This window comes from Amycolatopsis sp. NPDC114484 (assembly GCF_055633755.1).
Window position 1 is genome coordinate 1 of sequence record NZ_JBVKDQ010000011.1, and the last position, 57,671, is coordinate 57,671.

Genomic DNA, 57,671 nt, shown 5'->3' on the forward strand with positions numbered 1-57,671 from the left:
AACGCCCGGTCCCATTCCGAACCCGGAAGCTAAGCCTGACTGCGCCGATGGTACTGCAACCGAAGGGTTGTGGGAGAGTAGGACACCGCCGAACTCAACATGAGAAGTCTGGGCCCCGGTCCGAGAACCCCCGCGGTTCTCCCGGGGCCCAGACTCATGTTCGCATCCGCTCGGGCAGCGCGCGGGGCCGGCCACAGGTCCGCCCGCGCGAGGTTGCTCCGAACGGGCCCGTAGGATAGTCAATTGGCCCTCGTAACCGAGGGCCGTCCTCAGAATTCCAGAGTTGTCTATGGCAGGAGGCCAGGTGTCCGAGTTCGGTCGACGAGACTCAGCGGATGAGGGGTCCGGTCGGTCGGCTCGCCGCGACCAGGACTCCCGCGGCGGCAGGTCCGACGCGCCCCGGGGAGACCGGCGCGGCGCGCGGCAGGACCGCGGCGGGCGGGACAACGCTCACCAGGGCAAGCCCCGCCGAGACGACCGCGGCGCCCGCGGTTCCGGCGGCTTCGCAGGCCGCCCCGGGCACGGCGACGGTCCCCGCGAACAGCGCGGCGGATACGCCGGCAAACGCGACGACGACCGCGACTTCCGCCCTCGCGGCAAGCGCGAGTTCGACCGCCCGCAGGGCAAGTCCTACGGCGACCGCTCCGGCGGACCCGGCGGCAAGCCCTCCTACGGCGACCGCTCCGGCGGACCGGGCGGCAAGCCTTCCTACGGCGACCGCTCCGGGCGTCCGGAGGGACGCTCGTCCTACGGCAACCGTTCCGAGGGGCGATCCTCGTACGGCGAGCGCTCCGAAGGACGGTCCTCCTACGGCGAGCGCTCCGGCGGACCCGGCAAGTCTTACGGTGACCGTTCGGGCCGGCCGGAAGGGAAATCCTCCTACGGCGACCGCGGCGGTCGGCCGCAGGGCAAGTCCTCGTACGGGGAGCGGTCCGGCGGGCGCTGGAACGACGACCGGCGTGGCGGCGACGACCGTCGCGGCGGTTACTCGGGCGGCGACGACCGGCGCGGTCCGGGCGGATACCGCGGCAAGGACTCCCAGAGCGGCGGTTTCCGCGACGATCGGCGCGGGTCCGGCGGATTCCGCGACAATGACCGGCGCGGCGGTTACGGCGACCGCGACAACCGCGGCGGCAAGCCCGGTGATCGCGACGCGCGCGGCGGCTACCGCGACGACCGCGGCGGCAAGCCGGGCGGGTACCGGGACCGGGACGACCGCGGTCCGCGCGACGGCGGATTCCGTGGCGGGAACCGGAATTCCGGTGGATTCCGCGACGATCGGTCCGGCGGGAACCAGGGCGACCGGCGCGACGACCGCGGGTTCCGCAACGATCGCGACGACCGCCGGGACAACCGTTCGGGCGGCTTCCGTCGCGACGAGGGCGGCTACCGCGGGGATCGCCGGGACGACCGCTCCGGCGGGTTCCGGGACAACCGGCGCGACGACCGGCCGGGCGGCTTCCGCAGCGACCGGCGCGACGAAGGCGGCAACCGCGGGGACCGTCGGGACGACCGTTCGGGCGGGTACCGCAATGAGCGGCGTGACGAAGGCGGCAGCCGGGGCGACCGGCCCGGCGGGTTCCGTCGTGACGACCGGTCCGGCGGATACGGCGGCAAGCGGCCTGGCGGGGACCGCCGGGACGAGCGTTCGGGCGGGTTCCGGCGCGATCGCGACGGGGACTCCGGCGGGTTCCGGAAGGACCAGCGCGACGGTGGTTTCCGGAAGGACCGTCAGGACGACGGTGTCCGGGGGCGGCGTGACGAGGAGACCGCGTCGGCCGCGGTCGAGGAATCCGCGGTGGTCGACGAGGTGACCGCGGGCTCTGGCGTCGAGCCGGGCGCGGGGGACCGGGTCGAGACCGCCGAGGGCCAGGAACGGCGCGACGCGGACGAGCCTCGGGACAACCGCGAGGACCAGGGCGAACGACAGGACCGTCGGGAGCGCGACAACCGCAGCGACCGCGGAGACCGGGACAGCCGTGGCGGCCGGGACAGCCGGGACAGCCGGGGTGATCGCGGTGACCGCCGGGACGACCGTCCCCGCACCAAGCGGCCGGTGACCGTCGAAGAACAGGACGCCGCCCTCGCCCGTGAGCTGCTCGAAGCACCGGAGCTGCCCGAGGACATCGAGTTCTCCGACCTTGACGAGGAGGTCCGCCGGGAGCTGCGGACCCTGCCGAAGGGGCTCGCGGAAACCGTCGGGAAGCACCTGGTCGCCGCGGGCGGGCTGGTCGACGAGGACCCCGAGGCCGCGCTTGAGCACGCCCGGTACGCGAAGACCAAGGCGTCGCGGGTGCCGATCGTCCGCGAAGGGCTCGGGCTGGTCGCCTACCACGCGGGCAACTGGCAGGAAGCGCTGTCCGAACTGCGCGCCGTCCGGCGGATGACGCGCAGCGACGAGCACATCGCGATCATCGCGGACGCCGAGCGCGCGCTGGGCCGTCCGGAGCGCGCTCTGGACCTCGCCAAGGAGACCGACAAGGAACGGCTCACCAAGGCGACCCAGGTCGAGCTGGCGATCGTCGCGGCGGGTGCGCGGCGCGATCTCGGGCAGCTGGACGCGGCGGTCGTGTCCCTGCAGGGGCCGGACCTCGAAGCGGCCAAGCGCGACCCGTGGAGCGCCCGCCTGTTCTACGCCTATGCCGACAACCTCGAGGCCGCCGGACGCAAGGAAGAGGCCGTGCGGTGGTTCCTGAACGCCGCTGAGGCTGACGCCGAGGACGAGACCGACGCCGCCGAGCGCGCCGCGGACCTCGCGAACGAGGCGAACGGATCCGACGAGGCGAACGGATCGACCGAGCCCGACGAGCCGGATGCCTGACGTGGCCTACGACGCGCTCCTGTTCGATCTCGACGGCACCGTGTACCACGGGCCGCAGGTGATCGACGGGGCCGCGGAAACCGTGACCGCCGTGCGCGAGCAGGGCACGGCGGTCCGGTTCGTGACCAACAACGCGTCAAAGGCCCCGTCCGCGGTCGCTGAGCACCTCCGGGACCTCGGCATCACCGCGGACACCGAAGAGGTGCACACGAGCGCTCAGGCGGCGGCCGCGCTCCTCCGGGACCGGCTGCCCGCCGGGGCCAAGGTGCTCATCGTCGGCACAGCCTCGCTCGGCGACCAGATCGCCGCGGCGGGGCTGGAGCCGGTGCGGACCGCGGGCGACGACGTTTCCGCGGTGGTGCAAGGACATTCGCCGGAAACCGGGTGGGCTGACCTCGCCGAGGCGAGCATCGTGATCCGGGCGGGCGGGCTGTGGGTCGCCACGAACACCGACACCACGCTGCCCACCGAGCGCGGGCTGATGCCGGGCAACGGATCCATGGTCGGCGCGCTGCGGATCGCCACCGGGGAAGAGCCGGTGGTCGCGGGGAAGCCGCAGCCGTTGTTGTTCGAGACGGCCGCGCGGTCGGCGGAGGCGAAGCGTCCGCTGGTGGTCGGGGATCGGCTCGACACCGACATCGCGGGTGCGGTCGCGGCGGGGCTCGATTCGCTGTGCGTCCTCACCGGCATCGCGACTCCGGCGACGCTGCTGACCGCGATTCCGGCGGAACGGCCGACGCATCTGGGTGCGGATCTCACCGCGCTCGCGCAGCCGGTGGACGAATTGCGCATCGGCAAGCGGCCCGGCTGGGAAATCAGCGAGGGCAGCGAAGCATTGATTGTTCGCGGCGAGGGCGACAAGCTCGACCTGCTGCGCGCGCTGTGCGACGCGGCGTGGCGCACCGGGGTCACGCAGGTGCGCGCGGAAGGCGACGCGGCCGCGGCGGCAGTGGCCGGGCTCGGGCTGGCCTGACTGGTAGTTTGGGGCGGTGCACCCGAACGTTCCGCGGCCGGTTCCCGGACCCCCGCCGATCCCCGGACCCGGCCCGCAGCAGACTGACCCGCGGGCGGGCATCGACGAGGCCGTCGCCGGGCTCGACGACCTCGACACGCTGCCGCCCGCCGAGCACGTGGACCGGTTCGAGGCCGTGCACACCGAGCTGACCGTGGCCCTGTCCAGCATCGACAAGGTCTGACCGGCGTGGCCAAACGGGCCAGGCTCGACGCGGAACTCGTGCGGCGCGGACTCGCCCGCTCCCGCGAACAAGCCTCCGCGCTGATCGCCGGCGGCAAGGTCACCGTGCGCGGCATGGTCGCCACGAAACCCGCCACCGGCGTGGAAAACGACGCGCCGATCGTCGTGAAGGACGAGGACGACCCGGGCTGGGCGTCGCGCGGCGCGCACAAACTCCTTGGCGCGCTTGAGCGTTTCGGTCCGGAAGGGCTGACCGTCGAAGGCCGCCGCTGTCTCGACGCGGGCGCGTCCACTGGCGGGTTCACCGATGTGCTGCTGCGGGGCGGCGCGGAGAAGGTCATCGCCGCGGATGTCGGGCGCGGGCTCCTCGATTGGAAGCTGCAGACCGACGATCGCGTCGTGGTCCTCGACCGCACGAATGTCCGCAACCTGACGCCGGACGTCCTCGGCGGCCAGGTCGATCTCGTCGTCGGCGACCTTTCCTTCATCTCGCTCAAGCTCGTGCTGCCCGCGCTCGCCGCGTGCGCGCGCGACGGCGCGGACCTGCTGCCGATGGTCAAACCGCAGTTCGAGGTCGGCAAGGACCGGCTCGGCAGCGGCGGCGTGGTCCGCGACCCCGAACTGCGCGCCGAATCCGTGCTGGGCGTGCTCGCCGAAGCCGCGAAGCTCGGCCTGTCGCTGCGCGGGGTCGTCGCGAGCCCGTTGCCCGGGCCCTCCGGGAACGTCGAATACTTCGTGTGGCTCCGCAAAACGGAGCCGGAAGACGCGGGCGGCGACGACGCCGAACGGCTCGTTCGCGCCGCAGTCCAGGAAGGACCCCAGTGACCGCCGAACGTGAAGTGCTCCTCGTGGTGCACCCCGACCGGGACACCACCCGGGAGGCCGCCCGCGAGGTGTCCCAGCGATTCGCGAAGGCCGGAATCCGGCTGCGCGTGCTCGACGAGGACGTTCTTCAGCTGATCGACCCGGACGGCTGCATGGCCAAGCCGTGCACCGTCGTCGCGCCCGAGCACAATCCGGCCGAGGGGGCCGAACTCGTGTTCGTGCTCGGCGGCGACGGAACCCTGCTGCGCGCGGCGGAACTCGCCCGCCCGGCGGAAGTGCCGGTGCTCGGCGTGAACCTCGGTCGCGTCGGCTTCCTCGCCGAGGCCGATTCGGACGCGCTCGCCGACGCCGTGCAGCGCGTGGTCGACCGCGAGTACCACGTCGAGGACCGGATGACGGTCGACGTCACGGTCACCGCCGACGGCGCGGAGATCTACCGCACGTGGGCGCTCAACGAGGCCAGCGTCGAGAAGTTCAGCCGCGAGCGGGTGCTCGACGCGCTGATCGAGGTCGACGGCCGGCCGGTGTCGTCTTTCGGCTGCGACGGCGTGCTGTGCGCGACGCCGACCGGCTCCACCGCGTACGCCTTCTCCGCGGGCGGGCCGGTGCTGTGGCCGGACGTCGAGGCGCTGCTCGTGGTGCCGAGCAACGCGCACGCGATGTTCTCCCGGCCGCTGGTCGTCTCGCCCGAGTCGGTGATCACCGTCGGCATCGACCCGACCGGCCCGAAAGCGGCGCTGACCTGCGACGGGCTGCGGTCGTTCGACCTGCCGCCGGGCGCGCTGGTGCGCGTCGTGTGCGGCAGGCAGCCGGTGCGGCTGGTGCGGCTGTGGGACGGCGTGTTCACCGACCGGCTGGTGTACAAGTTCGGCCTGCCGGTGCGCAGCTGGCGCGACCGGCGCGGCGGGGAGCGTCCGGGCAGCTGATTCGCGACGCGCCCGCACAAGTGTTCGACCAGCGAAAAGAAGAGTTAGCGGACCTCGAACGCACAGAAGGTCGGTGCGGGCCGCTACCGTATGCGTCGTGCTGGCCGAGATGCGCATCCAGGGCCTCGGAGTCATCGAGGAAGCCCTGCTGGAACTGCACGCGGGCTTCACCGTGGTCACCGGTGAGACGGGTGCGGGCAAAACCATGGTCGTCACCGGGCTGCATCTGCTTTCGGGCGGACGGGCCGAGGCGTCGAAGGTCCGGAACGGGATGCTGAAGGCATTCGTCGAGGGCCGGTTCACCGTGGGCAAGGACGACGCGGCCGCCCGCATCGTCACCGATTCGGGGGCTGACGTCGACGAGGACGGCAGCGTCATCGCGCTGCGCACGGTCGCGGCTGACGGGCGCTCGCGGGCGCACCTGGGCGGCCGGTCGGTGCCGGTCGGGGTGCTGGCCGAGCTGTCCGAGCAGGTGATCGCCGTGCACGGGCAGAACGACCAGCTGCGGCTGCTGCGCCCGGCCGAGCAGCGCGCGGTGATCGACCGGTTCGCCGGCGAGGACGTGGGCGGGCCGCTCGCGCGGTACCGCCGGGTCCGCGAGGAATGGCTGGCCGTGCTGACCGAGCTGAGCGAGCGCTCCAACCGCTCCCGCGAGATGGCGCAGCAGGCGGACCTGCTCAAGCACGGGCTGAACGAGATCGACGCGGTCGCGCCCGAACCGGGCGAGGATGTCGAGCTCACCGAGCAGATCAAGCGGCTCGCCGCGGTCGACGAACTCCGCGCGATGGCCACCGAATCGCACGCGGCGGTGTCCGGCGCGCAGGACGGCGACCCGGACGCGCCGGGCGCGCTCGGGCTGGTCGGCGAAGCGGTGCGGCGGCTGGTCTCGGCGGAGGATCCCGCGCTGCGCGACCTCGTGCCGCGGCTGGAGGAAGCCTCCACGCTGCTGAGCGACGTCGGCGCGGAGCTGGGCAGCTACGTCGAGAATCTGGACGCCGACCCGGCGCTGCTGGAGAAGGTGCTCGCGCGCCAGGCCGATCTCAAACGGCTCACCCGCAAGTACGCCGCGGACGTCGACGGGGTGCTGGCGTGGGCCGAGGACGCGCGCCGCCGGCTCGAATCGATGGACACCTCCGAAGAGGCGTTAGCGACGCTGGCCTTGCGCCGCGACGAGCTGGCCGTGCAGCTGGTCGCGCACGCGACCGAAGTCTCCGCCGCGCGCGGCAAGGCGGCCGCCGAACTGGCGACGGCGATCACCAAGGAACTGTCCGGTCTCGCGATGGGCCAGGCGGAGCTGGAGATCACCGTCGAACAGCGTCCGGCCGAGCACGGCGACCGGCAGGCGCTCGCGATCGACGGACACGCGGTGCACGCGGGCCCGGACGGCGTCGACGAGGTGGAATTGCTGCTGCGGGCGCACAACGGCGCGCCGCCGCTGCCGGTGCACAAGGCCGCCTCGGGCGGTGAGCTGTCGCGCGTGATGCTGGCGATCGAGGTCGTGCTGGCGCACGCGGACACTGTGCAGACGCTGGTGTTCGACGAGGTCGACGCCGGAGTCGGCGGCCGGGCCGCGGTGGAGATCGGACGGCGGCTGGCCCGGCTCGCCCGCACCCACCAGGTCCTGGTGGTCACGCACCTGCCGCAGGTCGCCGCGTTCGCCGACCAGCATCTGGTGGTGGACAAGGGAACCAGCGGCGGCGTCACGCGCAGCGGCGTGAAGACGCTCGACCAGAGCGACCGGGTGCGCGAGCTGGCGCGGATGCTCGCGGGCATGGACGGCACCGAGACCGGCCGCGCGCACGCCGAGGAATTGCTTGCCACCGCGGAAAAAGACAAGGCGAAGAACCCCGGCGCGAAGCGCAAGCGCGCGAAGAAGGGCTGAGGCGGATTCCATGACCTGGGCCACGCTGGCCGACGTCGAAGCCGAACTCGCCCGCGCGCGGCGGGAGGACGATCTCGACCGTTTCCTCGAACTCCTCGGCGACGAGGAGCTGTTCGTCCCGATCCACCGGGACGAGGCGCAGCGGCTCGCGCAGGACCGGACCTGGTCGCCGGCGAAAGTCTGCTGCGCGCACGGCGGCGAATCGTCGCTGCAGGTGTTCACCCGCGGCGCGCTGCCGGATTTCGGCGCGGACGTGGTGTTTCTCAGCGGGGATCTTGACTGGGCCACGCACGGTCTCGGCCAGGGGGAACAGGTCGTGTTCAATCGCGGCACGCTCGGCGAATGGCGGGTGGGCGCGAACGCCGTGCTGCCGTGGGTCGACGCGAACCCGCACCGGGTCACCGCGGTGGAGCAGCAGGTCGAGCGGCTTTACACGGCACGGTACGGGCTTCTCGACGGTCCGGTCGCGCACGCGCTCGCGTGCGGCGCGCACCAGGCGGTGCTGTCGGCCGAACCGTGGAACGTCCTCGACGCGCGCTACCACGATTACGTCGCCGAGGTCCGCGGCCTGCGCGACTGGTGGGGCGTCGCGGACGCGGCGGGCTGGCGGGCCGCGATGGACCGGCTGCTCGGCGATTCCTACCAGCTCACGACCGGAAACCTCGTGCTCGTGCTGCGCGCCCGCAGCGGGCTGGCGCTGGACGTCTACGGCTGGGTCGAGCTCGTCCGGCAGTGGTGCGCCGACAACGACGCCGAGGACCAGGCCGGGCCGCTCGTCGAGGCGGTGCGCCGGATCGTGCGGTACGAACAGCGTTTCCGCGCCGACGGCCTGCTCGCTCCGGACGGCGTGGTGGACAGCATCATCGGCTGGGACGTCGGCCGCGCGGTCGAACTGGCGCGCTGGGGCCTGGCGGTCGGCTACTGCGACGCGCTCACCGCGGAATTGATGGTGCTGGAGGCCGGGGCGATCGCCCGCCGCTACCACGAATCGTGGGCCGAATTGTCCACCGGTTACGTGCTGGGCAGGCTGCTCGCGCTCGACGGCGAGGAATTCGGGCCGGAGTACGCCTGCGCCGCCCGGGTCCGCCACCGCCTGCTGAACGATCCCGCGAGCCCCTGGTCCAACCTCGATTTCGGAGCGGGCGGACCGCACAGTTAACCCCGGCTCCGCGCCCCGCGCGACATGGCTCACCACAACGAGTCATGTCCGCTTCGGCGCGTCGGCTCTGTCCCCAGGCACAAATTTGTCACCATCAGCCACATGAAGCTCACTGGTCTTCTCGCGCGGAACCACGAAGCCCTTCCCGGCGTCATCGGTGTCGCGCGGGTCGACCGGCGCACGCGCGAGCTGCTGCGCCGGGTCAGCGCCGGCGACATCGCCGTGCTCGACCAGCTCGACCTCGACCGGGCCACCGCCGACGCGCTGGTCGCCGCCGAGGTCGCCGCGGTGGTCAACGCCTCGCCGTCGATCTCCGGCCGGTTTCCCAACCTCGGCCCGGAAATCCTGGTGGCGGCGGGCATCCCGCTGATCGACTCGGTCGGCGGCGAGCTGCTGCGCACCGTCAAGGACGGCACGAAGCTGCGCGTGCACGAGGGCGCGGTGTACCTCGGGGAGCGGCAGCTGGCGACCGGGGACGAGCAGACCCCCGAAAGCGTCGCCGACCAGATGATCGAGGCCAAGGCCGGGATGTCGACCCAGCTGGAAGCCTTCTCCGCCAACACGATCGAGTTCCTCCGCCGCGAGCGGACGCTGATCCTCGACGGCGTCGGCGTGCCGGAGCTGAAGGTCCCGGTGCGCGACCGGCACGTGCTGGTCGTCGCCGCGGGCACCGGGCACGCCGAGGACCTCAAGAAGCTCAAGAAGTACATCGGCGAGCACCGGCCGGTGCTGGTCGGCGTCGACGCCGGCGCGGACACCCTGCGCGCGCAGGGCTACCAGCCCGACGTCATGGTCGGCGACCCGACCGGGATCGGCACCGCGACGCTGCGCAGCGGCGGCGAGGTCGTCGTCCCCGCGCAGCCGGACGGGCACGCGCCGGGCGTCGAGCGGATCCAGGACCTGGGCATCGGCGCGGTCACCTTCCCCGCGTCCGGCAACGCCGAGGACCTCGCCCTGCTGCTGGCCGACGCGCACGGCGCGAGCCTCGTCGTCACCGTCGGGTTCCAGGCCACGCTGCGGGAATTCCTCGACCACGGCCGGTCCGGGTCGAACCCGTCCACGTTCCTCACGCGGCTCAAGCTCGGCACCAAGCTGGTCGACGGCAAGGCCGTCGCGACGCTGCACCGCAGCCGGGTGTCGCTCGGCGCGGTCGCACTGCTCGTCCTCGCCGCCATCGTCGTCGTCGTGGCCGCGCTGCTGGTCTCCGACGTCGGCTCCGTCTACCTCGAGTGGATCCAGCACACCTGGTCCACGTTCGTCGCCTGGGTGAAGGGTCTCTTCACGTGATTTCCCTGCGGTACCACATCGTTTCCATCACCGCGTGCTTCCTGGCGCTGGCCGTCGGCGTGGTGCTGGGCTCGACCGCGCTCAACGGTTCGCTGCTGTCCGGGCTCGCGGACCAGAAGAAAGACCTCGGCACGCAGGTGTCCGACCTCGAAGCGCAGCGGAACAACCTCAACGCGCGGCTGGCCGACGCGGACGCCTTCGCCGGGACGATGGGCCCGAAGGTCGTCGCGGGCGCGCTCGACAAGCGCAGCGTCGTCCTCGTCACCACGCAGGACGCGCGCCCGGCCGACCGCGACGCGCTCAAGAAGCTCGTCGGCCAGTCCGGCGCCTCGGTGACCGGCGAACTGCAGCTCACCAACGCGTTCACCGACCCGGCGAAGGCCGACCAGCTGCGCGACGTCGTCACGCGGCTGCAGCCGGCCGGGGCGAAGTTCCCGACCGCGGGCGACTCCGGCACGCTCGCCGGCGCGCTGCTCGGTTCGGTGCTGCTGCTGGACAAGGCGAGCGCGAAACCGCAGTCGAGCGGCGACGAACTGGCCGCCGCGCTCGGCGGGCTGACCGACGGCGGTTTCGTGAAGCCGAGTCAGGGCGTGCAGCCCGCGCAGCTGGCGATCGTGCTGACCGGGGCCCAGGAAACCGGCGACGGCGCCGGGGACCGGGCCGCGACGATCGCGCGGTTCGCCGCGCAGATGGACCGTTCCGGCGCGGGCACCGTGCTCGCCGGCGACCCGGGTTCGGCCGAGGGCGCCGGTCCGATCGGCGTGGTGCGCGCGGACACGTCGGCCACGTCGATTCTGTCCACTGTGGACAACGCGGATTCGGCGGCGGGCCGGGTGGCGACCGTGCTGGCGTTGCAGGAACAGCTCAACGGCGGTTCGGGCCGGTACGGGATCGCGGGCAACGCGCAGGCGATCGCGCCCGGCGTCGCCACCTCCGGCAACTGATCGAAAGACTTTTCTCCTCCCGCACAAACAGTCGGCGGCGGTACCGGGTTCCCTTCGAGGGTGGGGGAATCCGGTGCCGCCGCCGACTTGTGCGCCTGCCGCGGGAACGGCTGCCGCGCCTATCGTGTCCACTGTGGACAATGCGGATCGGTGCCGGTCTTGAGCGAACTGAACGAAAAGACTTCGCGCCTCCCGCGCAGAAATCGGCGGCGGTACCGAAATCCGGTACCGCCGCCGGTTCATGCGCTGCCGCGGGTCAGCAGGTGCCGTTGTCGGCCCAGACCGCCGCGCTGCCGGGCTGTTCGCCCCGCGTCCACCACTTGGCGGACCAGCGGTGGCCGTTGAAGGACACCACCGCGCCCGCGTTGTAGGACTGGGAGGTGTTCCACGCCGCCGGGCACGCGGTCGTGGGACCGCCGCCGCCGGAGCAGGCTCCGTTGTCCGTCCAGACGTCGGCGCTGCCGGGCTGCTCGCCCTGCGTCCACCACTTCGCCGTCCAGGTGTGGTTGTTGTACGACACGACCGCGCCGCCGTTGTACACCTTGCCCGAATCCCAGGCCGCCGCCGTGCACTGGCCGCCCGGCGGGGTCGTGGGAGTGGTCGGCGTAGTGGGCGTGGTCGGGGTCGTCGGAGTGGTCGGGGTCGTGGGCGTTGTCGGAGTGGTCGGCGTGGTAGGCGTCGTCGGGGTGGTCGGCGGCGGGCCGGAACAGCCCTCCGTCGGCGCGGCGAGCCCGTCCACGACGGCGTGGAACAGCGTCGAATCGGGGTCGAGGTCGTAGAGCGAGAACATCATCGCGCCGCCGAGGCCGTTGCAATGGATGTAGTCGGTGCGCGCCTTGATCGACTGTTTCGACGAACCGCCGTAGAAGCTCGTCCCGTCGTAGAACCACGCGGATTGCGTTGTCGGGTCCCAGAACGTCGTCGACGGGTTGTCGACCACGCCGGAGAGTTCCTTGTACATCGCGACGCCGGGGACGTTGCCGCTCAACGGATGCGGAGCGGACGGACCGGTGGCGGTCTGGTACAGCCCGTGGTTGGAGCCCGCGGGCACGCCGGTCCAGCCGCGATAGTAGAAGGGAATGCCCAAGGTCAGCTTCGACGCCGGGAACCCGCCGGGGATGCCGTACGCCGGATCGCCTTGCGTGTACGCCTTCATCACCTGGTCGATGGTGTATTTCTCGGTGCCCGGCGGGATGGGCGTGGACGGGTCGTTCGGCGAGGGGTAGAGCGGGTCCTGGAAGTTCGTCGGCCCGGTCTTGTCCCACGCGCCGTGCATGTCGTAGGTCATCGGGTCCGCGAAGTCCATGTACTGGTGGATCTTGTCGGTCTGGATCTTCGCGATCTTGTCCTGGCCGCCGGGCAGGGCGGCCGAAAGCGCGTAGTGCTTGCCCAGCGCGTCCAGCTGGCCGCGGAACTCGGCGAGCAGCGCGGTGAAGTTCTGGGTGTCGTTGGGGCTGTAGTGGTTGCCCGTGTGGCCGCCGGGGTGCGCCGGGTACTCCCAGTCGATGTCGAATCCGTCGAAGATGTTCGCGGCGGTGCCGGGGCCGCCGAAGCCGCCCGCGGACGGGATGTTGCCCTTGATGAACATGTCGATGCAGGAGCTGACGAACTTCTTGCGGGAAGAGTCCGAAGCGGCCGCGTCGGAGAAGTACTTCGAGTAGGTCCAGCCGCCGAGCGACAGCAGCACCTTCAGGTTCGGGTGCCGTGCCTTGAGTTCCTGCAGCTGGTGGAAGTTGCCGACGATCGGCATGTTGTAGGTGTCGGCGGAGCCGTCGACGCTGATGTCCGAGCCGAACGACTTCTGGTAGTCGGCGAACTGGTCGCCCGCGCCGTCGCCCGCGTTCGGGTCGTCCTCGCCGCCCGGGTCCGGGGTCGTGGCTTTGGTCGTCTCGAAGCAGGTGAGGTTGGCCGGGTCGATGTTCTCGAAGTCGTAGAGCAGGTAATCGATGTTGTCGGCGATCTTGTCGACGTTCTTGAGGTAGTAGGCGTTCTGGTAAATGCTCCATTGGTCGAAGTACGCGATGCGCGTCCCTCCCGAGGAGGGCGCGGGCGTAGCGGTGGCCGGGGCGGGCCGGGCCAGGATGGTGAGACCGGCCACGACCACGGCGGCCAGGGCGGCGCAGGCCACGGCCAGCGGTCTCAAGGTCCGGTGGGGCATAAGGGTTCTCCCTCGCACAAGCGAAGTCCGCCCGCCGCACCGGAATGCGCGGCAAGCGTCGGACAACGGGTGATCACTGCAGGAGCGGGGGCCAGCCCGCATTCGAATGTGAACCAGGGCACAGCCGGAGTCAATACTGTGGACTAGACCAATTTCCAGGCCGGGGCGATTTGTGGTGAAGTGTCCGGAAACGCCCGACGAACGGCCTGTTCCAAGCGGGGCGAGTGGTCCGGTGCCGCAGGGTGGCGCCGGTTCACCCGTACGGGTGTGGCTGACCCGACACCCGTTTCGCGCGGCATCAGGCGAGTCTCAGGAAGATCATGGGTGGCTCACAGCTGCGCACGAGAGCCTGGCACCATGAGCGCCAACGACCCCGGGAGCACGGCCGAACGATGACCACTACCGAGATCCCGCTCGTCCGCGCGGACGAGCCGGCGCCCGCCAGATCGCCGCACCTGCGGCAGCTCGATTTGTACCGCGTCGTCACGTTCGCCCTGGTCATCCTCATCCACGTGATCGGCTCCACCACGTTCCCGCAGGACGTCGTCGCCGACGCGGTCCAGACTCCGCTGCACCTGACCCGCGAAGCGTTCTTCGCGCTGACCGCGTTCGTGCTCGTGTTCGGCTACCGGGACCGCCCGGTGCGGGCGGGGAAGTTCTGGCGCAGGCGGTTCCCGCTGGTCGCGGTGCCGTACGTGGTGTGGACGGTCATCTACCGGGTTTATTCGCTGATCACCTCGGACCAGCCGTTCGGTTCGGCCGGTGCGCAGCTGCGCACGCTCGGGCTGGACCTGCTCACCGGGAACGCCTGGTACCACATGTATTTCATGCTGGTGACGCTGCAGGTGTACCTGCTCTTCCCGTTGCTGGCCAAGCTGTTCGACCTGATCCGCCGCCGTCCGTGGACGGTGCTGGCGGTCTCCGGCACGGTTCAGGTGGCGGTGGCGGTCTTCATGAGCTACCCGCCCGCCGTGCTGGGCTACGGTTTTGTGAGCCAGTTCTTCGCGACTTTCGTCGTGTACCAGTTCTACATGCTGCTGGGCACCGCGGCGGCGCTGCACTTCGAGGCGGTGCACGCCTGGCTGCGCACGCATTCGCGCTGGGTGCTGCTCGCGATGGCGGGCGGGCTCGTGATCGCGGAGACCGGCTACTTCGTGAGTGTCCGCTTCGGAGAGTGGCCGGAGATGGCGTCGGACGCCTTCCGCCCTTACCTGATCCCGTGGTTCGTCGCGGTGATCGCCGGGATCTACCTGGCGGGCGCGCGCTGGGCGGAGGGCAGGCAGCGCGGCGGGCGGTTCGTGTCCTGGGCGGTGAACCGGTCGTTCGCGGTGTTCCTGACCCACCCGATCGCGATCGCCTTGCTGGACCCGCTGTTCGTCTTCGTCGGCGACCGGTTCGGCGCTCCGTGGACGACGCTGGTGGCGTACCCGGCGACGGTGGCGCTGACCTTCGCGATCGTCGAGGTGCTGCGGCGGCTGCCGTGGAGCAAGGCGCTGACCGGGCGCGCCCGGGTGCCGGTGCGGGCCTGAGACACACCCACCACCTTCGCCGCAGCGACAGTCCGTGAGGGGAACCCTGAGGGAATCAGAGTCCCTCAGGGTTCCCCTCACGGACCGTCTGCGGTGCGGTGTGCGGCGGGTCGCCGGGCCAGGTCCGGTGTTTGTCGAGCGGACGGGCGTAGGACCCGGCCCGGCTGGTGCGCAATCCCAGCGCCACCAGGGATTCCGCGAGCCGGACCGCGGCGGCGACGCCGTCGACCACCGGGACGTCGAGCATCGCCGACATCTTGCGGTCCAGCCCGGTCATCCCGGCGCAGCCGAGCACGAGCACCTCGGCTCCGGCGTCGCGGGCCCGCAATCCCGCCGTGAGCAGGGCTGATTCGGTCCGTTCCTCGTCGCGCAGATCCAGCACGCTGAGCCCGGTGCCGACGACCGCGACGCAGTTCGAGTCCACTCCGGCCGAGTGCAGGCTGTCCTCGATCAGCCCGCACGTGCGGTCCAGCGTCGTCACCACTCCGTACCGGCGGCCGAGCAGCCCGGCCAGATGCGCAGCGGCCTCGGTGATGTCGACCACCGGCACGTCCAGCAGTTCCCGCGCGCCCTCGCGGCCGTGCTCGCCGAAACCGGCCAGTACGACCGCGTCGAACGTTTCCTCGGTGGTGCGCAACAGGTCCAGCACCGCCGCCGCGGACAGGAAGCTGTCCAGCCAGCCCTCGGCCGATTCCGGGCCCCACTTCGGCGTCAGAGCGACGATTTCGGTACCGGGGCTGGCCGCGGCCCGCGCTCCGGTCTCGATCCCCTTCGTCATGGCCTCGGTGGTGTTGCAGTTGGTGACGAGGATCCGCATCAAGCCCTCCGCTGGCGGTACGAAACGGCGTAGTAGAGCAACCCGGCGGTGGCGGTGCCGAGGAACCAGGAGTACGGCGCGGCCGACGCGAAGAACGGCACCAGCGCGATCACCGCGGACAGCACGGCGCACGGCACGAAAGTCGCCATCGCGCGCGGATTCACCTTGGGGTACTTGCCGTCGCGCACGAACAGCTGCTCGACGTCGACCTTGCCGCGGCGGATCAGGTAGTAGTCGACGATCATGATCCCGAACAGCGGCCCGAGGAACGCGCCGAGCCCGCCGAGGAAGTAGTTGACCACCACCGGCGACGAGTACAGCTTCCACGGCAGCACGCACAGCGCGGCGACGGCGCTGATCATCCCGCCGACGGTGAACGAGATCCGCTTCGGCCAGATGTTGGCCAGGTCGTAGGCGGGGGAGACGAAGTTCGCGACGATGTTGACGCCCATGGTGGCGATGGCGAAGGTCAGCGCGCCGATGATCAGCACCGGCGTGTTGTGCACGCGGGCGAGCAGTTCGGCGGGATCGGTGATGGCCTCGCCGAACACCTGCAGGCTGCCCGCGGTGACGATCACCGACAGCAGCGCGAACGCCGTCGAGTTCACCGGAAGGCCCCAGAAGTTGCCGCGCCGCACCGTTTTCTGGTCCGGGGCGTTGCGGGAGAAATCGCAGAAGTTGAGCATCAGCGTGCCGTAGGTGGACAGGATCAGCCCGGCCGCGCCGAACCACTGCCGCACCTGCTCGCCGCCGGAGAGGTGCCGCGGGCTGCTGGTGAACGAGATGTGCCAGTGGCTCGCGGCGAGGATCCAGACCGCGAGCGCGATCATCACGACCCAGATCAGCGGACCGCACCAGTCCTGGAACTTCCGCACCGCTTCCATGCCGCGGGTCAGCACGAACGCCTGCACCAGCCACAGCGCCACGAAACACATCCAGCCGAGCGCGTGCAGGCCGAGGAAACTGTGCTCGGTCAACGGTTTCAGGCCGGGGTCGATCGCCAGCACGAGCAGCGTGATGGCGACGCTGGCGAGATAGGTCTGGATGCCGTACCAGAAGATCGCGATCACCGCGCGGATCAGCGCGGGCAGGTTCGCGCCGAAGGTGCCGAAGCTGATCCGCGCGACCACCGGGAACGGGACGCCGGTGCGCTGCCCGATCCGGCCCATCAGGTTCATCCCGAAGAAGATGATCACGAACCCGAACAGCAGCGCGGTGAACACCTGCCAGGCCGACAATCCGAGCACGAACAGCCCGGCGGCGAAGGTGTAGTTGCCGAGGTTGTGCACGTCCGACATCCAGAGCGCGAAGATGTCGTACACCTTCCAGCGCCGCTCCTTGGCGGGCGCGAGGTCCTCGTTCCACAGCCGGGGATCGGGTTCGGTCTGGACGGTCGCGCTGGTTTCGGTGGACGGGGCGTGCGTCATTGCAGACCTCCGGTCGACGTGCCGGCAGCTTTGGTATCCCAAACTTGGGATCCCAAATATCGCTCCGCGCGGCTGCTGAGTCAACCCTCTTCCCGATAAACTCGCCGATGTCCGATGTCGGCGAGAGGGGGACAGGTGGGTGCCACGGAGGACCGGCAGCCGCTCGCGGCGACGCGCGCCCGGGTGCTCGACGAGCTGCGGGAGCGGATCCTGACCGGGCGGTTGCGGCCGGGGGACCGGCTGGTCGAGCGCGAGCTGGCCGAGGATCTCGGGGTGTCGCGGGTGCCGGTGCGCGAGGCGATCCGCAGCCTGGAGTCCGAGGGGTTCGTGGTCGTGCCCTCGCCCCGGCGGGTGGTCGTGCGGCAGCTGGCACGGGTCGACGTCGAGGAGCTGTTCGACGTCCGGGAAGCGTTGGAGAGCCTCGCCGCCGCGCGCGCCGCGGAACGGGCCGGGAAGCCGGAGATGCGGCGGCTGGAGCGGCTGCTCGCCGAGTCCGCGCGGGTCACCCAGGGTGGCGACGGCGCGCGGATCTCGGAGGTCAACAGCAGGCTCCACGACGAGATCATCGCCATCGCGGGCAACCGCCTGCTCACCACGATGCTGCATCCGCTCGAGGGGCAGCTGCGGTGGCTGACCAGCCAGAACGAGCACTGGGACGAACTGCTCGGCGAGCACCGCCGGCTCGTGGACGCCATCGGGTCCGGCGACGTGGAGCGGGCGCGCGAGTACGCCGCCGAGCACGTCCGGGTCAACCGCGCGGTGACGTTGCGCGACCTGTTCGGGGACGACGAGCAGGACGAGCGTCCGGCGGGCTGATCTCTAGTAAGGTGACCCTAACTTCGAGCGGAAGGGGTCGCCGGTGGCGCACGTGCAGGGCGAGCCGGAGTGGGTGTCCACTAGGGACGGACGACGGCTGTACGCGATGGTGCTGCCCGGTCCCGGCTCCGGGCCGACGGTCGTGTTCGAGGCCGGGGCGGGCGCGAGCCGGTCGTCGTGGAGGCTCGTGCAGCCGTTGGCCGGGGAGTTCGCGCGAGCGGTGGTGTACGACCGGTCCGGGCTCGGCCGCAGCGCGCCGGATCCGTCCGGGCGGACGCTGGACCGGATGGCCGACGACCTCGTAGACCTGCTGGGGCACTTCGGGCCGGGGCCGTACGTGCTCGTCGGGCACAGTTCCGGGGGACCGATCGTGCGGCTCGCCGCGTCCCGGACCGCGGCGAAAATCGCGGGTCTCGTCCTGGTCGACCCGACCGACGAAGCGGCGGACATGCTGTTCTCGCCGCGATTCCGCAGTGCTGAAAGGGTCTTTCTGCGTACCGGCCGGATTCTTGCGGCGACTGGGTTGCTGAAGTTCTTGTACCGTCCCATGATGCGCGCCGCTCCCGAGGACGTCCGGCGCGATCTGGTGCGCGAAGGCTTTACCCCGCAAGTGTTGCGCACGCAGACCGAGCAGGCGCGGACGTTCCTCGACGAACTGGCGGCTTGGCGGACGAATCCGCTCGCGCCGGGCGGCTATCCGGTGACGGTCGTGTCCGGCGGGCGCGCCGGGGACGGGATGAACGCAGCGGTGCGCGCGGAGGCGAATGCCGCGCACGCGCAACGGGTTTCGCCGGGTGGACGGCACCGGATCGCGGAGCGGTCCGGGCACCTGGTGCCGATGACCGAACCCGAAGCGGTGGCGGAGGAAATCCGCCGGATGCTCAGCTGACGACGTCGCTCCACGTCTCGACGAACTTCGGGAACGTCTTGCCGACGGTCTCCGGGTCCTCGACCAGCACGCCGGGCACACGCAGCCCCAGCACCGCCGCGGCCATCACCAGCCGGTGGTCCTCGTAGGTGTGGAAAACGCCGCCGTGCATCGGGGCCGGGGTGATCTCCAGGCCGTCCTCGAGTTCGGCGACGCCCGCGCCCAGTCCGGACAGCTCGGTGGCCAGTGCGGTGAGCCGGTCGGTCTCGTGGCCGCGCAGGTGCGCGACGCCGGTGATGCTCGACGGGCTCTCGGCGAAGCACAGCATCGCCGCGATGACCGGGGTCAGCTCGCCGACCTCGTGCAGGTCGAGGTCGATGCCGGGGAACGCGCCGCCGCCGGTGACGGACAGGCCGGTGTCGTCCAGCGTCGCCTTCGCGCCCAGTTCGGTGACCAGACCGCGCAGCCAGTCGCCCGGCTGCGTGGTCTGCTTCGGCCAGCCCTGCACGCGGACCGTGCCGCCGCCGACCACCGCGGCGGCCACGAACGGGGCCGCGGTGGACAGGTCCGGCTCCACGACGTATTCCGGGCAGGACAGTTTCGCGGGCTCCACGTGGAATTCCGTGCCGGAACGGTCCACAGTGGCCCCGAACCGGCGCAGCATGTCCAGCGTCATCGCGATGTGCGGTTCGCTCGGCGGGGCGCCGCCGACCAGCCGCACCGTCACGCCCTGCTCGAACGCCGGGCCGGCGAGCAGCAGCGCGGACAGGAACTGGCTGGAGGCCGACGAATCGAGGTCCACCCGGCCGCCGCGCAGCCCGCCGGTGCCGTGCACGGTGAACGGCGGCGCGCCGCGCCCGCCGTCGTCGATCCGCGCGCCTAGCTTGCGCAGCGCGGCCAGCAGCGGGTCGATCGGACGGCGGCGGATCGCCTCGTCGCCGTCGAACTGCACCGAGGCGTCGCCGAGCGTGGCGAGCGCGGGCGTGAAACGGGCGACGGTGCCGGCGTTGCCGAGGGTGACGGTCGCCTCGTCGCCGCGGCCGCTGATGGTGCCGAGGGGGTGCACGAGGAAGCCGTCGATGGTCTCTTCCGAACGCGCGCCCAGCGAGGCGAGCGCGCCGAGCATCAGCCGGGTGTCGCGCGAATCGAGCGGATGGCGCACCCGGGTGGGCGCGCTCGCGAGCGCGGCGAGCACGTAGGCCCGGTTGGTGATCGACTTCGATCCGGGGACGCGCACCGCGGCGTCCAGAGAGGCGCCCGCGACCGGGGCGGTCCAGTGGTCATCGCGGAGGTTCGGCACGCCGGGAAGCCTAGCGCGGCGCGGGCGGGCCGATTCCGCCGCGCCGGGGAGAGGCGTCGGCGAGCGATCTCGCCGGAGTGGGATATGCTGGCGGCCCGTGGGACTTCAGTCGCGGGCTACCAAGTATGTCTTTGTCACCGGAGGCGTTGCCTCCTCTCTGGGTAAGGGTCTGACGGCGTCCAGCCTCGGACAGCTGCTCACTTCGCGCGGGCTGCGCGTCACGATGCAGAAGCTCGACCCGTACCTCAATGTCGACCCCGGGACGATGAACCCGTTCCAGCACGGCGAGGTGTTCGTCACCGACGACGGCGCCGAGACCGATCTCGACATCGGGCACTACGAACGCTTCCTCGACCGCTCTCTCGACGGCAAGGCGAACGTCACCACCGGACAGGTGTACTCGGAGGTGATCGCCAAGGAACGCCGCGGCGAGTACCTCGGCGACACCGTCCAGGTGATCCCGCACATCACCGACGAGATCAAGGCGCGGATCACCGCCGCGGCCGGGCCGGACGAGAACGGCGTCGCGCCGGACGTGGTGATCACCGAGGTCGGCGGCACGGTCGGCGACATCGAGTCGCTGCCGTTCCTCGAGGCGTGCCGCCAGGTGCGCCACGACGTCGGCCGCGACCAGTGCTTCTTCCTGCACGTGTCGCTGGTGCCGTACCTCGCCCCCTCGGGCGAGCTCAAGACCAAGCCGACCCAGCACTCGGTCGCCGCGCTGCGCAACATCGGCATCCAGCCGGACGCCCTCGTGTGCCGCGCGGACCGGGAGATCCCGGACGACCTCAAGCGCAAGATCGGCCTGATGTGCGACGTCGACACCGAGGCGGTCATCGCCTGCCCGGACGCGCGCTCGATCTACGACATCCCGAAGGTGCTGCACGGCGAGGCGCTCGACGCCTACGTCGTGCGCCGGCTGGGCCTGCCGTTCCGCGACGTCGACTGGACGGTGTGGGGCGACCTGCTCGACCGGGTGCACAACCCGAGCGAGATCGTCCGGGTCGCGGTGGTGGGCAAGTACATCGACCTGCCGGACGCGTACCTCTCGGTCACCGAGGCGCTGCGCGCGGGCGGGTTCGCGCACCGCGCCAAGGTCGAGATCGTCTGGGTCGCCTCGGACGACGCGCAGACCGAGTCCGGCGCGGCGTCCGTGCTGTCCGATGTGGACGGTGTGCTGATCCCGGGCGGCTTCGGCATCCGCGGCATCGAGGGCAAGGTCGGCGCGATCCAGTACGCGCGCACGCACGGCGTGCCGCTGCTCGGGCTGTGCCTCGGGCTGCAGTGCATGGTCATCGAGAGCGCCCGGAACCTGGCGGGCATCGAGGACGCGAACTCGGCGGAATTCGACGAGGCCACCAAGCACGCGGTGATCTCGACCATGGCCGACCAGCGCGACGTCGTCGCGGGCGAGCGGGACATGGGCGGCACGATGCGGCTCGGCGCGTACCCGGCGAAGCTCAAGGCGGGTTCGCAGGTGGCCAAGGCGTACGGCACCACCGAGGTGTCCGAGCGTCACCGGCACCGCTACGAGGTGAACAACGCCTACCGCAAGCAGATCGGCGACGCGGGGCTCGTGTTCTCCGGCACCTCGCCGGACGACCGGCTCGTCGAGTTCGTCGAACTGCCCGCGGATGTGCACCCGTTCTTCGTGGGCACCCAGGCGCACCCCGAGCTGAAGAGCCGCCCGACCCGGCCGCACCCGCTGTTCAGCGCGTTCGTGAAGGCGGTCGTGGACCGCAAGGTCGCCGAGCGGCTCCCGGTCGAACTGCCCGAGACGCCCGTGGCGGCTCGGTGAGCGCGCCCGGCACGCACGAGTTCTCCGTGGCCGGCAGCACGGTCGTCCACGTGGGACGCGTCGTCGGCCTCCGGGTCGACGACGTCGTGATGCCCGGCGGGGAGACCGCCAAGCGCGAGGTGGTCGAGCACCTCGGCGCGGTGGTGATCGCGGCGCTGGACAGCGAGGACAACGTCACGCTCGTGCACCAGTACCGGCATCCGCTCGGGCGCAGGCTGTGGGAGCTGCCCGCCGGGCTGATCGACCACCCGGGGGAGGAGCCGGTCGAGGCGGCGAAGCGCGAGCTGGCCGAGGAGTCCGGGCTCGCCGCGGCCAGCTGGGACACGCTGGTCGACGTCGCCGCTTCGCCGGGGTTCACCGACGAGGTGGTGCGCGTCTTCCTCGCGCGCGATCTGTCCGAAGTGGACCGTGACGTGCTCGGCGAGGAGGAGGCCGACCTGGTGGTGCGGAAATTCCCGCTCGCCGAGGCGGTCCGGATGGCCCTTTCCGGCGAGCTCGTCAACGGGGCGACCGTCTCGGGGGTGCTGGCCGCGCACGCGGTGCTGAGCGGGGCGGCGAAGACGCGCCCGGCCGACGCGCCGTGGCGGGACCGGCCGTCCCGGTTCGCTCGCCGACTGGCCGAGGGCTGAGTTTCCGGATTCTGTCGGTGCGCCGTCCTAGAGTGGCGGCGTGGATGACGCGGGTGTCGAGGTGCGGGGCGCGATAGCCACGTACCTCGACCACCTCGTCGTCGAACGCGGCACCGCCCGCAACACCCTCGACAGCTACTCCCGCGACCTCCGCCGTTACGCCGCCCATCTGGAAGCGGCGGGGGTCGCGCGGCTGACCGAGGTCGCGCCCGCGCACGTCACGTCGTTCGGCGCCGCGCTGCGCGAGGGCGACGAAGAACACCAGCCGCTGGCGGCGTCGTCGGCCGCGCGGGCGCTGGTCGCGGTGCGGGGGCTGCACAAGTTCGCGCACGCCGACGGCCTCACCGAACACGACCCGGCCCGCGACGTCCGTCCGCCTGCCGCGGCGAAACGGCTGCCCAAGGCGTTGCCGGTCGGCGACGTCCTCAAGCTGCTCGACACCCCGCCGCCGGACGGCGAACGCGCCTTGCGCGACCGCGCGCTGCTGGAGCTGCTCTACTCGACCGGAGCCCGGATCTCCGAGGCGGTCGGGCTCGACGTGGACGATGTGGACGACAACGAGCGCACCGTCCTGCTCGACGGCAAGGGCGGCAAGCAACGCCTGGTGCCGATCGGCCGTCCCGCGCTCGAAGCACTCGACGCGTACCTGGTCCGAGCCCGCCCGGCGCTCGCCGCGAACGGACGCGGCACCTCGGCGATCTTCCTCAACGCCCGCGGCAGCAGGCTTTCCCGCCAAAGCGCTTGGCAGGTGCTCAAGGACACCGCCGAGCGAGCCGGGATCACCGCCGCGGTGTCGCCGCACACCCTGCGCCACTCGTTCGCGACCCACCTGCTCGAGGGCGGCGCGGACGTCCGCGTGGTGCAGGAACTGCTCGGCCACGCGTCGGTGACCACGACCCAGGTGTACACGCTCGTCACGGTCACGACGCTGCGAGAGGTCTACGCCACCGCGCATCCGCGCGCGCTCGGCTGAACGCTCAACGCGTCCTAGAGCCTTCCCACGCTGCGGTGACTCGGCCCGTGCGGCCCGGCGCGGCGCTTTGCCGGGGCTCCGGAAATCCGCATAGGCTGCCGGAGACCCCGCCGAACAAGGAGCTTTCGCGCCATGTCGACACCGACCCCGAACCAGCCGGAGGACCCGGCAGCGTCCGCCGGCCCAGCCGGGTCCGCCGGGTCCTCCGGTTCGGCCGCGGCGAATCTCGAGCACGCGCGGATCGCCACCCCGGCGGACCACGAGGGCGACGAGCCGGAACGGCCGCTGACCCGCGCCGAACGCGCCCGGATGCGGGCGAAGGAGCGCGCGGAGAGCGGGATCGGGCCGACCGGGCGCCCGCTGCGCGAGATCCCCGAGCCGCCGCCGCTGGAGCGCCACGGCCCGGCGAAGGTGCTCGCCATGTGCAACCAGAAGGGCGGGGTCGGCAAGACCACGTCCACGATCAACCTCGGGGCCGCGCTCGCCGAATGCGGCCGCCGCGTGCTGCTGGTCGACTTCGACCCGCAAGGCGCGCTGTCGGTCGGGCTCGGCATCCAGCCGCACGAACTGGACCAGACGGTCTACAACGTCATCATGGAGCGCTCGGTCCAGATCGGGGACGTGCTCCGCAAAACCCGCGTCGACGGCGTTGACCTGCTGCCGAGCAACATCGACCTGTCCGCGGCGGAGGTCCAGCTCGTCGCGGAGGTAGGGCGCGAGCACACGTTGTTACGGGTCCTTCGTCCGGTGATGAACGACTACGACTATGTTCTTGTCGACTGCCAGCCCTCGCTCGGCCTGTTGACGGTGAACGCATTGACCGCCGCGGACGGTGTGATCATCCCCCTGGAGTGCGAGTTCTTCAGTCTGCGAGGCGTCGCGCTCCTGATCGACACGATCGAGAAGGTGCAGGAACGCCTCAACCCCAAACTGGACATCACGGGGATTCTCGCCACGATGTACGACCCGAGAACCCTGCACTCGAAGGAGGTCATGGCTCGCGTGGTCGAGGCATTCGGCGACACCGTGTTCGACACGGTGATCAACCGCACCGTGCGGTTCCCCGAGACGACGGTCGCGGGCGAGCCCATCACGACCTGGGCCCCCAAGTCCGCCGGCGCCGCGGCTTACCGCGCGCTGGCCCGCGAGGTGATCGCTCGGTGAGCAGGCGCGCTTCCCTGCCCGGAGCGTCGGAGCTCTTCCGCCTCACCTCCAGTCCGGCGACCCCCGCACTAGAACGCCCCGCCGTCCCCGCTCCGGCGGAACCGGTGGCCCCGCGCGGCAAGCCGAGCGCTCCCGCGGACACCGACCAGCTGGCCCGCAACGCGGCGCGCAGCGGCTCCGGGCGCACCAAGCACGACGCGAAGATCACCGTCTACGTGTCCGGCGAGGAACTGCTCGCGATGGAGCAGGCCCGGCTGAACCTCCGCGCCAAGCACGACCTGGTCGTCGACCGGGGCCGGCTGGTCCGCGAGGCGGTCGCCGTGCTGCTCGCCGACTTCGACCAGCGCGGCGAGGAGTCCGTGCTGGTGCAGCGATTGCGGTCCGACGGCGAGGACGGCGGAACCGAGGGCTGATGGACGAACCGGCATCGGCCGAGCTGCCGGAGCCGGAAGCGGCAGCCACCGAAAGCACTGCGAGCGCCGAAGATCCCGGCAGCTCCGCGGCCCCGGAAAGCCCGGCGGCCGCGGAGGTTCCGGAGGAGGCCGCCGCTCCGGCGGCGGAATCCCCGGAGAACGCCGGGTCTTCCGAGGCCCCGGCCGAGCACGAGACGGTGCACGGCGGCACCATCCCCGAGGGATACGCCGCCGCCGAGGAGAACTCGTCGAAGTTCAAGGTGCGGCTGCAGAACTTCGAGGGCCCGTTCGACCTGCTGCTGCAGCTGATCTCGCAGCACCAGCTGGACGTCACCGAGGTCGCCCTGCACACGGTCACCGACGACTTCATCGCCTACACCCGTGCGCTCGGCCCGGACTGGAACCTCGACGAGACCACCGAGTTCCTGGTGATCGCGGCGACCCTGCTCGACCTCAAGGCCGCGCGGCTGCTGCCCGCGGCCGAGGTCGAGAACGAGGACGACCTGGCCCTGCTGGAAGCCCGCGACGTGCTGTTCGCGCGGATGCTGCAGTACCGCGCGTACAAGCAGGTGGCCGCGCTGTTCGGCGAGCTGGAAGAAAGCGCGCTGCGGCGGTATCCGCGGTCGGTGGCGCTGGAGGAGCGGTACCTCGGGCTGCTGCCGGAGGTGATGCTGGGCGTCACGCCGGAGCGGTTCGCGGAGATCGCGGTCGCGGTGTTCCGGCCGAAACCGCCGCCGCAGGTGTCGATCGCGCACATCCACATGGGACGGGTGTCCGTCCGCGAGCACGCCGCGCTGCTGCGGCTGAAGCTCGCCGAGGCCGGGCAGGCGACGTTCAAGGAACTGACCTCGGACTGCGAGCACACGGTGGAGGTCGTGGCCCGGTTCCTCGCGCTGCTGGAGCTGTACCGCGAATCGTCGGTGCAGTTCGACCAGCTGGAGGCACTGGCGGAGCTGCACGTCCGCTGGACCGGCGGCAGCGTGGCCGAGGCGTCCGCCGCCGCCGAGCACGACCGCGCGGCGGCCGAGGAGGAGGAATACGGGTGAGCACCGAAGACGACCGCGCACCGGCGGAGGAGACTCCGGCCGCGGCGGTGGAGGAGACTCCGGCTGCTCCGGCGGAAGAGGCTCCGGCCGAAGCCGAACCGGCCGCGGCCGAACCGGTCGAGACGGACGGGACCGAGCCGGAAACCGCGCCGCAGCCGGAAAACGAGGCCGAGCCGGAGCCCGTCGAGCCGGAACCAGCGCCGGAAGCCGAAGCCGCGGAGCCAGCCGAAACTGAGCCGGAAACCGCCGAAGCCGCACCGGAAACCGACGGCTCCGCCGATGCCGAGCCGGAAGCCGAACCAGCCGACGACGAAGGGCTGGTCGCCGTCGACAGCGGCCTGCCCAGCGTCGAGAGCGACGAGGCGCTCGAAGCCGCGCTCGAAGCGCTGCTGCTCGTCGTGGACTCGCCGATCGGGGAGGATTCCCTCGCCGAAACGGTGCAGCAGCCGGTCGCCAGGGTGACCGTCGCGCTGCGCACGATGGCGCAGAAGTTCGCCGAGCGGGCCAGCGGGATCGACCTGCGGCGCGTCGGCGAAGGGTGGCGGTTCTACACTAGGGACACCTACGCCCCGTTCGTGGAGAAGCTCCTGCTGGACGGCCAGCGGTCGAAGCTGACCAGGGCCGCGCTGGAGAGCCTCGCCGTGATCGCGTACCGGCAGCCGGTCACCCGTGCCCGGATCGCCGCGGTGCGCGGGGTGAACGTGGACGGCGTGATCCGGACCCTGCTGGCGCGGGGGCTCATCGAGGAGATGGGCACCGACCCGGAGACCACGGGCACGCTGTACGTGACGACCGAGCTGTTCCTGGAGCGACTGGGGCTGTCGTCGCTGAACGACCTTCCCCCGATCGCTCCGCTGCTACCCGAAGTGGACACCATCGATGACATCTGACGAACACCCCGACGGCATCCGCCTGCAGAAGGTCCTGTCGCAGGCAGGCGTGGCGTCGCGCCGGGCGGCCGAGGACCTGATCGCGGCCGGCCGGGTGGAGGTGGACGGCGAGGTCGTCACCGAACTCGGCCGCCGCGTGCGTCCCGACGAGGCGGTGATCCACGTCGACGGCACGCGGGTCAACCTCCGCGACGACCTCGTGTACCTCGCGTTCAACAAGCCCAAGGGCGTGCACTCCACGATGTCGGACGACCGGGGCCGCCCGTGCGTCGGCGACTACCTGCGCGGCCGGTGGGAGGAGACCCCGGGCGTCGTGCACGTCGGGCGGCTCGACGAGAACACCGAGGGCCTGCTGCTGCTGACCAACGACGGCGACCTCGGGCACCGGCTGATGCACCCGTCGTACCGGGTGCTCAAGACTTACTTCGCGGAGGTCGAGGGCCTGGTGCCGCGCGGGCTGGGCAAGGAGCTGCGCGCGGGCTGGGAGCTGCCGGACGGGATCGTGAAGGTCGACCAGTTCCGGGTCAAGGACATGCATTCCGGCCGGAGCATGATCGAGCTGGTGATCCACGAGGGCCGCAAGCACATCGTGCGCAGGCTGATGGCGGCCACCGGGCACCCGGTGCGCAAGCTCGTGCGCACCGCGGTCGGCGACGTGCAGCTCGGCAACCAGCGGCAAGGCACGATCCGCAGGCTCAACCGCGGCGAGGTCGGCACGCTGTACCGAACCGTGGGACTCTGACCGGTTCCCCACTTTCGGCCCTGCTGCGGGGCTTGCCCGCCCGGCCAGAGTTGTCGAGACCCGACGACGACTCTGGAGGGCGACGGGAATGCGTGTGCTGACAGGGCTGTGCGCCGCCGCGGTGCTGGCCGCGACGGCCGCACCGGCGAGAACCGCGACGGAACCGCAGTACGATTACGCCGGGGCGATCCGCGAGACAGTGTGGGTCGACCTCGGCCGGGACGGCGACGGGGACGGCGTTCCGGACCGGGTCGCCGCGGACATCGTGCGGCCGAGGGAACCGGCCGAGGCGGGCAAGAAGATCCCGGTGGTCATGGACGCCAGCCCGTACTACTCCTCGGTCGGGCGCGGCAACGAAACGCAGTTCAAGACGTACGACGCGCAGGGCCGCCCGGTCGGCTTCCCGCTGTTCTACGACAACTACTTCGTGCCGCGCGGATACGCGACGGTGCTCGTGGACCTGGCGGGCACCAACCGGTCGACCGGCTGCGTCGACGTCGGCGGCAACTCGGACGTCCAGTCGGCCAAGAAGGTCGTCGACTGGCTCAACGGCCGCGCGACCGGCTACACCGCGAAAACCGGCGGCACGAAGATGTCGGCGGGCTGGAGCGACGGCGGCGTCGGGATGATCGGCAAGTCCTACGACGGCACGATCGCCAACGGCGTCGCCTCGACCGGCGTCGAGGGCCTCAAGACCATCGTGCCGATCTCCGCGATCAGCTCCTGGTACGACTACTACCGCTCGGACGGCGCCTCGTTCGGCTTCAACCCGGACGGGCTCGCGCAGACGGTCGAGCGCCGCAACGGCGGCCAGGATTGCTCGGCGCAGAACCGGAAACTCGCCGAGGGCGCGACCGAGAACGGCGACTACGGTCCACTGTGGGCGGAGCGCGACTACGTGGCGAACGCGAAGAACGTGCGCGCCAGCGTGTTCATCTCGCACGGCGTCAACGACCTGAACGTCATGCCGATCAACTACGGCCAATGGTGGGACGCGCTCGCCGCGAAGGGCGTGCAGCGCAAGATCTGGCTCGCCCAGACCGGCCACGTCGACCCGTTCGACTACCGCCGCACCGAATGGGTCGACACCCTGCACCGGTGGTTCGACCACTACCTGATGGGCATCGACAACGGCATCGAGAAGGAACCGATGGCGACCGTCGAGCGCCAGCCGGACCAGTGGGCGAACGAAGCGACCTACCCCGCACCCGGCACGAAGGCCACGGTCCTGCGTCCGCAACCGGGCCGCACGCCAGGCGTCGGCACGCTCGGCACCGCAGGCGGCCGGGGCACCGCGTCGTTCACCGACAACCCGCAGACAGGGGAGAACGAGTGGGCGGCCAACCCGTCGGCCACGTCGGCGAACCGCGTCCTCTACAGCACTGCCGCGCTCACCTCGCCGGTTCAGGTCTCGGGCACCTCGTCGATCACCGTGACGGCCACGCCGAGCACCTCGACCGCGCGGCTGTCGGCGATGCTGGTGGACTACGGCCCCGCGACGATCCGCAACTTCTCAGGCCCCGGCGAAGGAATCGTGACCGGCACGGACCGCACGTGCTGGGGTTCGAGCACCGACGGCGACAGCGCTTGCTACAAGGTGACCAGCGCGGACACGAAGAACGTGGACTACACGATCATCAGCCGCGGCTGGGCGGACCTGGCGAACTACCAATCCCTGAGCCGCGAAGCGCGGCTCACGCCAGGCAAGGCGTACACGATGACGTTCCGTCTCGCGAGCACAGACCACGTCGTCCCCGCCGGACACCGGCTGGCACTCGTGATCGGCGGGACGGACAACAGTTTCATCACCGCCCCCGCGAACCCGCCGAAGCTGACCATCGACCTGGCCAAGACCTCGGCCCAGGTCCCCTTGACAGGAACGGTCCCCGCGCGCCCGTGGACGGAATCCGCCGCCGCAAGCCCGCTGGCACACGTCCCCGCCACCGCTCGCTTCGACCTGCGCTAGACAAAAGCCGTGAGGGGAACCCTGAGGGAATCAGATTCCCTCAGGGTTCCCCTCACGGACGTTCGGCCGGTGTTCCCTTCACAGCCCACCCGCAAAAACCCGCAGCCAATGCACCCACGCATCGAGGCACCCAGCCCCTCCCACGCACCCCGATACGAAGACCCCCGAACCGTCAGCACAATCAAGCTTCGGGGTGCCCCACGCGACCACGCCCCCAGCGAAAACCCCCACCGCCTCACCCAGCAGCAACAGTCTCCTTAGCCGCGGCCTTCCGCTGCAACGCCTTCGCGATCGGCTCAACCACCCGAGCCGCAGTAGGCCCAAGAATCGCCATCAACAACACATAAGCAGTGGCCAACGCGGCAAGCTCCCCATCCACCGCCCCAGCAGTAACCGCCAACCCAGCGATAACGATCGAAAACTCCCCCCGAGCAACCAGCGCCGCCCCGGCCCGAGCCCGCCCCAGCCGCCCGATCTTCTGCCGCCGAGCAGCCCACCACCCGGTAGCCACCTTGGTCAAAGTGGTCACCACAGCAAGCACCGCGGCCCACCCGAGCACCGGCGGAATAGACGCCGGATTCGTATTCAACCCGAACACCACAAAGAACATCGCCGCGAACAGATCCCGCAACGGCTCCAGCAACCGAGTCGCGTTATGCGCGGTCGACCCCGACACCGCGATCCCCAACAAGAACGCCCCCACCGCCGCAGACACCTGCAACGCCGAAGCGATCCCAGCCACCAGCAAGGCAGCACCAAGGATCTTCAGCAGGAAAACTTCCCGGTCGTCACTGTCCACCAGCGCCGACACATACCGTCCGAACTTCAGCGCGATCACCAGCACCACAGTGATCACCAGCAGCGAAATCCCGACCGCCTCCAGCCCGCCGAGCAGGCTCACCCCGCCCAGGATCGCGGTCAGAATCGGAAGATACAGCGCCATCACGAGGTCCTCGAACACGAGGATCGACAGCACGACCGGCGTCTCGCGGTTGCCGAGGCGTCCCAAATCGCCGAGAACCTTCGCGATGATGCCGGACGACGAGATGTACGTGACGCCCGCCATGACGAACGCGCCGATCGGGCCCCAGCCCAGGATCAGCGCGACCGCCGCGCCGGGGGCGGCGTTGAGCACGATGTCCACCAGGCCCGCGGTCCACGACCGCCGCATGCCGGTGAACAGTTCGGCCGCGGAGTACTCCAGGCCGAGCAGCAGAAGCAGCAGCACCACGCCGATTTCGCTGGCGAGGTGGGCGAAATCGCCGATGTCGGCGAGCGGGATCAGGCCGCCGGAGCCGAAGCACAGGCCGCCGAGGAGGTACAGGGGGATGGGGGAGAGGCCGATCCGGCCGGCGAGCCTGCCCAGCGCGCCGAGCACGAAGAAGACCGCGCCGAGTTCGACCAGGGAGAGTGCGGTGTGGTCCATCAGCCGTGCTTGAGGATCTTGGCGGCGGCTTCCAGTCCCTCGGACGTGCCGACGACGACGAGCAGGTCGCCGGCGGTGAAGAGGAAGTCCGGCGTCGGCGACGGGTGCACCTGCCCGGCCCGCATCACCGCGACGATCGAGACGCTGGTGCGCGTGCGCATCGCGGTGTCGCCGAGCGAACGGCCGTCGAACGGGCTGTCCGCGGTGATCGGCAGCTGCTTCGTGTTGATGCCCGGCAGCTCGCGGTGCTCCTCGTTCAGCTGCGCCACCAGCTGCGGCGCGCCCAGCAGGTTCGAGAGCGCGCCCGCCTCGTCCGCGGTCAGCGGCAGCGACGCGAGGCAGGCGTCCGGATCGTCCGATTTGGAGACGATCAGCTCGATCTTGCCGTCCCGCTGGGTGACGACGCCGATGCGGCGTCCCGCGCGGGTGGCGAAGTCCTTGCGGACACCGATTCCGGGAAGGGGGGTGACTTCGACGTTCACGTCAGCCACGGTAACTCATTGTCCGATTCGCGGAGTTCAGCCCAGCAGGAACAGCGCCGCCGTCACCGCCATGAACGCGGCGGTCGCGCCGTGCACGCCGTAGGCCATTCCCTTCTTCCCCTTGTGCCGCAGGATGATCAGCATGTCGCAGAGCGGCATGACGGTCGCGGCCAGCAGCAGCCAGCCGACCAGCTGCGGGCTGCCCGCCAGCATCGCGACGCCGAGGATCAGCCCGGTGCCGAGGTCGCGGTCGCCCTTGATCTCGAAGAACGCCGTCGAGCCGGTCGGGATCTCCCGCAGGCCGAACGTCGCGGCGGTCTTCGCCGGGGCGAACAGATAGGTGAACCCGACGTAGATGATGCCGAGGACGGGGATGGCGGCGAGGACGTAAGCGGTGATCAGCACGGGGACCCTCCAGGAAAGTTAGCGTCGCTAGGAACAAGTGCAACGCTAACTTAGCGACGCTAGCTTGTCTAGCGATGGCCGAACATTCGCCGGGGCACCGGCTCGCGCTGCTGGCCCGCTGCGCGGCGGACACCGCCTGAAGTGCCGAGACCGGCTACCGGCAGAATGAACCGGACTGGGTGTGCGGGACGAACGTGAGGAGAACATCGGTGACGGGAGCCCTACGTGGGGTGGTCGCGCTGGACGGCCCGTCGGGAACCGGCAAGACCACGGTGGCGCGCAAGCTCGCCCGCCGGCTGAGCGCCCGCTACCTCGACACCGGAGCGATGTACCGCGTCGTCACGCTGGCCGTGCTGCGGGCCGGGGTCGACCTCGCCGACGAACACGCCGTCGGCGCGCTCGCGCACGACGTCGACTTCTCGCTCGGCACCGACCCGGAGCGGCCGGACGTGCGGCTGTCCGGCGAGGACGTGGCCGCCGAGATCCGCGGCCCCGAGGTGACCGGCGCGGTGTCGCCGGTGTCGGCCGTGCCGCAGGTGCGCGAGGTGCTCGTCGCCCGCCAGCGCCGGATCATCGCCGACGCGGTCACCGGCGACGGCGGGATCGTCGTGGAGGGCCGCGACATCGGCACCACCGTCGCGCCGGACTCGCCGCTCAAGATCTACCTCACCGCGTCGGCCGAGGTCCGCGCCGCGCGGCGGAACACCCAAGACTCCGCAGCGGGCCGGGCCTCGAGCGTCGAGGCCGCCCGGGAATCGGTGGAGCGCCGCGACCGGATCGACTCCACCCGCACCGCTTCGCCGCTGCGCGCGGCCGAGGACGCGGTCCAGGTGGACACCTCCGAGCTGACGATCGACCAGGTGATCGTCGCGCTGGCCGAACTCGCCCGCGGGCGGGGGCTGCTCGGCGACTGCCCGGCCGAACCGGCGGCCGCCGAGGCGGGGGTCAGCCGGTGAGCGGCGCCCTCCCCGAGGGGGCGAACGGCCTCCTGCACGACATCGGCCGGATCTCCGGGCGGTATTATCTGCGTCCGGCGTTCCGGATCCGGGTGCACGGCCGGGACCGGGTGCCCTCCGACGGGCCGCTCGTGGTGATCGCGAACCACAGCTCGAACGTCGATCCGCAGCTGGTGATCGGAATGCTTCCGCGGCGCAGCGCGTTCTTGGCCAAGGCCGAGCTGTTCAAGGGGATCGGCGGCCGGTTCCTGCGGGCGATCGGCCAGATCCCGGTCCGCCGGGGCGAGATCGACCGGACGCCGCTGACCACGGCGGTCGGGGTGCTCAAGGCGGGCGGGGCGGTCGGGATCTTCCCGGAAGGCACGCGCGGCGAGGGCGACGTCGGGGCCGCCGAACGCGGCGCGGCGTGGCTGGTGCGCGCTTCGGGAGCCACCGTGCTGCCGATCGCGATCCGCGGGTCGCGCAAGCCCGCCGACGGCAAGCGCCGCTGGCGCCCGCGCGTGGACCTCCTCTTCGGGGAGCCGTTCGCGCTGAAGGTCGGTCCGGGCCGCAAGGGCCTTGACCAGGGCACCGAAGAGCTGCGCACGCAGCTCGCGGCGCTCGTGCAGTCTTTGGACGATTGGCGCGGCGAACACGGGTTCGCCACGCCGTAGGCGAAGTTGGGAAACGATGACAGGGTTTGACGCCGCCGCCGACAGTGCGGTGGACGGGCTGGGCGAGGTCGACGGGAGCTGGTCCGACGAGTCCGAGTTCGCCGCGCTCGACGCACGGATCGAGGCCGAGGAGGCGGACGGCCGGGCGGCCGCCGCGCAGCCGGTGCTCGCCGTGGTCGGCAGGCCGAACGTGGGCAAGTCCACGCTGGTCAACCGCATCCTCGGCCGCCGGGAGGCGGTCGTGCAGGACGTGCCGGGCGTGACGCGCGACCGCGTCGCCTACGACGCGTTCTGGGCCGGTCGCCGGTTCACGCTCGTCGACACCGGCGGCTGGGAGCCCGACGCCACCGGCCTGCAGGCCTCGGTCGCGGTGCAGGCCGAGATGGCCATGCAGACCGCGGACGCGGTGCTGCTGGTCGTCGACGCGACGGTCGGGGCCACCGCCACCGACGAGGCCGTCGCGCGGGTGCTGCGCCGTTCGAAGAAGCCGGTGCTGCTGGCCGCGAACAAGGTGGACGACGACCGGCTGCTGGCCGACACCGCGTCGCTGTGGTCGCTGGGCCTCGGCGAGCCGTACCCGGTCAGCGCGCTGCACGGGCGCAGCTCGGGCGACCTGCTCGACGCCATCATGGCCGCGCTGCCCGAGGCGCCGCGCGAAGCGGGCGCGGTGACCGCCGGGCCGCGCCGCGTCGCGCTGGTCGGCAAGCCGAACGTCGGCAAGTCCAGCCTGCTCAACCGCCTTTCCGGCGAGGAGCGCTCGGTGGTCGACTCGGTCGCGGGCACCACCGTCGACCCGGTCGACTCGCTGGTCGAGCTGGACGGCGAGGTCTGGCGGTTCGTGGACACCGCGGGCCTGCGCAAGCGCGTCAACTTCGCCGACGGCGCGGAGTACTACGCCTCGCTGCGGACCAAGACCGCGATCGACGCGGCCGAGGTCGCGCTCGTGCTGCTGGACGCCTCGGAGCCGCTGTCCGAACAGGACCTGCGGGTGCTGACGATGGTGGTCGAGGCGGGCCGCGCGTGCGTGCTCGTGTTCAACAAATGGGACCTGGTCGACGAGGACCGCCGGCACGCCATGGTGCGCGAGCTGGACCGCGGCCTCGTGCGGGTGCCGTGGGCGGAGAAGGTCAACGTCTCCGCGCTCACCGGGCGCGCGGTGCGCAAGCTCGCGCCCGCCCTGCGCACGGCGCTGTCGTCGTGGGACCAGCGCGTGTCGACCGGCCAGCTCAACGGCTGGCTGTCCGATCTCGTCGCGGCCACGCCGCCGCCGGTGCGCGGCGGCAAGCAGCCGAAGGTGCTGTTCGCGACGCAAGCGGGCATCCGCCCGCCGACGCTGGTGCTGTTCACCACCGGGTTCCTCGAGGCCGGGTACCGCCGGTTCATCGAGCGGAAATTCCGCGAGCAGTTCGGCTTCGCGGGAAGTCCCGTCCGGGTGAATGTGCGCGTCCGCGAAAAGAAGCAGAAGCCGAAGGCGGGCGGAAAAGCGGCCCGCAACCGCTGATTTCTTTCCCGGCCAGGGAATTCCCGGCGAAACCGATTCCCCGGGATTCCCTGGCCGGACCTGCGGGTGGTGACGTCCGACACGCGGCCGTTACCCAGACGCGACCTTGGCTTGATTGCCGCGTAAGGTGGACGGTCGCTACGGGCGCCTCATTCGGACGGCAAGCCCGAATGACGCTCGCGAAAGGTGAGTGATGGGCTTGCGCGCCCAGAGTTCGATCCTGTTCACGTCGTTCCGGAATACCGGAGCGCGCCCGGCCGCCGAGGTGGCCCGGTGACGCTGACCGCCGATTCCGGCAGCACCGAAGCCCTGACCCTCGCCGTCGAGGCCGCGCTCTCGCCCGCTCTGTTCGAGACCGAGGCCGCGAAGGCCGAGCGCACCCTCCTGGACATCCTCACCGCCACTGCGGAGAAGCACCCGAACGCCGCCGCGCTCGACGACGGGACCGGTCCGCTGAGCTACCGCCGCCTGACCGAAGAGATCGACGCGTACGCCCGCAAGCTGCGCGAACACGGCGTCGGCCTCGGCGACCGCGTCGGCATCCGGATCTCGTCGGGCACCGCCGAGCTGTACGTCGCGATCCTGGCGACCCTGTCGGTCGGCGCGGCGTACGTGCCGGTCGACGCGGACGACCCCGGCGAGCGCGCCGAGCTGGTGTTCGGCGAGGCGGGCGTCGCCGCGATCGCCACCGACGGCGAGATCACCGTCGCCGGGACGCCGAGCGGCGCCACCGGCCAGCCCGGCCCGGCCGACGACGCGTGGATCATCTTCACCTCCGGCTCCACCGGCAAGCCGAAGGGCGTGGCGGTCACGCACGCCTCGGCGGCGGCGTTCGTGGACGCCGAAGCACAGCTTTTCCTGACCGACGAGCCGATCGGCCCCGGCGACCGGGTGCTGGCCGGGCTGAGCGTCGCGTTCGACGCCTCCTGCGAAGAGATGTGGCTGGCCTGGCGGCACGGTGCCTGCCTGGTGCCCGCGCCGCGCGCGCTGGTGCGCACCGGGGTCGACCTCGGCCCGTGGCTCGTCGCGCAGGGCATCACCGTCGTGTCGACGGTGCCGACGCTGGCCGCGCTGTGGCCGGCGGACGCGCTGGAAGACGTGCGCTTGCTCATCTTCGGCGGCGAAGCCTGCCCGCCGGAGCTGGCCGAGCGCGTGGCCGTCGAAGGCCGCGAAGTGTGGAACACCTACGGCCCCACGGAGGCGACCGTTGTCGCCTGCGCCGCGCAGATGACCGGCGAGGGCCCGGTGCGGATCGGCCTTCCGCTGCTCGGCTGGCAGCTCGTCGTGGTCAACGAAGAGGGCGAACCGGTCGCCATGGGCGAGACCGGCGAGCTGGTCATCGGCGGGGTCGGGCTCGCCCGGTACCTCGACGCGGAGAAGGACGCGCAGAAGTTCGCGCCGCTGCCGTCGATGGGCTGGGAGCGCGCCTACCGCAGCGGCGACATGGTCCGCGCGGAACCGGAAGGCCTGCTGTTCCTCGGCCGGCTGGACGAGCAGATCAAGCTCGGCGGACGCCGGATCGAGCTGGGCGAGGTCGACGCGGCGCTGCAGGCGCTGCCCGGCGTGCGCGGCGCGGCCGCGGCGGTCCGCCGCACCAAGGCGGGCAACCAGGTCCTGGTCGGCTACATCGTCCCCGAGGACGGCGAAACCCTCGACACCGACGACGCCGCGACCCGGCTGCGCGCGCAGCTGCCCGCCGCGCTGGTGCCGCTGCTCGCGACGATCGAGGACTTGCCGACCCGCACGTCCGGCAAGGTCGACCGCGCCGCGCTGCCGTGGCCGCTGTCCACTGTGGACGCGAGCGCGGCCGGACTGTCGCCCACCGAGGCGTGGCTGGCCGAAGGCTGGAGCGAGATCCTCGGCGTGTCGGTGAGCAACGCCGGTGCCGACTTCTTCACCAACGGCGGCGGCAGCCTCACCGCGGCGCAGCTGATCGCGCGCATCCGCACCCGGCACCCCGAGGTGTCGGTCAGCGACATCTACCAGCACCCGAAGCTCGGCGCGCTGGCCGCGAAGCTGGACGCGCTGAGCAGCGAGGAGACCGAGCGCCGCGAGATCGCGCCGACGCCGCGCCGCGCCGGGCTCGTGCAGACGCTGCTGATGATCCCGCTGACGGGTCTCGTCGGCCTGCGCTGGACCACGCTCGCCGCCGCCTGCTCGAACGTGCTGGCGCTGCTGGGCGTCTCCTGGGCTCCGACGCTGAACTGGGCGTGGCTGGTGCTCGCCTGGCTCGTGCTGTTCACCCCGGCGGGCCGGATCGCCATCGCCGCGGGCGGCGCGCGCGTGCTGCTGTCCGGGGTGCGCCCCGGCACCTACCCGCGCGGCGGCAGTGTCCACTTGCGACTGTGGACCGCCGAGAAGCTGGCCGAGTTCAGCGGTGCGGACAGCGTGGCCGGTGCGTCGTGGATGACCACGTACGCGAAGGCGCTCGGCGCGCGGATCGGCAAGGACGTCGACCTGCACTCGCCGCCGCCGGTCACCGGTCTGCTGAAGGTGGGCCGCGGCGCCGCGGTGGAGCCCGAGGTCGATCTGTCCGGCCACTGGGTCGACGGCGACGTCGTGCACATCGGCAAGATGCGGATCGGGGCCGAGGCCCGGGTCGGCGCGCGCAGCACGCTGTTCCCCGGCGCCCGGATCGGCAAGGGCTCGGAGATCGCCGCCGGTTCGACCGTGCGCGGCGCGGTCCCGGCGGGCCAGCGCTGGGCCGGTTCGCCCGCGGTGCGCTCGGACGTCAAGGACGCGCTGAAGTGGCCGTCGAGCCGCCCGCCGCGGTCGCGGTTCTGGGCCTCGGTGTACGGCGTCACCTCGGTGTTCCTCGGGCTGCTGCCCGGGATCGCCGCGCTGCCCGGCGTCGCGGTGATCGGTTACGCGGTGTCCGGCACTTCGAGCCTGGGCGCCGCGCTGGGCCAGGCGCTGCTGTTCGTGCCGGTCGCCACCGTCGCTTACTTCCTGACGTACGCGCTGCTCGTGCTGGCCGGTGTCCGTGCGCTCGGCGTGGGCATGGTCGAGGGCTACCACCCGGTGCACGGCCGCGTGGCGTGGCAGGTCTGGGCCACCGAGCGGTTGATGGGGATGGCCCGCGAAGGGCTGTTCCCGTTGTACGCCAGCCTGTTCACGCCGGTGTGGCTGCGGCTGCTCGGCGCGAAGGTCGGCCGCAACGTGGAGGCGTCCACCGTGCTCGCGCTGCCGAAGATGACCAAAGTGGACAGTGGAGCGTTCCTGGCCGACGACACCATGGTCGCCACCTACGAACTGGGCCACGGCTGGCTGCACGCCGCCCCGGCGCGGATCGGCAAGCAGGCGTTCCTCGGCAACTCGGGGATGACCGCGCCGGGCCGTTCGGTGCCGAAGCGCGGGCTGGTCGGGGTGCTGTCCTCGACGCCGGCGAAGGCGAAGAAGGGCTCGTCGTACCTGGGGATGCCGCCGCTGCCGGTGCGCCGCGCGGTGGGGGAGAGCGACACCAGCCGCACCTACACGCCGCCGCTGCACCTCAAGGCGGCGCGGGCGCTGGTCGAGCTGTGCCGGATCCTGCCGGTGATGTGCGCGGTCGCGCTGACCGCCGGCGTCGCGTTCGCACTGGCGGCGCTGGCGGCGTGGGGCGGCTTCTGGGTCGCCGCGCTGCTGGCCGGGCCGGTGCTGCTGGCCGCCGGGATCGTCGCGGCGCTCACCGCGACCGCGGCGAAGTGGCTGCTGGTCGGGAAGTTCCGCGAGATCGACCACCCGCTGTGGAGTTCGTTCGTGTGGCGCAACGAATTGGCCGACACGTTCGTCGAGGCGCTCGCGGTGCCGTGGCTGATCGGGTCGCTCGGCGGCACGCCGCTGCTGCCCGCGTGGCTGCGCACGATGGGCGTCAAGATCGGCCGCGGCGTGTGGCTCGACACCTACTGGCTGCCCGAGTCCGACCTGGTCTCCCTCGGCGACGGCGCGACGATCAACCGCGGCTGCGTGGTCCAGACGCACCTGTTCCACGACCGGATCATGACCATGTCGCGGGTGACGCTGGAAGAGGGCGCGACGCTCGGCCCGCACGGGATCGTGCTGCCGGGCGCGAGCATCGGCGCGCGCACCACGGTGGGCCCGGGCTCGCTCGTGACGCGCGGCGACGCGGTCCCCGCGGACTCGCGCTGGCTCGGCAATCCGATCTCGGCCTGGCGGCGGTGAGGGCACGACCGTTGCGGGACCCGTCGCGGCGCCTCATCCTGGAAAAGATCACGGCGGCGGGCGAAGGCGGGTTTCGGTGCGGGTGAACGGGAAAGCGGCCGCGCCCGGAGCGGAGACCTCCGGCGACGGGTACCTGCCCGCGCACGGGAACGGCGGCTACCGGGTCCGGCACTACGACCTCGATCTCGACTACCGGATCGGGCCGAACCGGCTGTCCGCCACGGCGGTGCTCACGTGTGAGGCCACCCAGGCGCTCTCGCGGCTGACGCTCGACTTCGGCGAGTTCCGGGTGTCGCGCGTGCTGGTGGAGGGCAAACCGGCGAAGTACGTGCGGCGCGGGCTGAAGCTGCAGGTCAAACCGGCGCGGTCGGTGCCGGCCGGTACCGAGTTCGAGGTGGAGGTCCGCTACGCGGGCAACCCTCGCCCGGTGAGCAGCCGGTGGGGCGACATCGGCTGGGACGAACTGACCGACGGCGCGCTGGTGGCGAGCCAGCCGGTGGGCGCGCCGTCGTGGTTCCCGTGCAACGACCACCCGGCGGACAAGGCGACCTATCGGATCGCGGTCGCCACCTCGTCGCCGTATCTCGTTGCGGCGACGGGGAATCTCGTCTCGCGGTATCAGTCGGCGAGCACCACGAAGTGGGTGTTCGAACGGCCGGAGCCGACCTCGACGTACCTGATGAGCGTTCAGATCGGCCGGTACGAGGACCTCGAATTGATCTCCGGGGCCTGGGTTCCGGAGATCGCGGTCGACCGGCCGGGCGGCGTCGTGCAGCGGGCCGCGGTGCCGCCCCGGCTGCGCCGCGCGTTCGCGCGGGACTTCGGCCGCCAGGGCCGGATGATGGACGCGCTGGAGGACTGGTTCGGGCCGTACCCGTTCGGCGAGTACGTGGTGGTCGTGACCGACGACGACCTCGACGACCCGATCGAGGCGCAGGGGATGGCCATCTTCGGCGCCAACCACGTGGACGGCAAGCGCACCCACGAGCGGCTCGTGGTGCACGAACTGGCGCACCAGTGGTTCGGCAACAGCCTGACTGTCGCGGACTGGCGGCACATTTGGCTCAACGAGGGCTTCGCTACTTACACCGAGTGGCTGTGGTCGGAGCGGGCCGGCGGCGAATCGGCGGAGGCGTTGGCCCGGGCGTGGTACGCGCGGGTGCGAGCGAAGCCGGCGGACGTGACTATCGGCGACCCTGGCGTGGCGCGGATGTTCGACGAGCGGGTGTACAAGCGTGGCGGGTTGACGCTGCACGCGCTGCGCGGGGAGATCGGCGATCCGGCGTTTTTCGCGCTGGTGAAGGCTTGGGCGGTGGAGAACCGGCACGCCGCGGTGACGACGGAGCAGTTCGTGTCGCTGGCGGAGTCTTATGCGGGGCGGTCTTTGCGGGAGTTTTTCTCGGCTTGGCTGGAGCGGGTGGAGTTGCCGTCGCTGTGAGCCGCGGTCTCGCCCGCGGCGGGAAGTGCGGAATCCGGTTCCTCTTTCTCGTTCTTGACGCGAATCTCCTCGAGGACGGTTGCCGGGCTTGTCAGCAGGTCTGGGCGGCGTAGGAGAATAAGCTGCTGAGCGGGGCTCAGTTGCTGGACGACCAGCACTCCGTCCGTCTTCACGATGAGCAGCGCGCCGATTCTGAGCACCGCGTTGGAATAGGGCGACAGCGAGCTCAAGACGGGTGCCAGGTTGGACATCATGGTTGAGGTGACGTTCGCGTCTGTCGCGTGAACCAGCCGCGCCGCGGCGGCGTGCGTCGCGATTTCCTGGATGTCTTGGCCTGCCGGGGACTTCGAAAAGAAGACGATTTTGGCGCGCAGGTGCCGGAACCAGGACTTGACGACCGGATCGCTCCGGTCGAAGATCTGGCCGTTCAGGCGATTGACGAACTCCTCGACCGACTTCTCGACGCGCGGCGCGCCTTGTTTTTCGTCGAGGTAAATGGAAATCCGGATCGCCCGTATTTCTCATTGTCCGCGTTTGTCTTCCGTGCTCTGGAAAGCTTTGGTCCAGGTGCTCGCGGCGGGTTCCTGGCCCTGTTCGTCGCTACGGTGATGCTTGGGCTCCGCTGAGTGTTGAGGCGGGATCAGGTCCGCAGAATCCGCGCCTCTTTCAGGTTCGGATTCCGGGTGTTCTTCGGTATCTGGAGCTGCTTCCCGGTTCCCTCTCTCGTGGGTGTTCATGAGAACATTTTCCGGGGAGCGGCATCGTGAGGCTATCCGTCAAGTGATGGCTCTTTGTAAGCATCCGCGCGGCGTTTTGTCAGATCAGGGGCAGTTCCGCCATCGCGTCAGCCAACTGCTCGGCAGTGTCCCCGGCGGCCCACACGTGCCCGTCCGGGCGCACCAGCACGGCGGCGGCCGGCCAGGGCAGCTCGGTCTCGTACAGCGAGAGGTCCGCACTCTCGGCCAGGTCCTTCAACGCCGGAGTCGCTTCCCGCGCCAGCAGCACTGGGCGGCCCTCGCGCAGCAGGTGCAGTTGCTCGCGGGTAGCCGGGAAGCGCTCGCCCGCCAGGGGATGCGCACCCGGGTAGCGCACGTCGAGCGCGGTCACCGTGTTGGCCAACGCGGTCGCCACGTCCGGATGGGTGCGCAGCAGCTCCGCCAGGAACCGGCGCAGGGACTGGCCCTCCTCGGTGGTGGCGGTGATCAGGGCGGTCTGGGCCTTGGTGTGTTCGCCGAGGGCCACGCCGACGGGGCGGCGTTCCCGGTGGTAGGTGTCCAGCAGGGCCGCGTCCGCCCGGCCCTGCTGGACCGCGGCCAGCTTCCAGCCCAGGTTCATCGCGTCCTGCAGGCCCACGTTCAGCCCGACGCCGCCCGCCGGGAAATGCCGGTGCGCGGCGTCGCCCGCCAGGAACACCCGGCCCTTCCGGTACTCCGCCGCGAGCCGGGTGGCGTTGCCGAAGCGGGACAGCCACACGGGGGAGTGCGGGCCGAAGTCCGTGCCCGCGATCAGGTTCGCCGTCTCCCGCAACGAATCCAGGGTCGGGGTGCGGGCGGACGGGGCGTATCCGGTCACGCGGTACCGCCCGCCGGGGAGCGGGACGACGATCAGCGCGCCGTGTTCGTTGTGCCAGAAGCCCGGCCGCTCCGGCGGGTCGGTCAGCTCGACGTCGCCGAGGAAGCCCAAGACGGTCGAGCCGGTGCCAGGGAAGTCGATGCCCGCCGCCCGGCGCACGGTGCTGCCCGCGCCGTCCGTGCCGACGACGTGGTCCGAGGTGATCTCGTACTCGCCGTCCGGGCCGCTGACCCGCAGCGTCACGCCGTGTTCGTCCTGGCGCAGCCCGGAGACCTGGTGTCCGCGCCGGATTGCCGCCCCGAGGCGCACGGCGTGCTGTTCGAGCAGTTCCTCGGTGCGCAGCTGCGGGTGCGCGAGCAGGAACGGGAACGGCGTGGCCAACTCCCGGAAGTCCAGGCGAGCAGGCAGCATGCCGAAGTGCCCGTCCGGCATGGGCAGCCCGCCGTCGAGGAAGGCCTGTTCCTGCGCGCGCATCGCCAGTACCTCGATCGTGCGCGGGTGGACGGCCAGTGCCTTCGAATGCGGGCTGCGCTGTTCGGCCCGTTCGAGGACCAGCGGCCGCCCGCCGCCCAGGGCGAGTTCGGCCGCGGTCCACAGCCCGACCGGGCCCGCGCCGACCACGATGGTGTCGTGTGCGTTCACGGTATTGGATTCCTTTTCGAGTAGATGGAGAGCCGTGGATGCGAGCGGGCATTACATACTGGTAGTGCGGTTACATCCAGCGGAGAGGGAATCGAGATGGCGGCAGCGCGGCAGATCAGCGGTCCGTGCCAGGCATGGCCGGAGGACAGCGCCTTCATCCGGGAGGTGCTCGACCGCATCGGCGACAAGTGGACGGTGCTGACCATCAGCACTCTGAGCGCCGGCTCGCTGCGCTACTCCGACTTGCAGGCGAGCATTCTCGGGATCTCCCAGCGGATGCTGACCCAGACGCTCAAACATCTCGAGCGCGACGGCCTGCTCACCCGGACCGCGTACGCCGAGGTGCCGCCGCGAGTGGAGTACGAGCTGACGGATCTGGGCCGGTCCCTGCTGGACGCGGTGACCGCCATGGTGGGCTGGGCCGCCGCCCATCATGGCGAGATCGCCGGCAACCGGGCTGCCAGCGAGCTGACCGGAGTCGGCCGGGCCAAGGCCGCGGTCAGCGCGTCGGCTCGCTCATGACCCCCGCGCTCGGCGCCGGACCGGCCACCCGCTCCAGCAACTGGGCGTAGACAGCGACTTTCTGTGCGCCCGGTGCGGCCACCCGGCGGTCGAGGACAACCAACGGAACGCCGGTCGCGCCCAGCTCGATTCCCTCCCGGCGGTCGGCGCGCACGCGGTTGGCGTACTCGTTGCTCGTGAGGATCTCGTGCACTCGACGCCCGTCCAGTCCGGCCGACTCCGCGACGCGTGCCAGGGCCTCCGGGTCGAAGGGGTTGAGGGCGCCCGCGAAGAAGCCGTCTTGCACGCCGGAGAAGAACGTGAACCCGAGGCCCTGATCGTTGGCGTACTGGACCACGCGGTGCAGGTCGAAAGTGTTGGCGTTCAGGCGGTTCAGGGAGTACTCGAGCCCCTCCTGGCGAGCCATGGCTTGCATCTCGCGCTCCGCCCGGAGGACGTGGGCGGCGGTGCCGCCGTGGGTCCGGACGAAGCTCTCCGCATTTTTCTCCAGCTTCCGCGGCGCCTTCGGGTCCAGCTCGAAGGAACGCATCGTGATCGTGAACCGGTCCGCGTCCGGGCGCTGCGAGAGCGCGGACTGGAGCCGGTTCTTGCCGAGGTAGCACCAAGGGCAGCCCAGGTCGGCCCACACCTCGACGACGACCGGCGCCCCCTGGGGTCTTGCCTGCTCGACCATCTTCCTCACCTCACTAGTAGTGCGTAACACCATCATGGGTGAGTAATGGAGGGCTTGCAAAAGGCACTTTCACGTGCGTGGCCGCCGCTTCCGATATTTCACATCCTTGAACGCGCACCTGCTCCATCCCAGTCATCGGATGTCTGTGCGGCTTTCCGGGTGAACGGCTCTGGCTTTCGCCTGCTGTGTCTGGATATATTCCGCTCGCCCTACGTCGGCGAGGGCGAAACGTAATATGAATCCGGAGGGCGTCATGGTCGGGGTGTCACGGCGGACGGTGCTCCGATCCGTATCGATCGCCGCTGGAGCGGCGGCGTTCGGCGGGCTCTGGGCGCAGGGCGCGCCGCCTGGGCTGGCCGCCCCGCGCAGCCCGCACCGGGATGTCGCCATGGACGCGCGGATGCGCTGGCAGCGCTTGCCGAAAAACTGGCAGGAAGCGCCGTTCCTGGCCAACGGCTACCTCGGCGTCCAGGCTTATGCCGGGCAGACGCCGCAGGTGCTGAAGTTCATGCTCAGCCACACCCAGGTCCAGGACCAGCGCATCCAGTGGGAAGCCGGAATCGGGCTGTCGCGGCTGCCGATCGGCGCGATCACGCTCACCTTCGCGGGAGCGATCACCGGCGTCGACTGGACGCTCGATCTGTACAACGCCGAACTCGGCGGCACCATCACCACCACGCGCGGCCAGATCGCGTTTTCCGCCGTGGTGCACAACGATCTCGGCGTGCTGCTCGTCTCGCTCGATCCGAGTGCGGGCGAATCCGGGGCCACGTGGGGCTTCGCGCCGTTGGTGTCGGCGACGACCCGGACGGTGCGCAAGCCGCCGGAGTACACCGCGAATCCCGAACCCGAGCAAACCGACGGCTACTGCGCGCAGCCGTTGACCGCCGGTGGCGGGTATACGACGGCGTGGCGGGAGAAGCGAGTCGGCACGAAGCGGTTGCTCGCGGCGGCGGTCGCGTATTCGTTCCCGCGTTCCACGCACACCCGCGACGCCGTGTCGCTGGCCGGGCGGAGCATCGCGATGAACCCGGATCTGCTGCTCGCCTGGCATCGCCGGTGGTGGAACAGCTTCCACCAGCGCAGTTTCGTGTCCGTGCCGGACAAGCAGGTCCAGCGGTTCTACTGGATCCAGCTGTACAAGATGGCCTCGGCCACCCGCGAGGACGGCCCGGTGGCCGCCGAATGGGGGCCGTGGTTCCCGGAGGTCGGCAACAGCTGGACGGCGGTGTGGTGGAACCTGAACGTCCAGGTCACCTATCCGATCGTGAACAGCACGAACCACCCCGAGCTGGACGCGGTCACCGAGACGTTCCGCCGCGACCACGCCAACCTGGAGGTGTCGGTTCCGCCTGCTTACCGGGACGGCGACACCTATGCCCTCTCGCATCCGGGGGATTGGCGGCTGCGGCCGGGCGGCGTCCGGACGGTCGGCGTTCCGGGGACGACGTCCAAAACGGACCAGACCGGGAACCTGTTGTGGGGCTTGCACAATGTCTGGCTCGCGTACCGGCATCACCTCGACCAGTCGGTGCTGCGCGACGTGCTGTACCCGACGCTCGCGAAGGCGCTCAACTTCTACCGGCACTTCCTCTTCACCGGTCCGGACGGCCTGCTGCACCTGCCGCTCACGCGGTCGCCGGAGTACGCCGACGCGGCTGACTGCACCTATGACCTGTCGTTGATCCGCTGGGCGGCGACGACGCTCGTGGACTCCGCGCGGATTCTGCGGCTGAACGAGCCGCGAGTGCCGATGTGGCAGGAGATCTCGGCGAAACTCGTTCCGTACCACGAAGATCCGGCCGACGGCGTGCTGATCGGGGACGGCGTCCGGCTCGCCGATTCGCACCGGCACTTCTCGCATCTGCTCTGGCTGTACCCGTTGCGGGAGCGCAACTGGGAGCGGCCCGCCGACCGGGACGTCATGACCCGCACGTTCCGGCATTGGTCGGCGGACCAATCGGCCTGGCACGGCTACAGCTACGCGGCCGCGTCGTCGATGAACTCGGTGATGGACCAGCCCGAGGAAGCCTTGCGGTACCTGAAGTTCTTCCTCGACCGGAACATCGTCGCGGACACCGAGCTGACCGCGAACACGATGTACCGCGAGGGCTCGAACTTCGCCATCGAAAGCCCGATCACCGCGGCACAGTCCGTTGTGGACATGGTGCTGCAGGGTTCCGGGGGAGTGGTGAAGGCGTTCCCGTCGGTGTCGGCGAAGTGGCCGGACGCGTCGATCGCCGGGCTGCGCACCGAGGGCGCGTTCCTGGTGGACGCGTCGCGGCGGCGGGGAGCGACGGAATTCGTCCGGGTGCGCAGCGAAGCCGGTGCGCCGCTGGTGCTGGACCACGGCATCGACGGCGACCTCGACGTGCGCGACGAATGGGGCCGGCGGTTGTCGTGGCGTCCGGTGGGGCCCCGGCGGATCACATTGGAATTGCGGCGGGGCAGCACGGTCACCGTCACCCCGCGCGGGGCCCGGCCGGACTTCGGGCCGCGTGACGTCCCCTCTCTCGGCGCTGTTCCGGCCTGGGGTTTGCCTGACTAGAAACGAGGAGGTTGGCGGACATGGACATCTCGCGCCGGACAGTGCTCGGCGGAGCGCTCGCCGGGATCGCCGCCGGAGCGGTCGGGCTGCCCCCGGCCAGCGCGGCGGAGATGAGCGGCGACAGCGTCGACTGGGCGGGTTTCCTGGCGACCGCGGACCTGCGCTGGCGGCGGATGCCGAAGACCTGGTACGAGGGACCGTTCCTGGGCAACGGTTTCCTCGGCTCCGGCATCTACGCCGAACCCGGCCGCAACGCGGTCCGCTTCAACGTCCAGCACAGCCAGGTGCAGGACCACCGGCCGCAGTTCGGGTCGCTGTTCGGCCTGGCCCGGCTGCCGATCGGGTACTTCACGCTCGAACCGGTCGGCGCGATCACCGGGCTCGACTGGCGGCTCGACGTCTGGAACGCCGAGCTGACCGGCACGATCACCACCGCGGCGGGCAGCCTGGAGCTGCGCGCGATCGTCCACACCGGACAGTCGCTGCTCGCGGTGGAAGTACGGCCGTCGGAAGGGGAACGCGGGTTCCAGTGGGTGTTCCATCCGGCGAAGGCGATCAGCCCGCGAGCTGATCCGGTCTGGAAGAAGCCGCCGCCGGACGGGTATCTGGAGAATCCGCCCGTCCAGCTCCAGCAGGCGGGCGACGCGCATCTCGCGGTACAGCCGCTGCTGGCGGGCGGCGAGCACGTGACGGCCTGGCGCGAGGTCGCCCGGGGCAGCGCGCGAACGTTGTACACGTCGGTCGCGTGGTCGCATCCGGAGAAAACCTCGGTCTCCCGGGCGTTGCGCACAGTGCGGCAGGCCAGCGCACTGGACGTGCTGACCTGGGACCACCGCCGCTGGTGGCACGACTACTACCGGCGCAGTTTCCTGTCCATTCCGGACACCCGGTTGCAGAGCTTCTACTGGATCCAGCTGTACAAAGTCGCGTCGGCGGCTCGACGGGAAGCGCCGGTGATGGCGACTTCCGGGCCCTGGCTGGAAAACACGCCGTGGCCCGCGACCTGGTGGAACCTCAACGTGCAGCTGGAGTACTGGCTCATCCAGGGCTCCAACCACCTCGAACTCGACGCGGTCAGCTACGCGCTCGGCAAGTACCGGGACCGGCTGACCAGCCAGGTCGCGAAGCCGTACCAGGCCGATTCCGCGGGCATCCCGCGCACGACCGACATGACGCTGCTCAACGGCCTCGCCGACTCGACCAGCGGTTACCCGGTCGGCATTCCCGGCCAGGACACCCCGACGCCCGAGGTCGGCAACCTCACCTGGGCACTGCACAACGTCTGGCTGACCTACCGGCACACGATGGACCGCCAGCTGCTTCGCGACACGCTGTTCCCGTTGCTGCGCAAGGCGATCAACTACTACCTCCACTTCCTCGCCCCGGGCCCGGACGGACGGCTGCATCTCCCGGCGACCTTCTCGCCCGAGTACGGCGTGACCGCGCCGGACACCAATTACGACCTCGCCCTGATCCGCTGGGGCTGCAAGACGTTGCTGGACACCGCGCGCGAGCTGCGCGTCGCCGATCCGCTCACGGGGAAGTGGCAGCAGGTCCTGGCCACGCTCACCGACTATCCGGCCGACGAGAACGGTTACATGATCGGTGCGGGCGTGCCGTTCGCGAAATCGCACCGGCGCTACTCGCATTTGCTGCAGATCTATCCGCTGTACGAGATCACCTGGGAACAACCAGAACATCGCCAGATCATCGAAACCTCGCTCAACCACTGGGTCGGCTTCGAGGGCGCGCTGCAGGGCTACACCTTCACCGGTGCCGCGTCGATCTCCGCGCAAATGCTGCGCGGCGAGAAGGCCGCGTACTACCTCGGCGAACTCCAAAAGCGTTATATCCAGCCGAACACGATGTACAAGGAATCCGGCCCGGTCATCGAAACGCCGTTGTCGGCGGCGAAATCCATGCAGGACATGCTGGTGCAGAGCTGGGGCGGGGTCCTCCGGCTGTTCCCGGCGGTACCGGCCGCGTGGGGCGACATCGCGTTGCGCGATTTCCGGACCGAAGGCGCGTTCCTGCTCAGCGCTTCCCGATCCGGTGGGAAAACGCGCTGGCTGAAGGTGCACAGCGAGGCTGGTGCGCCTTGTGTGCTGCGGCCAGGGATCGATGGCGAGCTGGCCGTGACGGACGCGCACGGCCGTCCGCGACGGTGGCGGCGGTTGGCCAACGGTGATGTGCAGGTTGATCTCGGCCGCAGTCAGGACGCGTACGTGTACCGCCGTGGCGACCGGCCGGACTTCACAGTCCGGCCAGTCGCGCCGGGCGGGGCGAGCGATCCGTGGGGGATGCCGTGAGCTAGCGGTCGAGGAGACTGCGGAGTGCTTCCAGCAGCCCGGTTCCGGCAGCGGAGTGCAGCCAGGCGACATAGCCGTCCGGCCGGACGAGAAGGCAGCCGTCTTCCTCGATGCCGCTGATTCGCGCCCAGCCTCCGTAGGAGTCGCGGGCCCCGGGCGAACCGACGGTCACCACCCTCAGGTCCAGCCCGAGGTCCGCACCGGCTTTCGCGGCGGCGTCACACCAGGCACCGCCGGTGAGTCCGGTGAGGACAGTCCAGCGGCCGCGGCCGACGAGATCCAATGTGGACAGCCGACGACCGCCTTCGTTGACAAGCCAGACATGCGGCAGTTTCGCGCCCGGCGTGGTCGTGGGCCGGTGGTACAGCTCGGGATCCCGTGACGCGTCGGCCTCGGCACCATCCGGGAGCACCGCGGCGGAGGCGTACCGCTGGTCCATTTCCACGCCGTGCGCGTTGAATTCGTAGTTTTTCAGCTCGATCGCGGCCCGCAACTGCTTGCGCCGCAGCGCTCCGTCCTCCGTCGCGGCGAGGCCGGCGGCGATGGCGTCCGAGTCGGTGTCGCCGTCGATGCCGAGCGCGGCGAAGATCGGCCCGAACTGGTCCCGGCTGAGGTTCGCCCGGTCCACGATCTGCTTGCCGACCGGGGCGCGTTCGGCGCTGTAGCTTTCGAGAAGTCCTTCGCCCGCCTCGCCGCGGACGACCATCGCGAGCTTCCACGCCAGGTTGTACGCGTCCTGCACCGAGGTGTTGGACCCGAGCCCGTTCGACGGCGGATGCCGGTGCACCGCGTCGCCCGCGCAGAAAACGCGGCCGGACGAGTACTGCGCGGCATAGCTGTGGTTGACCGTCCACAGTGAAGCCGAGGTGATCTCCACCGGCAGGTCCGGGTCGCCGACGAGGTCCCGCACGATCCGGGTCGCCTCCGCGTCGTCGACGTCGGGCGGCGGCTGTGCGATGTCGTAACCCCAGGTCAGCAGCCATTCGTTCCACGGCCGGACCATCCGCACCAGACCCATGCCGATGCCGCCGAGGTGCGCGCCCGGCCGCATCACCCAGTACAGCACGCTCGGCCGGTGCGCGACGTGCTCGGCGAGATCGGCGGTGAAGGTGATGTTCATGCTGCCGGCCTTGCCGGACTGGCCGTCGATCGGCAGTCCCGCCTGCTCGGCGACGCGGCTGCGGGCGCCGTCCGCGCCGATCAGGTAGCGGGCGCGAAGCGTGAACTCGTCGCCGCGAACCCGGTCCAGCAATCGTGCGGTCACGCCGTCTGCGTCCTGGGTGAAATCGAGGAATTCCGTATCCAGGCGCAGTTTCGCCCCGCGCGCGGCGGCGTTCGTGACCAGGATCGGTTCCAGATAGGTCTGCGGGAGGTCGATCATGTGACACGGGCTCGCCGAGCTGTACTCGGTCGCGGAGCGATCGGCGGTGCCCCAGCTGGCGATCCGGCCGATCTCGTCCCCGGCGAGCGACGTGCACAGCACGGTGTCGCCCATCAGCTCCGGGGGAGTGCCCTGCGCGAGCGCCTGGTCTTCGATGCCGAGGTCGCGCAGGACCTCCATCGTCCGCTGGTTGGTGATGTGCGCGCGTGGGGTGTGCGCCGTCCAGCCGTATTTGGTCGCGAGCACGGTGCGGACGCCGTAGGTCGCGAGCAGCAGCGCGGCGGAACCGCCTGCCGGGCCGCTGCCGACCACGAGGACATCGGTGTCATAACCGGTCATGCTGGGTTCCCGGGGGAGATGCGGAAGGTGAAATCGAGGCGGCACCAGGGTTCGCGCCCGTCCGGCGCGGGGCCGGTCTGCTCGGCGAAGTCGACGATCAGGCCGTCTTTCACGCCGAACACGGTGTCCGAGTCGAGGTAGTCGCCGCCGCGCACGAACAGCTGTGTGACGAGCGTGCGGTAGCCGGGTTTGGCGATCATGAAGTGCACGTGCGGGGCACGGTACGGATGCCGCTCGACGGCGGCGAGCATCTGGCCGACCGGGCCGTCGTCCGGGATCGGGTACGCCGACGGCACGATCGTCCAGAACCGCAGCCGTCCTTCGGCGTCCGTGCGGAACCGGGCGCGCAGCACCGGACCGTCCAGGTCGGGCAGCTGGACGTCGTAGAAACCGTCCTCATTGGACTGCCAGACGTCCACGACCGCGTCCGGCACCGGGGTTCCGTCCGGTTCGGCCACCTGGACATCCGTCCACAGTGGAGTACCCGGCAGCCCCTCGGCGAGATCCGCGCCCTGCTCGGTTTCCGGCGGGCCTTCGACGTAGAACGGGCCCAGCACCGCCGACGGCGTGGTGTCCGGCGTGCGCGAGTTCGTGAGCACGTCTACCACGCTCGAAACGCCGACGGTGTCCGACAGCAGAATGAACTCCTGCCGCGTGTCCGAGCTGATCTGTCCGGTGCGGGTGAGGAATCCGATCGCGTACTCCCACTCCTCCTGTGTGAGATCGGTGCGCACGACATAGGAATGCAGCGTGCGGACCAATTCGGACAGCAGTTCGCGCAACCGGGGGTCCGGCGCGCCGGCGAAACTGTCCACGACCTCCTGGGTGAGCCCGCGCAGATCCGGGGGCGTGCCCTCAGCGGGGGCCGGGCGGGTGCCGGACCACGCGTGCCGCAGCAAGTCCTCGATGCCGTCCCGGGTGAGTTCGCGCGGATTCGGATACGGCGCGGCGGTGGCCAGCTCGGCGGCCTTGGCGAGATCGCCTTCGGCAAGACCGATTTCGGCCAGCGAATGCGGTACCGGCAGGCTGGCGATCAGATCGAACACGGCCGTCGGCGCGTCCGGCGCGCCGAGTGCTTCAGCGATCCGCCGCATCGCGTCGGCGGCGTTCGGCGCGTTGTACGCCATGGCGTGCGGGAGGACGATGGTGTGCGTTTCCGCGTGCGGCAACCCGAAACTGCCGCCGAGTGTGTGACAAAGCTTGTGGTGCAAGCCCATCCCGACCGAACCGAGGCACGAACCGGCCAGCCACGCGGCGCGCAACGCGTCCGTTCGAGCGTCCACATCGGACGGATCGGCGGCGATCCTCGGCAGCGCGGTCGCGAGCAGCCGGATCGCTTCCAGGGCGAACTGGTCGACGATCGGGTTGGCCTGCGCGGAGTAGAGCGCCTCGACCGCGTGCGCCATCGCGTTGACGCCGCTGGTCAGCGAAGTCGGCACGGGCAGGCCCAGGGTGAGGTCGACGTCGTAGACGACCACCTCGGGCAGCACCTTCGGTGACGACTGGGTGGTCTTGCGACCATCGGCGGTTTCGCCGACCACCGGCGTCATCTCGGACCCGGCATAGGTCGTCGGCACGATGATCTGCGGAATGTCGGTGCGCAACGCGAGCGCCTTCGCCAGCCCGGTCGCGGATCCGCCGCCGATCGCGACGACGCAGTCCACGGAATGCTCGGTGACCAGCGCGAGCGCGCGTTCGGTGACCTCGACCGGGGTGTGCATGGTGGGCTCGCCGAAGCGGGCGGCGAGCAGCGGGCCGAGGGCGGCGGCGGTCCGGTCGGCAGCGGCGGTCGCGGACTTTCCGGCTATCAGCAGCACACGCCTGGCACCGAGCCGCTGCACCTCGTCGGGGACGACGGCGAGCGTGCCGCTGCCGAACACGACCCGGGCCGGGTTGGCGGTGTAGGTGAACATCGACGGTCCTTCCACGCGGGTACGTCGAGTATCCGGGCGGAGGGGAGACCGCGCCTGCACAGACGTGCTGAGCGGGCTGCACGAAACGCGCGCGTCAGCCGTCCCGGCGAAGCGCGGCGGGCGTGGTGCCCAGGTGCGCGCGCAGCACCCGGGTGAGGTGTTCCTGGTGGGAGAAACCGCAGCGCACGGCGATGTCCGCGATCGGTTCGGTGCCGGTCCGCAGCAGCAACCCGGCCTGATCGACGCGCAACCGCAGGAGATACCGGTGCGGCGGCAGGCCGGTGCGCGCCTTGAAACGGCGGGCGAACCGGCTGACGCTCAACCCGGTCGCTGCCGCCAGCTCAGCCAGCCCGAGCGGTTCGGCGAGGCGTTCGTCCATCAGCTCGCGCACCTGGGCGAACTGCCGGTCCGTCAACGCCTCGACCGGTCGCGGCGCTGCGGGAACGCTCCGCCCAGCTCGGTGCTGGCGCGCGAGCTGCGCGGCGACGAGTGTGCCGAGCTGATCCGCGTACGCGCGAGCGCCCGGCTCCCACTCCCGTACGACGCTGTCGAGCGCGAGGACCAGCTGCTCCAGCAAGGGATCAACGCTGCCGAGTTCGTCGGCGAGCTGGAGCGGCGCGTCCGATCCGGCGGCCTCCTGCACCGCCGAATCCGGGAGGTAGACGTGCAGCGTGTCCAGTTCGCCGCCGAGTTCCACCGACAGTTCCCGGTGCGACGGCTGGAGAAAGAGCCCGCCCGCCGGGATGCGCCGGCTGCGTTCGCCGGGCGACCCGACACCGCGGCGAACGGTGACGGGACCGGCGAGATGCAGGATCAGCTGGTGCGTGCGGGCGGGCCCGAACTCCGCGCGGTACGGGCGTTCGCGCTGTTTGGACAGGTAGATCCGGTCCCAGCCGAGACCCGCGCTGGTGCGTTCCGGGCGGATCCACGCCCACGAAAGGATGCCGTTCGTGTCGGCAGGCCCCAGCTCGCCCACGGCGTCCTCCTCTTCGAGGGTCCCCGTGGGCGAGGGTACCTCTCAGAGCGGGTTGAACACGCCAAGCGGCGCGGTGCAGAACGGCCCGCCGATGTACTCGGCGGCGGCCCCGGTCGGCGCGGGCTTGTCCGCCAGCTGCCCGGCGTAGACCTCGGCGTTGTCGTGGGACTTGTAGCCCAGCGCCTCGGACTCGGCGAGCGAGTAGACGCGGCGGGTGTTGTCCGAGACGCCCCAGATCATCCGGTAGCCCGGCGACGGCGCGCTCAGGCAGGCCTCGAACAGCCGCGCCCCGTCGTCCGGCGACAACCAGCTGGTCAGGCCGCGGATGCCGAGCGGCAGCGGCGTCTCGAAGCACGAGCCGATCCGGACGACGATCACGTCCATGCCGAAGCGCGACGCGTACAGGCTGCCCAGCGCTTCGATGGCGGCTTTGCTTACGCCGTAATAGGTGTCCGGCCGGGTGCTGGAATCGGCGGGCAGTCCGTTCTCGCCCGCGTCGGCGTTTCGCCGGAAGCCGACCGCGTGGTTGCTCGACGCGAGCACGACCCGGCGGATCCCGGCCTCGCGGGCGGCTTCGAGGACGGTGTGCGTGCCGTTGACGTTGACGTCGAGCGTGGCGTCCCAGGACGCCTCGCGGCTGAGCCCGCCCAGGTGGATCACCGCGTCGGCGCCCGCGCAGGCGGCTGCCATCGCTTCGGGGTCGGTGACCGAACCGGTCACGATCTCGACCGCTTCGCCGTCCTCGGCGGCGGGCTGGTCGGCGAGATCGAGCAGCCGCAGCACCCGGCCTTCACGGCGCAGCCGCGGCCGCATCAGGGCGCCGACGACGCCGGCCGATCCGGTGATCAGCACACGCTGGTCTGGCATGGATTTCCTCTCACGAAAGCCTCGTGCGCGCGGAGCACGGTTCTCGCCGCGACCGGCGCTCACGAGGCGCACGGGTGGCGGCGGTCAGCGGATTCCGGCGCGGCGCAGCTGCTGGCCGAGCTCGGCGGTGGTCTCGGCCAGCAGTTCGCCGACGCGCTCGACGTCGGCGTCGGTGACCTTGCCCAGCGGCATCGAGCAGCTCATCGCGTCGGTGCCGGGAATGCGGTACGGGATCACCGCGGCCACGCAGCGCACGCCGAGGGTGCCCTCTTCGATCTCGGCGGCGTACCCGCGTTCCCGGGTGCGCGCGAGGTCGGCGTGCAGCGCGTCGAGCGTGGTGATGGTGTTCGGGGTGAGCGCGACCAGCTCCTCGGGCATGAGCGCCTCGACCTCTTCGTGGGTCAGCTCGGCGAGCAACGCCTTGCCCAGCGCGGTCGCGTGCGTGGGCAGGGTGCGGCCGACGCGCGAGATCAGGTGCGTGGAGTGCTGCGATTCGCGCGTCTCCAGGTACACGACCTCGGTGCGGTTGCGGCGCGCGAAATGCGCGGTGAAGCCGGTCTTCTCGCGGATGCGCTCTAACGCTTCGGTGGCGTAGGGGACGATCGCGTCGCGGTCGAGGTACGCGGTGCCGCAGATCAGCGCGCGCACGCCGAGCCGGTAGCGCGCGGAGTTCGCGTCCGCTTCCAGCCAGCCCGCGTCCAGCAGAGTGCGCAGGAGCCCGTGCAGACTGGAGCGGGGGAACCCGGTGCGCGCATGGAGATCAGACAGCGACAGCCACACGTCGTTCGCGGCGAACGTCTCGATCAGGTCGATGGCGCGCCGCGCCGACTTCACGCCCGCGGACTCCGCGGGAGCGGTGGCGGGGTCCGTCTTCTGCGCCATGCGCGTCCTCCAACCGGGCCGTTGACTTGTGAGTCCGGCCATATTAGCGTCCCGAACAGCGTTCTTGTGGGTGAACATAGTCACGATAACAGACTCCATTCAAGAATGTGAACATTGGAGCAGAAACTGATGGCACAGACCGAAATCGAGCTGGACGGCTTGCTGGCGTTCCCGCTGACCCCCTTCACCGAAGACCTCGAGGTCAACCTCGACGGGTTCGCGGAGAACGTGGAGAGCCACATCGCCGCCGGTGCGGGCGCGCTGTTCGTCGCGTGCGGCACCGGGGAGTTCAGCTCGCTGTCGGTCGACGAGGTCGCCGCGCTGCTGGCGAAGGCGCGCGAGGTCGCGAACGGTCGCGTGCCGGTGTGGGTCGGCGCGGGCGGCGGCGCGGCCGGTGCGCGCGCGGGAATCGCGGCGGCGCAGGCGGGGAACGCCGACGGCGTGCTGCTGCTTCCGCCGTACCTGGTCACCGGGCCGCAGGACGGGCTGGTCGACTACGTCCGCTACGCGATCGCCGACACCTCGGTGCCGGTGATCGTCTACCACCGCAGCACCGGCGTGTTCACCGCGCCGGCCGCGGCGAAGCTGCTGGACATCCCGTCGGTGGTCGGGATCAAGGACGGTTACGGCGACGTCGAAGCGATGACCCGGATCGTCACCACGATCCGCGCGCTCGGCACGCAGCGTTCCGCGGACTTCTTGTTCTTCAACGGTTTGCCGACCGCCGAGGTGTCCGCGAAGGCGTACGCGGCGGCTGGTGTCGCACGCTACTCGTCGGCGGTGCACTGCTTCGCGCCGGAGATCGCGCACCGCTTCCACCGCGCGCTCGCGGAGGAAGACAACGCGACGATGGACGCGCTGCTCGCCGGGTTCTACCTGCCGCTGGTGGCGTTGCGCGACGAGACGCCCGGCTTCGCGGTGTCGCTGGTGAAGGCGGCTGCCCGGCTGCGCGGTGACAAGGTCGGCACCGTCCGGCCGCCGCTGATCGAGCCGACGCCCGAGCAGATCGACCGGCTGGGCAAGGTCGTCGAGAACGGTTTCGCCGTGCTGAAAGGCCTCTGATGAAGATCCGGGACGTAGTGCTGACCCCGGTCGCCTTCGCGGACGCACCGCTGCTCAACGTGATGGGCGTGCACGAGCCGTTCGCGTTGCGCAGCGTGGTCCAGGTGGTGTGCGACGACGGCGTGGTCGGCCTCGGCGAGTCGTACGGCGACGCGGCGTTCCTCGGCGAGGTGCGCAAGGTGCTGCCGGAACTGGCCGGACACGATATTTTCGACCTGCCGGGCCTCAAGCGGATCGTGGCGCGCACGCTGGCCGGCACGGTGCTGACCGACGAGCACGGCCTGATCGGCGGGTTCTCCATCCGCAAGACGATCGCCAGCGTGTACTCGCTGTTCGAGGTCGCCTGCCTGGACGCGCAAGGGCACTTCCTCGGCCGTCCGGTCGCCGACCTGCTGGGGGGCAAGGCGCGCGATGCCGTCGACTTCTCCGCGTACCTGTTCTACAAGTACGGCGCGCACATCGGGGCCGAGGAGGACAGCTGGGGCGACATCCTCACCCCGGAAGCGCTGGTCGGCTCGGCGAAGCGGATGGTCGACGAGTACGGCTTCCGCTCGATCAAGCTCAAGGGCGGGGTTTTCGCGCCGGAGCAAGAGATCGAGGGGATTCGCGCGCTCGCCGAAGCGTTCCCCGGGCATCCGCTGCGCATCGACCCGAACGCGGCCTGGACGCCCGAGACGAGCATCCGGGTGGCGGCCGAACTCGACGGCGTGCTGGAGTACCTCGAAGACCCGACGCCGGGCATCGAGGGCATGGCGCGGGTCGCGCGCGAGGCGAGCATGCCGTTGGCCACCAACATGTGCGTGGTCGACTTCGGCGACGTCGAGCCCGCCTTCCGGGCGCGCGCGATCGGCGTTCTGTTGTCCGACCACCACTTCTGGGGCGGCATGCGTGACACGCAGGCGCTGTCGGTGGCCTGCGAGAGCTTCGGCGTCGGGCTGTCCATGCACTCCAACAGCCACCTCGGCATCAGCCTCGCCGCGATGGTGCACGTCGCGGCGGCGACCCCGCACCTGACGTATGCCTGCGACACGCACTGGCCGTGGAAGACCGCCGACGTGATCGAACCGGGTGCGCTGGACTTCGCCGGCGGAGCGGTGGCGGTGCCGGACCGGCCCGGGCTCGGGATCGCGCTGGACCAGGACGCGCTCGCCAGGGCGCACGAGGACTATGTCCGATGTGGACTGACCAAACGGGACGATGTGACGTACATGCGCGAGTACACGCCGGGCTTCGAGCCGAACACGGCGAGGTGGTGAACCGGTGAAGGTGACCGGATACGCGTATCCGTGGGACGTGCTCGGCGAGACCGCGTTCGCGGAGCGTGCGAAGGACCTCGGCGTGGACGAGGTCGCGGTGGCCTTGGCCTACCACAGCGCCCGGGCCGCGAC

The 57,671-nt window shown here is 70.7% G+C and carries 48 protein-coding genes and 1 rRNA gene (1 of these 49 running past the window's edge); 34 read left to right on the forward strand and 15 right to left on the reverse strand.

The features are described from left to right. The 10 genes from rrf to ACZ7SW_RS25505 all read left to right on the forward strand — a co-directional run. Window positions 1-94, forward strand: a 5S ribosomal RNA gene (rrf, locus tag ACZ7SW_RS25460); the annotation flags it as partial. Window positions 95-304: 210 nt separating this feature from the next. Continuing rightward, window positions 305-2,821: a tetratricopeptide repeat protein gene (locus tag ACZ7SW_RS25465; RefSeq protein WP_470232870.1), complete on the forward strand. Its 2,517-nt coding sequence runs from the start codon at window positions 305-307 to the stop codon at window positions 2,819-2,821. Further along, entirely contained in the window at window positions 2,814-3,794 is a 981-nt protein-coding gene (locus ACZ7SW_RS25470) for an HAD-IIA family hydrolase (protein WP_470232871.1), read from the forward strand. Before ACZ7SW_RS25465 ends, ACZ7SW_RS25470 begins: the two co-directional genes overlap by 8 nt. A 16-nt stretch (window positions 3,795-3,810) precedes the next feature. Further along, the gene (locus ACZ7SW_RS25475) at window positions 3,811-4,017 is read left to right on the forward strand and encodes a hypothetical protein (protein ID WP_009079580.1); all 207 of its coding nucleotides are present in this window, start codon (window positions 3,811-3,813) and stop codon (window positions 4,015-4,017) included. A gap of 5 nt (window positions 4,018-4,022) precedes the next feature. Then, complete coding sequence (locus tag ACZ7SW_RS25480) at window positions 4,023-4,841, forward strand: TlyA family RNA methyltransferase (RefSeq protein WP_470232872.1); 819 nt, start codon at window positions 4,023-4,025, stop codon at window positions 4,839-4,841. Beyond that, window positions 4,838-5,767 carry an NAD kinase gene (locus ACZ7SW_RS25485; RefSeq protein ID WP_344277580.1) on the forward strand — a complete coding sequence of 310 codons (930 nt, stop codon included), beginning with the start codon at window positions 4,838-4,840 and terminating at the stop codon, window positions 5,765-5,767. The genes ACZ7SW_RS25480 and ACZ7SW_RS25485 overlap by 4 nt, the downstream gene beginning before the upstream one ends. A 97-nt stretch (window positions 5,768-5,864) precedes the next feature. Beyond that, a complete protein-coding gene (gene recN, locus ACZ7SW_RS25490; protein ID WP_470232873.1) occupies window positions 5,865-7,649 on the forward strand; it encodes a DNA repair protein RecN in 1,785 nt (594 codons plus the stop codon). A 10-nt stretch (window positions 7,650-7,659) separates the two neighbouring features. After that, the gene (locus ACZ7SW_RS25495) at window positions 7,660-8,808 is read left to right on the forward strand and encodes a DUF1266 domain-containing protein (RefSeq protein ID WP_470232874.1); all 1,149 of its coding nucleotides are present in this window, start codon (window positions 7,660-7,662) and stop codon (window positions 8,806-8,808) included. A 102-nt stretch (window positions 8,809-8,910) separates the two neighbouring features. Continuing rightward, on the forward strand, window positions 8,911-10,095 hold the full coding sequence (steA, locus tag ACZ7SW_RS25500; protein ID WP_470232875.1) for a putative cytokinetic ring protein SteA: 1,185 nt from the start codon (window positions 8,911-8,913) through the stop codon (window positions 10,093-10,095). Further along, window positions 10,092-11,039 (forward strand): copper transporter, encoded by a 948-nt coding sequence (locus ACZ7SW_RS25505; RefSeq protein WP_470232876.1) that lies wholly within the window; start codon window positions 10,092-10,094, stop codon window positions 11,037-11,039. Before steA ends, ACZ7SW_RS25505 begins: the two co-directional genes overlap by 4 nt. Window positions 11,040-11,295: 256 nt before the next feature. On the opposite strand, the gene ACZ7SW_RS25510 is transcribed toward ACZ7SW_RS25505, so the two are convergent. After that, window positions 11,296-13,197, reverse strand: coding sequence for a glycosyl hydrolase family 18 protein (locus tag ACZ7SW_RS25510; RefSeq protein WP_470232877.1), 1,902 nt, complete (start codon window positions 13,195-13,197; stop codon window positions 11,296-11,298). 392 nt (window positions 13,198-13,589) lie between these two features. On the opposite strand from ACZ7SW_RS25510, the gene ACZ7SW_RS25515 reads away from it, so the two are divergent. Beyond that, complete coding sequence (locus ACZ7SW_RS25515; RefSeq protein ID WP_470232878.1) at window positions 13,590-14,726, forward strand: acyltransferase; 1,137 nt, start codon at window positions 13,590-13,592, stop codon at window positions 14,724-14,726. 55 nt (window positions 14,727-14,781) lie between these two features. Here ACZ7SW_RS25515 and ACZ7SW_RS25520 read toward each other — a convergent pair whose 3' ends face one another. Together ACZ7SW_RS25520 and ACZ7SW_RS25525 are read right to left on the reverse strand one after the other, a co-directional pair. Next, window positions 14,782-15,543: an aspartate/glutamate racemase family protein gene (locus ACZ7SW_RS25520; protein WP_470232879.1), complete on the reverse strand. Its 762-nt coding sequence runs from the start codon at window positions 15,541-15,543 to the stop codon at window positions 14,782-14,784. Further along, window positions 15,543-16,970: an NCS1 family nucleobase:cation symporter-1 gene (locus ACZ7SW_RS25525; protein WP_470232880.1), complete on the reverse strand. Its 1,428-nt coding sequence runs from the start codon at window positions 16,968-16,970 to the stop codon at window positions 15,543-15,545. The genes ACZ7SW_RS25520 and ACZ7SW_RS25525 overlap by 1 nt, the downstream gene beginning before the upstream one ends. A gap of 135 nt (window positions 16,971-17,105) precedes the next feature. Here ACZ7SW_RS25525 and ACZ7SW_RS25530 point away from each other — a divergent pair, with 135 nt between their 5' ends. Together ACZ7SW_RS25530 and ACZ7SW_RS25535 are read left to right on the forward strand one after the other, a co-directional pair. Then, window positions 17,106-17,786, forward strand: coding sequence for a GntR family transcriptional regulator (locus ACZ7SW_RS25530; protein ID WP_470232881.1), 681 nt, complete (start codon window positions 17,106-17,108; stop codon window positions 17,784-17,786). 43 nt (window positions 17,787-17,829) lie between these two features. Continuing rightward, on the forward strand, window positions 17,830-18,675 hold the full coding sequence (locus ACZ7SW_RS25535; RefSeq protein ID WP_470232882.1) for an alpha/beta fold hydrolase: 846 nt from the start codon (window positions 17,830-17,832) through the stop codon (window positions 18,673-18,675). Here ACZ7SW_RS25535 and aroA read toward each other — a convergent pair. Further along, complete coding sequence (gene aroA / locus ACZ7SW_RS25540; RefSeq protein ID WP_470232883.1) at window positions 18,668-19,954, reverse strand: 3-phosphoshikimate 1-carboxyvinyltransferase; 1,287 nt, start codon at window positions 19,952-19,954, stop codon at window positions 18,668-18,670. The two genes, ACZ7SW_RS25535 and aroA, sit on opposite strands and share 8 nt — an antisense overlap. Window positions 19,955-20,051: 97 nt before the next feature. Here aroA and ACZ7SW_RS25545 point away from each other — a divergent pair, with 97 nt between their 5' ends. The 9 genes from ACZ7SW_RS25545 to ACZ7SW_RS25585 all read left to right on the forward strand — a co-directional run bounded on the left by ACZ7SW_RS25545 (window position 20,052) and on the right by ACZ7SW_RS25585 (window position 29,575). Next, window positions 20,052-21,752, forward strand: a complete 1,701-nt coding sequence (locus tag ACZ7SW_RS25545; RefSeq protein WP_470232884.1) for a CTP synthase — start codon at window positions 20,052-20,054, stop codon at window positions 21,750-21,752. Continuing rightward, complete coding sequence (locus ACZ7SW_RS25550) at window positions 21,749-22,381, forward strand: NUDIX domain-containing protein (protein ID WP_470232885.1); 633 nt, start codon at window positions 21,749-21,751, stop codon at window positions 22,379-22,381. Before ACZ7SW_RS25545 ends, ACZ7SW_RS25550 begins: the two co-directional genes overlap by 4 nt. Before the next feature lie 40 nt (window positions 22,382-22,421). Beyond that, complete coding sequence (gene xerD / locus ACZ7SW_RS25555; RefSeq protein ID WP_470232886.1) at window positions 22,422-23,354, forward strand: site-specific tyrosine recombinase XerD; 933 nt, start codon at window positions 22,422-22,424, stop codon at window positions 23,352-23,354. 132 nt (window positions 23,355-23,486) lie between these two features. Next, window positions 23,487-24,518, forward strand: a complete 1,032-nt coding sequence (locus ACZ7SW_RS25560) for a ParA family protein (RefSeq protein ID WP_470232887.1) — start codon at window positions 23,487-23,489, stop codon at window positions 24,516-24,518. Then, window positions 24,515-24,931 carry a cobyrinic acid a,c-diamide synthase gene (locus tag ACZ7SW_RS25565; protein ID WP_470232888.1) on the forward strand — a complete coding sequence of 139 codons (417 nt, stop codon included), beginning with the start codon at window positions 24,515-24,517 and terminating at the stop codon, window positions 24,929-24,931. The genes ACZ7SW_RS25560 and ACZ7SW_RS25565 overlap by 4 nt, the downstream gene beginning before the upstream one ends. Further along, window positions 24,931-25,977 carry a segregation and condensation protein A gene (locus ACZ7SW_RS25570; protein WP_470232889.1) on the forward strand — a complete coding sequence of 349 codons (1,047 nt, stop codon included), beginning with the start codon at window positions 24,931-24,933 and terminating at the stop codon, window positions 25,975-25,977. Before ACZ7SW_RS25565 ends, ACZ7SW_RS25570 begins: the two co-directional genes overlap by 1 nt. Next, window positions 25,974-26,867, forward strand: coding sequence for an SMC-Scp complex subunit ScpB (gene scpB / locus ACZ7SW_RS25575; RefSeq protein ID WP_470232890.1), 894 nt, complete (start codon window positions 25,974-25,976; stop codon window positions 26,865-26,867). The genes ACZ7SW_RS25570 and scpB overlap by 4 nt, the downstream gene beginning before the upstream one ends. Next, the gene (locus ACZ7SW_RS25580; protein ID WP_470232891.1) at window positions 26,857-27,609 is read left to right on the forward strand and encodes a pseudouridine synthase; all 753 of its coding nucleotides are present in this window, start codon (window positions 26,857-26,859) and stop codon (window positions 27,607-27,609) included. Before scpB ends, ACZ7SW_RS25580 begins: the two co-directional genes overlap by 11 nt. A gap of 88 nt (window positions 27,610-27,697) precedes the next feature. Continuing rightward, on the forward strand, window positions 27,698-29,575 hold the full coding sequence (locus ACZ7SW_RS25585; protein WP_470232892.1) for a Xaa-Pro dipeptidyl-peptidase: 1,878 nt from the start codon (window positions 27,698-27,700) through the stop codon (window positions 29,573-29,575). Window positions 29,576-29,810: 235 nt separating this feature from the next. On the opposite strand, the gene ACZ7SW_RS25590 is transcribed toward ACZ7SW_RS25585, so the two are convergent. The 3 genes from ACZ7SW_RS25590 to ACZ7SW_RS25600 are packed head-to-tail and all read right to left on the reverse strand — an operon-like array spanning window position 29,811 to window position 31,888. Continuing rightward, entirely contained in the window at window positions 29,811-31,001 is a 1,191-nt protein-coding gene (locus ACZ7SW_RS25590) for a cation:proton antiporter (protein ID WP_470232893.1), read from the reverse strand. Next, the gene (locus tag ACZ7SW_RS25595; protein WP_009079551.1) at window positions 31,001-31,483 is read right to left on the reverse strand and encodes a cation:proton antiporter regulatory subunit; all 483 of its coding nucleotides are present in this window, start codon (window positions 31,481-31,483) and stop codon (window positions 31,001-31,003) included. Before ACZ7SW_RS25595 ends, ACZ7SW_RS25590 begins: the two co-directional genes overlap by 1 nt. A 36-nt stretch (window positions 31,484-31,519) precedes the next feature. Continuing rightward, on the reverse strand, window positions 31,520-31,888 hold the full coding sequence (locus tag ACZ7SW_RS25600; RefSeq protein ID WP_470232894.1) for a DUF4267 domain-containing protein: 369 nt from the start codon (window positions 31,886-31,888) through the stop codon (window positions 31,520-31,522). Between the two features lie 230 nt (window positions 31,889-32,118). Between ACZ7SW_RS25600 and cmk the strand changes: the two genes are divergently transcribed. From cmk to ACZ7SW_RS25625, 5 genes are all read left to right on the forward strand, one after another. Further along, window positions 32,119-32,844, forward strand: a complete 726-nt coding sequence (gene cmk, locus ACZ7SW_RS25605; RefSeq protein ID WP_470233127.1) for a (d)CMP kinase — start codon at window positions 32,119-32,121, stop codon at window positions 32,842-32,844. Continuing rightward, the gene (locus ACZ7SW_RS25610; protein WP_470232895.1) at window positions 32,841-33,497 is read left to right on the forward strand and encodes a lysophospholipid acyltransferase family protein; all 657 of its coding nucleotides are present in this window, start codon (window positions 32,841-32,843) and stop codon (window positions 33,495-33,497) included. The genes cmk and ACZ7SW_RS25610 overlap by 4 nt, the downstream gene beginning before the upstream one ends. Window positions 33,498-33,513: 16 nt before the next feature. After that, window positions 33,514-34,998, forward strand: a complete 1,485-nt coding sequence (gene der, locus ACZ7SW_RS25615; protein WP_470232896.1) for a ribosome biogenesis GTPase Der — start codon at window positions 33,514-33,516, stop codon at window positions 34,996-34,998. Between the two features lie 273 nt (window positions 34,999-35,271). Then, window positions 35,272-39,159, forward strand: a complete 3,888-nt coding sequence (locus ACZ7SW_RS25620; protein ID WP_470232897.1) for a Pls/PosA family non-ribosomal peptide synthetase — start codon at window positions 35,272-35,274, stop codon at window positions 39,157-39,159. Window positions 39,160-39,241: 82 nt separating this feature from the next. Continuing rightward, complete coding sequence (locus ACZ7SW_RS25625; RefSeq protein ID WP_470233128.1) at window positions 39,242-40,597, forward strand: M1 family metallopeptidase; 1,356 nt, start codon at window positions 39,242-39,244, stop codon at window positions 40,595-40,597. Here the strand turns inward: ACZ7SW_RS25625 and ACZ7SW_RS25630 are convergent. Next, on the reverse strand, window positions 40,528-40,851 hold the full coding sequence (locus ACZ7SW_RS25630) for a hypothetical protein (protein WP_470232898.1): 324 nt from the start codon (window positions 40,849-40,851) through the stop codon (window positions 40,528-40,530). The two genes, ACZ7SW_RS25625 and ACZ7SW_RS25630, sit on opposite strands and share 70 nt — an antisense overlap. A 27-nt stretch (window positions 40,852-40,878) precedes the next feature. Between ACZ7SW_RS25630 and ACZ7SW_RS25635 the strand changes: the two genes are divergently transcribed. Beyond that, window positions 40,879-41,223 carry a hypothetical protein gene (locus ACZ7SW_RS25635; RefSeq protein ID WP_470232899.1) on the forward strand — a complete coding sequence of 115 codons (345 nt, stop codon included), beginning with the start codon at window positions 40,879-40,881 and terminating at the stop codon, window positions 41,221-41,223. A gap of 190 nt (window positions 41,224-41,413) precedes the next feature. Here ACZ7SW_RS25635 and ACZ7SW_RS25640 read toward each other — a convergent pair whose 3' ends face one another. Continuing rightward, on the reverse strand, window positions 41,414-42,811 hold the full coding sequence (locus ACZ7SW_RS25640; RefSeq protein WP_470232900.1) for an FAD-dependent monooxygenase: 1,398 nt from the start codon (window positions 42,809-42,811) through the stop codon (window positions 41,414-41,416). Window positions 42,812-42,907: 96 nt separating this feature from the next. Between ACZ7SW_RS25640 and ACZ7SW_RS25645 the strand changes: the two genes are divergently transcribed. Next, a complete protein-coding gene (locus ACZ7SW_RS25645) occupies window positions 42,908-43,333 on the forward strand; it encodes a winged helix-turn-helix transcriptional regulator (protein ID WP_470232901.1) in 426 nt (141 codons plus the stop codon). On the opposite strand, the gene ACZ7SW_RS25650 is transcribed toward ACZ7SW_RS25645, so the two are convergent. Next, on the reverse strand, window positions 43,311-44,006 hold the full coding sequence (locus ACZ7SW_RS25650) for a DsbA family oxidoreductase (protein WP_470232902.1): 696 nt from the start codon (window positions 44,004-44,006) through the stop codon (window positions 43,311-43,313). The two genes, ACZ7SW_RS25645 and ACZ7SW_RS25650, sit on opposite strands and share 23 nt — an antisense overlap. A gap of 253 nt (window positions 44,007-44,259) precedes the next feature. Between ACZ7SW_RS25650 and ACZ7SW_RS25655 the strand changes: the two genes are divergently transcribed. Together ACZ7SW_RS25655 and ACZ7SW_RS25660 are read left to right on the forward strand one after the other, a co-directional pair. Beyond that, window positions 44,260-46,554 (forward strand): glycosyl hydrolase family 95 catalytic domain-containing protein, encoded by a 2,295-nt coding sequence (locus ACZ7SW_RS25655; protein ID WP_470232903.1) that lies wholly within the window; start codon window positions 44,260-44,262, stop codon window positions 46,552-46,554. 20 nt (window positions 46,555-46,574) lie between these two features. Continuing rightward, window positions 46,575-48,863 (forward strand): glycosyl hydrolase family 95 catalytic domain-containing protein, encoded by a 2,289-nt coding sequence (locus ACZ7SW_RS25660; RefSeq protein WP_470232904.1) that lies wholly within the window; start codon window positions 46,575-46,577, stop codon window positions 48,861-48,863. A 1-nt stretch (window position 48,864) separates the two neighbouring features. On the opposite strand, the gene ACZ7SW_RS25665 is transcribed toward ACZ7SW_RS25660, so the two are convergent. From ACZ7SW_RS25665 to ACZ7SW_RS25685, 5 genes are all read right to left on the reverse strand, one after another. Beyond that, window positions 48,865-50,583: an FAD-dependent oxidoreductase gene (locus tag ACZ7SW_RS25665; RefSeq protein WP_470232905.1), complete on the reverse strand. Its 1,719-nt coding sequence runs from the start codon at window positions 50,581-50,583 to the stop codon at window positions 48,865-48,867. Then, a complete protein-coding gene (locus tag ACZ7SW_RS25670; RefSeq protein WP_470232906.1) occupies window positions 50,580-52,496 on the reverse strand; it encodes a maleylacetate reductase and hydroxyquinol 1,2-dioxygenase domain-containing protein in 1,917 nt (638 codons plus the stop codon). The genes ACZ7SW_RS25665 and ACZ7SW_RS25670 overlap by 4 nt, the downstream gene beginning before the upstream one ends. A gap of 94 nt (window positions 52,497-52,590) precedes the next feature. Then, on the reverse strand, window positions 52,591-53,472 hold the full coding sequence (locus ACZ7SW_RS25675) for a helix-turn-helix domain-containing protein (RefSeq protein WP_470232907.1): 882 nt from the start codon (window positions 53,470-53,472) through the stop codon (window positions 52,591-52,593). Window positions 53,473-53,514: 42 nt separating this feature from the next. Beyond that, complete coding sequence (locus ACZ7SW_RS25680) at window positions 53,515-54,339, reverse strand: NAD-dependent epimerase/dehydratase family protein (protein ID WP_470232908.1); 825 nt, start codon at window positions 54,337-54,339, stop codon at window positions 53,515-53,517. 84 nt (window positions 54,340-54,423) lie between these two features. After that, window positions 54,424-55,221 (reverse strand): IclR family transcriptional regulator, encoded by a 798-nt coding sequence (locus ACZ7SW_RS25685; RefSeq protein WP_116199354.1) that lies wholly within the window; start codon window positions 55,219-55,221, stop codon window positions 54,424-54,426. A 129-nt stretch (window positions 55,222-55,350) separates the two neighbouring features. On the opposite strand from ACZ7SW_RS25685, the gene ACZ7SW_RS25690 reads away from it, so the two are divergent. The 3 genes in view from ACZ7SW_RS25690 to ACZ7SW_RS25700 are tightly spaced (at most 4 nt apart) and all read left to right on the forward strand, a layout consistent with a single transcriptional unit that may run on beyond the window. Next, window positions 55,351-56,283, forward strand: coding sequence for a 5-dehydro-4-deoxyglucarate dehydratase (locus ACZ7SW_RS25690; protein ID WP_470232909.1), 933 nt, complete (start codon window positions 55,351-55,353; stop codon window positions 56,281-56,283). Continuing rightward, window positions 56,283-57,539, forward strand: a complete 1,257-nt coding sequence (locus ACZ7SW_RS25695; protein ID WP_470232910.1) for a glucarate dehydratase family protein — start codon at window positions 56,283-56,285, stop codon at window positions 57,537-57,539. The genes ACZ7SW_RS25690 and ACZ7SW_RS25695 overlap by 1 nt, the downstream gene beginning before the upstream one ends. Window positions 57,540-57,543: 4 nt before the next feature. Then, a protein-coding gene (locus ACZ7SW_RS25700; RefSeq protein ID WP_470232911.1) for a cupin domain-containing protein crosses the window boundary here: on the forward strand, window positions 57,544-57,671 show its beginning. Its footprint extends 1,021 nt past the window's final position; the window shows 128 of its 1,149 coding nt (coding positions 1-128); the start codon lies at window positions 57,544-57,546; its stop codon lies off the right edge, out of view.

What these genes read in the sequence shown, in the direction of transcription:
- ACZ7SW_RS25470 (WP_470232871.1), top strand. Translation starts at nt 2,814, where the DNA reads ATGCCTGACGTGGCCTACGACGCGCTCCTGTTCGATCTCGACGGCACC.
- ACZ7SW_RS25495 (WP_470232874.1), top strand. Translation starts at nt 7,660, where the DNA reads ATGACCTGGGCCACGCTGGCCGACGTCGAAGCCGAACTCGCCCGCGCG.
- steA (WP_470232875.1), top strand. Translation starts at nt 8,911, where the DNA reads ATGAAGCTCACTGGTCTTCTCGCGCGGAACCACGAAGCCCTTCCCGGC.
- ACZ7SW_RS25510 (WP_470232877.1), bottom strand. Translation starts at nt 13,197, where the DNA reads ATGCCCCACCGGACCTTGAGACCGCTGGCCGTGGCCTGCGCCGCCCTG.
- ACZ7SW_RS25515 (WP_470232878.1), top strand. Translation starts at nt 13,590, where the DNA reads ATGACCACTACCGAGATCCCGCTCGTCCGCGCGGACGAGCCGGCGCCC.
- ACZ7SW_RS25520 (WP_470232879.1), bottom strand. Translation starts at nt 15,543, where the DNA reads ATGCGGATCCTCGTCACCAACTGCAACACCACCGAGGCCATGACGAAG.
- ACZ7SW_RS25525 (WP_470232880.1), bottom strand. Translation starts at nt 16,970, where the DNA reads ATGACGCACGCCCCGTCCACCGAAACCAGCGCGACCGTCCAGACCGAA.
- ACZ7SW_RS25560 (WP_470232887.1), top strand. Translation starts at nt 23,487, where the DNA reads ATGTCGACACCGACCCCGAACCAGCCGGAGGACCCGGCAGCGTCCGCC.
- ACZ7SW_RS25570 (WP_470232889.1), top strand. Translation starts at nt 24,931, where the DNA reads ATGGACGAACCGGCATCGGCCGAGCTGCCGGAGCCGGAAGCGGCAGCC.
- ACZ7SW_RS25580 (WP_470232891.1), top strand. Translation starts at nt 26,857, where the DNA reads ATGACATCTGACGAACACCCCGACGGCATCCGCCTGCAGAAGGTCCTG.
- ACZ7SW_RS25585 (WP_470232892.1), top strand. Translation starts at nt 27,698, where the DNA reads ATGCGTGTGCTGACAGGGCTGTGCGCCGCCGCGGTGCTGGCCGCGACG.
- ACZ7SW_RS25590 (WP_470232893.1), bottom strand. Translation starts at nt 31,001, where the DNA reads ATGGACCACACCGCACTCTCCCTGGTCGAACTCGGCGCGGTCTTCTTC.
- der (WP_470232896.1), top strand. Translation starts at nt 33,514, where the DNA reads ATGACAGGGTTTGACGCCGCCGCCGACAGTGCGGTGGACGGGCTGGGC.
- ACZ7SW_RS25630 (WP_470232898.1), bottom strand. Translation starts at nt 40,851, where the DNA reads ATGATGTCCAACCTGGCACCCGTCTTGAGCTCGCTGTCGCCCTATTCC.
- ACZ7SW_RS25645 (WP_470232901.1), top strand. Translation starts at nt 42,908, where the DNA reads ATGGCGGCAGCGCGGCAGATCAGCGGTCCGTGCCAGGCATGGCCGGAG.
- ACZ7SW_RS25650 (WP_470232902.1), bottom strand. Translation starts at nt 44,006, where the DNA reads ATGGTCGAGCAGGCAAGACCCCAGGGGGCGCCGGTCGTCGTCGAGGTG.
- ACZ7SW_RS25655 (WP_470232903.1), top strand. Translation starts at nt 44,260, where the DNA reads ATGGTCGGGGTGTCACGGCGGACGGTGCTCCGATCCGTATCGATCGCC.
- ACZ7SW_RS25660 (WP_470232904.1), top strand. Translation starts at nt 46,575, where the DNA reads ATGGACATCTCGCGCCGGACAGTGCTCGGCGGAGCGCTCGCCGGGATC.
- ACZ7SW_RS25665 (WP_470232905.1), bottom strand. Translation starts at nt 50,583, where the DNA reads ATGACCGGTTATGACACCGATGTCCTCGTGGTCGGCAGCGGCCCGGCA.
- ACZ7SW_RS25670 (WP_470232906.1), bottom strand. Translation starts at nt 52,496, where the DNA reads ATGTTCACCTACACCGCCAACCCGGCCCGGGTCGTGTTCGGCAGCGGC.
- ACZ7SW_RS25680 (WP_470232908.1), bottom strand. Translation starts at nt 54,339, where the DNA reads ATGCCAGACCAGCGTGTGCTGATCACCGGATCGGCCGGCGTCGTCGGC.
- ACZ7SW_RS25685 (WP_116199354.1), bottom strand. Translation starts at nt 55,221, where the DNA reads ATGGCGCAGAAGACGGACCCCGCCACCGCTCCCGCGGAGTCCGCGGGC.
- ACZ7SW_RS25690 (WP_470232909.1), top strand. Translation starts at nt 55,351, where the DNA reads ATGGCACAGACCGAAATCGAGCTGGACGGCTTGCTGGCGTTCCCGCTG.
- ACZ7SW_RS25695 (WP_470232910.1), top strand. Translation starts at nt 56,283, where the DNA reads ATGAAGATCCGGGACGTAGTGCTGACCCCGGTCGCCTTCGCGGACGCA.